Origin of the sequence: Roseovarius sp. 217 (assembly GCF_000152845.1) — a bacterium.
Lineage (GTDB): Bacteria > Pseudomonadota > Alphaproteobacteria > Rhodobacterales > Rhodobacteraceae > Roseovarius.
This window is the reverse complement of the sequence record NZ_CH902584.1, coordinates 3,582,303-3,639,973: the sequence shown is the minus strand read 5'-3', so window position 1 is coordinate 3,639,973 and position 57,671 is coordinate 3,582,303. Positions and strand designations below refer to the sequence as shown.

52 protein-coding genes and 3 pseudogenes (2 of these 55 cut by a window edge) are annotated in these 57,671 nt (G+C 61.9%); 40 read left to right on the top strand and 15 right to left on the bottom strand.

Going from position 1 to position 57,671, the window contains the following annotated elements; translation table 11 throughout:
- The 4 genes from ROS217_RS17435 to ROS217_RS17420 all read right to left on the bottom strand — a co-directional run.
- Positions 1–976: the 5' portion of a replicative DNA helicase gene (locus tag ROS217_RS17435; protein ID WP_009819118.1), read on the bottom strand. Its footprint begins 512 nt before the window's first position; 976 of the gene's 1,488 nt are visible here — the first part of the coding sequence; its start codon is at positions 974–976; its stop codon lies off the left edge, out of view.
- 248 nt (positions 977–1,224) lie between these two features.
- The gene (locus ROS217_RS17430; protein WP_009819117.1) at positions 1,225–1,902 is read right to left on the bottom strand and encodes an orotate phosphoribosyltransferase; all 678 of its coding nucleotides are present in this window, start codon (positions 1,900–1,902) and stop codon (positions 1,225–1,227) included.
- A 76-nt stretch (positions 1,903–1,978) separates the two neighbouring features.
- Positions 1,979–3,016 carry a dihydroorotase gene (gene pyrC / locus ROS217_RS17425; RefSeq protein ID WP_040651670.1) on the bottom strand — a complete coding sequence of 346 codons (1,038 nt, stop codon included), beginning with the start codon at positions 3,014–3,016 and terminating at the stop codon, positions 1,979–1,981.
- A gap of 57 nt (positions 3,017–3,073) precedes the next feature.
- Entirely contained in the window at positions 3,074–4,009 is a 936-nt protein-coding gene (locus tag ROS217_RS17420; RefSeq protein ID WP_083781560.1) for a phosphoadenosine phosphosulfate reductase, read from the bottom strand.
- A gap of 203 nt (positions 4,010–4,212) precedes the next feature.
- Here ROS217_RS17420 and ROS217_RS17415 point away from each other — a divergent pair, with 203 nt between their 5' ends.
- The 10 genes from ROS217_RS17415 to ROS217_RS17370 all read left to right on the top strand — a co-directional run bounded on the left by ROS217_RS17415 (position 4,213) and on the right by ROS217_RS17370 (position 15,347).
- Positions 4,213–5,121 carry an AAA family ATPase gene (locus tag ROS217_RS17415; RefSeq protein WP_040651665.1) on the top strand — a complete coding sequence of 303 codons (909 nt, stop codon included), beginning with the start codon at positions 4,213–4,215 and terminating at the stop codon, positions 5,119–5,121.
- A complete protein-coding gene (locus ROS217_RS17410; protein ID WP_009819113.1) occupies positions 5,121–6,017 on the top strand; it encodes an MBL fold metallo-hydrolase in 897 nt (298 codons plus the stop codon). Before ROS217_RS17415 ends, ROS217_RS17410 begins: the two co-directional genes overlap by 1 nt.
- Entirely contained in the window at positions 6,010–7,272 is a 1,263-nt protein-coding gene (locus tag ROS217_RS17405; protein WP_040651663.1) for a vWA domain-containing protein, read from the top strand. The genes ROS217_RS17410 and ROS217_RS17405 overlap by 8 nt, the downstream gene beginning before the upstream one ends.
- Before the next feature lie 5 nt (positions 7,273–7,277).
- Complete coding sequence (locus tag ROS217_RS17400; protein ID WP_254656452.1) at positions 7,278–8,240, top strand: XdhC family protein; 963 nt, start codon at positions 7,278–7,280, stop codon at positions 8,238–8,240.
- Positions 8,237–9,229, top strand: a complete 993-nt coding sequence (locus ROS217_RS17395) for a molybdopterin-binding protein (RefSeq protein ID WP_009819110.1) — start codon at positions 8,237–8,239, stop codon at positions 9,227–9,229. Before ROS217_RS17400 ends, ROS217_RS17395 begins: the two co-directional genes overlap by 4 nt.
- A 116-nt stretch (positions 9,230–9,345) precedes the next feature.
- Entirely contained in the window at positions 9,346–9,831 is a 486-nt protein-coding gene (locus ROS217_RS17390) for a (2Fe-2S)-binding protein (protein WP_009819109.1), read from the top strand.
- A 118-nt stretch (positions 9,832–9,949) separates the two neighbouring features.
- Positions 9,950–12,313, top strand: a complete 2,364-nt coding sequence (locus ROS217_RS17385) for a xanthine dehydrogenase family protein molybdopterin-binding subunit (RefSeq protein WP_009819108.1) — start codon at positions 9,950–9,952, stop codon at positions 12,311–12,313.
- A gap of 11 nt (positions 12,314–12,324) precedes the next feature.
- Positions 12,325–13,113 carry an FAD binding domain-containing protein gene (locus tag ROS217_RS17380; protein ID WP_009819107.1) on the top strand — a complete coding sequence of 263 codons (789 nt, stop codon included), beginning with the start codon at positions 12,325–12,327 and terminating at the stop codon, positions 13,111–13,113.
- Positions 13,114–13,188: 75 nt separating this feature from the next.
- A complete protein-coding gene (locus ROS217_RS17375; protein ID WP_009819106.1) occupies positions 13,189–14,220 on the top strand; it encodes a pyridoxal-phosphate dependent enzyme in 1,032 nt (343 codons plus the stop codon).
- Positions 14,217–15,347, top strand: a complete 1,131-nt coding sequence (locus ROS217_RS17370) for a M24 family metallopeptidase (protein WP_009819105.1) — start codon at positions 14,217–14,219, stop codon at positions 15,345–15,347. Before ROS217_RS17375 ends, ROS217_RS17370 begins: the two co-directional genes overlap by 4 nt.
- Positions 15,348–15,565: 218 nt before the next feature.
- Here ROS217_RS17370 and ROS217_RS17365 read toward each other — a convergent pair whose 3' ends face one another.
- Positions 15,566–16,471: a LysR family transcriptional regulator gene (locus tag ROS217_RS17365; protein ID WP_009819104.1), complete on the bottom strand. Its 906-nt coding sequence runs from the start codon at positions 16,469–16,471 to the stop codon at positions 15,566–15,568.
- A gap of 168 nt (positions 16,472–16,639) precedes the next feature.
- Between ROS217_RS17365 and ROS217_RS17360 the strand changes: the two genes are divergently transcribed.
- The 13 genes from ROS217_RS17360 to ROS217_RS17300 all read left to right on the top strand — a co-directional run bounded on the left by ROS217_RS17360 (position 16,640) and on the right by ROS217_RS17300 (position 29,449).
- Positions 16,640–20,059, top strand: a complete 3,420-nt coding sequence (locus ROS217_RS17360) for an indolepyruvate ferredoxin oxidoreductase family protein (protein ID WP_009819103.1) — start codon at positions 16,640–16,642, stop codon at positions 20,057–20,059.
- A gap of 78 nt (positions 20,060–20,137) precedes the next feature.
- Entirely contained in the window at positions 20,138–21,001 is an 864-nt protein-coding gene (locus ROS217_RS17355) for a lysophospholipid acyltransferase family protein (RefSeq protein WP_009819102.1), read from the top strand.
- A gap of 18 nt (positions 21,002–21,019) precedes the next feature.
- On the top strand, positions 21,020–21,832 hold the full coding sequence (locus ROS217_RS17350) for a glutamate racemase (protein WP_009819101.1): 813 nt from the start codon (positions 21,020–21,022) through the stop codon (positions 21,830–21,832).
- A gap of 92 nt (positions 21,833–21,924) precedes the next feature.
- A complete protein-coding gene (gene argC / locus ROS217_RS17345; protein ID WP_009819100.1) occupies positions 21,925–22,953 on the top strand; it encodes an N-acetyl-gamma-glutamyl-phosphate reductase in 1,029 nt (342 codons plus the stop codon).
- 11 nt (positions 22,954–22,964) lie between these two features.
- The gene (gene ccmE / locus ROS217_RS17340; RefSeq protein ID WP_040651661.1) at positions 22,965–23,411 is read left to right on the top strand and encodes a cytochrome c maturation protein CcmE; all 447 of its coding nucleotides are present in this window, start codon (positions 22,965–22,967) and stop codon (positions 23,409–23,411) included.
- Positions 23,412–23,555: 144 nt separating this feature from the next.
- The gene (locus tag ROS217_RS17335; RefSeq protein WP_009819098.1) at positions 23,556–24,164 is read left to right on the top strand and encodes a holin-associated N-acetylmuramidase; all 609 of its coding nucleotides are present in this window, start codon (positions 23,556–23,558) and stop codon (positions 24,162–24,164) included.
- Positions 24,158–24,724, top strand: a complete 567-nt coding sequence (locus tag ROS217_RS17330) for a holin family protein (protein WP_009819097.1) — start codon at positions 24,158–24,160, stop codon at positions 24,722–24,724. The genes ROS217_RS17335 and ROS217_RS17330 overlap by 7 nt, the downstream gene beginning before the upstream one ends.
- A 75-nt stretch (positions 24,725–24,799) precedes the next feature.
- On the top strand, positions 24,800–26,764 hold the full coding sequence (locus ROS217_RS17325) for a heme lyase CcmF/NrfE family subunit (protein WP_009819095.1): 1,965 nt from the start codon (positions 24,800–24,802) through the stop codon (positions 26,762–26,764).
- Positions 26,761–27,213 carry a cytochrome c-type biogenesis protein gene (locus tag ROS217_RS17320; RefSeq protein WP_009819094.1) on the top strand — a complete coding sequence of 151 codons (453 nt, stop codon included), beginning with the start codon at positions 26,761–26,763 and terminating at the stop codon, positions 27,211–27,213. Before ROS217_RS17325 ends, ROS217_RS17320 begins: the two co-directional genes overlap by 4 nt.
- 72 nt (positions 27,214–27,285) lie before the next feature.
- Positions 27,286–28,065: an enoyl-CoA hydratase-related protein gene (locus ROS217_RS17315; RefSeq protein ID WP_040651658.1), complete on the top strand. Its 780-nt coding sequence runs from the start codon at positions 27,286–27,288 to the stop codon at positions 28,063–28,065.
- Between the two features lie 18 nt (positions 28,066–28,083).
- Complete coding sequence (locus ROS217_RS17310; RefSeq protein ID WP_009819092.1) at positions 28,084–28,389, top strand: hypothetical protein; 306 nt, start codon at positions 28,084–28,086, stop codon at positions 28,387–28,389.
- Positions 28,386–28,835 (top strand): hypothetical protein, encoded by a 450-nt coding sequence (locus tag ROS217_RS17305; RefSeq protein ID WP_009819091.1) that lies wholly within the window; start codon positions 28,386–28,388, stop codon positions 28,833–28,835. Before ROS217_RS17310 ends, ROS217_RS17305 begins: the two co-directional genes overlap by 4 nt.
- On the top strand, positions 28,784–29,449 hold the full coding sequence (locus tag ROS217_RS17300; RefSeq protein ID WP_157046629.1) for a hypothetical protein: 666 nt from the start codon (positions 28,784–28,786) through the stop codon (positions 29,447–29,449). Before ROS217_RS17305 ends, ROS217_RS17300 begins: the two co-directional genes overlap by 52 nt.
- A gap of 69 nt (positions 29,450–29,518) precedes the next feature.
- Here ROS217_RS17300 and gltA read toward each other — a convergent pair whose 3' ends face one another.
- Positions 29,519–30,814, bottom strand: a complete 1,296-nt coding sequence (gene gltA / locus ROS217_RS17295; RefSeq protein WP_009819089.1) for a citrate synthase — start codon at positions 30,812–30,814, stop codon at positions 29,519–29,521.
- 76 nt (positions 30,815–30,890) lie between these two features.
- Positions 30,891–32,303, bottom strand: a complete 1,413-nt coding sequence (gltX, locus tag ROS217_RS17290) for a glutamate--tRNA ligase (protein WP_009819088.1) — start codon at positions 32,301–32,303, stop codon at positions 30,891–30,893.
- An 80-nt stretch (positions 32,304–32,383) separates the two neighbouring features.
- Here gltX and ROS217_RS17285 point away from each other — a divergent pair, with 80 nt between their 5' ends.
- Positions 32,384–34,426: a ComEC/Rec2 family competence protein gene (locus ROS217_RS17285; RefSeq protein ID WP_009819087.1), complete on the top strand. Its 2,043-nt coding sequence runs from the start codon at positions 32,384–32,386 to the stop codon at positions 34,424–34,426.
- On the opposite strand, the gene lexA is transcribed toward ROS217_RS17285, so the two are convergent.
- Entirely contained in the window at positions 34,420–35,121 is a 702-nt protein-coding gene (gene lexA / locus ROS217_RS17280; protein ID WP_009819086.1) for a transcriptional repressor LexA, read from the bottom strand. The genes ROS217_RS17285 and lexA overlap by 7 nt on opposite strands.
- 176 nt (positions 35,122–35,297) lie before the next feature.
- Here lexA and ROS217_RS17275 point away from each other — a divergent pair, with 176 nt between their 5' ends.
- A complete protein-coding gene (locus ROS217_RS17275) occupies positions 35,298–36,392 on the top strand; it encodes a carboxynorspermidine decarboxylase (RefSeq protein ID WP_009819085.1) in 1,095 nt (364 codons plus the stop codon).
- A gap of 72 nt (positions 36,393–36,464) precedes the next feature.
- A complete protein-coding gene (locus tag ROS217_RS17270; RefSeq protein WP_009819084.1) occupies positions 36,465–37,703 on the top strand; it encodes a saccharopine dehydrogenase family protein in 1,239 nt (412 codons plus the stop codon).
- A gap of 49 nt (positions 37,704–37,752) precedes the next feature.
- Here ROS217_RS17270 and ROS217_RS17265 read toward each other — a convergent pair whose 3' ends face one another.
- Positions 37,753–38,685, bottom strand: coding sequence for a methyl-accepting chemotaxis protein (locus ROS217_RS17265; RefSeq protein WP_441295883.1), 933 nt, complete (start codon positions 38,683–38,685; stop codon positions 37,753–37,755).
- Positions 38,677–38,823, bottom strand: a pseudogene (locus ROS217_RS25135) (HAMP domain-containing protein); the annotation flags it as partial. The gene ROS217_RS17265 and the pseudogene ROS217_RS25135, both read right to left, overlap by 9 nt.
- Positions 38,824–38,829: 6 nt before the next feature.
- Here ROS217_RS25135 and ROS217_RS17260 point away from each other — a divergent pair.
- From ROS217_RS17260 to ROS217_RS25130, 5 genes and pseudogenes are all read left to right on the top strand, one after another.
- Positions 38,830–39,459, top strand: a pseudogene (locus ROS217_RS17260) (methyl-accepting chemotaxis protein); the annotation flags it as partial.
- 10 nt (positions 39,460–39,469) lie between these two features.
- Positions 39,470–39,832: a chemotaxis protein CheW gene (locus tag ROS217_RS17255; RefSeq protein ID WP_009819081.1), complete on the top strand. Its 363-nt coding sequence runs from the start codon at positions 39,470–39,472 to the stop codon at positions 39,830–39,832.
- Between the two features lie 4 nt (positions 39,833–39,836).
- Positions 39,837–39,983, top strand: coding sequence for a hypothetical protein (locus ROS217_RS24140; protein WP_009819080.1), 147 nt, complete (start codon positions 39,837–39,839; stop codon positions 39,981–39,983).
- Positions 39,980–40,822 carry a CheR family methyltransferase gene (locus tag ROS217_RS17250; RefSeq protein ID WP_009819079.1) on the top strand — a complete coding sequence of 281 codons (843 nt, stop codon included), beginning with the start codon at positions 39,980–39,982 and terminating at the stop codon, positions 40,820–40,822. Before ROS217_RS24140 ends, ROS217_RS17250 begins: the two co-directional genes overlap by 4 nt.
- 8 nt (positions 40,823–40,830) lie before the next feature.
- Positions 40,831–41,112: pseudogene (locus ROS217_RS25130) on the top strand (response regulator); the annotation flags it as partial.
- A gap of 1,538 nt (positions 41,113–42,650) precedes the next feature.
- Here the strand turns inward: ROS217_RS25130 and ROS217_RS17240 are convergent.
- Positions 42,651–44,189, bottom strand: coding sequence for a trimethylamine methyltransferase family protein (locus ROS217_RS17240; protein ID WP_009819077.1), 1,539 nt, complete (start codon positions 44,187–44,189; stop codon positions 42,651–42,653).
- A gap of 392 nt (positions 44,190–44,581) precedes the next feature.
- On the opposite strand from ROS217_RS17240, the gene cysS reads away from it, so the two are divergent.
- The 3 genes from cysS (at position 44,582) to ROS217_RS17225 (ending at position 48,604) form a co-directional block, all read left to right on the top strand.
- Complete coding sequence (gene cysS, locus ROS217_RS17235; RefSeq protein WP_009819076.1) at positions 44,582–46,000, top strand: cysteine--tRNA ligase; 1,419 nt, start codon at positions 44,582–44,584, stop codon at positions 45,998–46,000.
- 205 nt (positions 46,001–46,205) lie between these two features.
- Positions 46,206–47,825, top strand: coding sequence for a citramalate synthase (gene cimA / locus ROS217_RS17230; RefSeq protein ID WP_009819075.1), 1,620 nt, complete (start codon positions 46,206–46,208; stop codon positions 47,823–47,825).
- On the top strand, positions 47,822–48,604 hold the full coding sequence (locus ROS217_RS17225) for a squalene/phytoene synthase family protein (protein ID WP_009819074.1): 783 nt from the start codon (positions 47,822–47,824) through the stop codon (positions 48,602–48,604). The genes cimA and ROS217_RS17225 overlap by 4 nt, the downstream gene beginning before the upstream one ends.
- A gap of 5 nt (positions 48,605–48,609) precedes the next feature.
- Here ROS217_RS17225 and ROS217_RS23240 read toward each other — a convergent pair whose 3' ends face one another.
- The 4 genes from ROS217_RS23240 to ROS217_RS17205 all read right to left on the bottom strand — a co-directional run bounded on the left by ROS217_RS23240 (position 48,610) and on the right by ROS217_RS17205 (position 51,678).
- Positions 48,610–49,179 (bottom strand): TetR/AcrR family transcriptional regulator, encoded by a 570-nt coding sequence (locus tag ROS217_RS23240; protein ID WP_009819073.1) that lies wholly within the window; start codon positions 49,177–49,179, stop codon positions 48,610–48,612.
- Between the two features lie 220 nt (positions 49,180–49,399).
- Positions 49,400–50,383 (bottom strand): sterol desaturase family protein, encoded by a 984-nt coding sequence (locus ROS217_RS17215; RefSeq protein WP_009819072.1) that lies wholly within the window; start codon positions 50,381–50,383, stop codon positions 49,400–49,402.
- Positions 50,380–50,772 carry a hypothetical protein gene (locus ROS217_RS17210; RefSeq protein ID WP_009819071.1) on the bottom strand — a complete coding sequence of 131 codons (393 nt, stop codon included), beginning with the start codon at positions 50,770–50,772 and terminating at the stop codon, positions 50,380–50,382. The genes ROS217_RS17215 and ROS217_RS17210 overlap by 4 nt, the downstream gene beginning before the upstream one ends.
- A gap of 63 nt (positions 50,773–50,835) precedes the next feature.
- Positions 50,836–51,678: a DMT family transporter gene (locus ROS217_RS17205; RefSeq protein ID WP_254656486.1), complete on the bottom strand. Its 843-nt coding sequence runs from the start codon at positions 51,676–51,678 to the stop codon at positions 50,836–50,838.
- Here ROS217_RS17205 and ROS217_RS24740 point away from each other — a divergent pair.
- From ROS217_RS24740 to ROS217_RS17180, 6 genes are all read left to right on the top strand, one after another.
- Positions 51,595–51,927, top strand: coding sequence for a hypothetical protein (locus tag ROS217_RS24740; protein WP_254656489.1), 333 nt, complete (start codon positions 51,595–51,597; stop codon positions 51,925–51,927). The two genes, ROS217_RS17205 and ROS217_RS24740, sit on opposite strands and share 84 nt — an antisense overlap.
- Positions 51,905–53,164 carry an MFS transporter gene (locus tag ROS217_RS17200; protein ID WP_009819069.1) on the top strand — a complete coding sequence of 420 codons (1,260 nt, stop codon included), beginning with the start codon at positions 51,905–51,907 and terminating at the stop codon, positions 53,162–53,164. Before ROS217_RS24740 ends, ROS217_RS17200 begins: the two co-directional genes overlap by 23 nt.
- 182 nt (positions 53,165–53,346) lie before the next feature.
- Positions 53,347–54,522 (top strand): aspartate aminotransferase family protein, encoded by a 1,176-nt coding sequence (locus ROS217_RS17195; protein WP_040651648.1) that lies wholly within the window; start codon positions 53,347–53,349, stop codon positions 54,520–54,522.
- A 78-nt stretch (positions 54,523–54,600) separates the two neighbouring features.
- The gene (gene argF, locus ROS217_RS17190; RefSeq protein ID WP_040650704.1) at positions 54,601–55,527 is read left to right on the top strand and encodes an ornithine carbamoyltransferase; all 927 of its coding nucleotides are present in this window, start codon (positions 54,601–54,603) and stop codon (positions 55,525–55,527) included.
- 75 nt (positions 55,528–55,602) lie between these two features.
- Complete coding sequence (gene gndA / locus ROS217_RS17185) at positions 55,603–57,003, top strand: NADP-dependent phosphogluconate dehydrogenase (RefSeq protein ID WP_009819066.1); 1,401 nt, start codon at positions 55,603–55,605, stop codon at positions 57,001–57,003.
- Positions 57,004–57,042: 39 nt separating this feature from the next.
- On the top strand, positions 57,043–57,671 hold the 5' portion of the coding sequence (locus ROS217_RS17180) for a biotin--[acetyl-CoA-carboxylase] ligase (protein ID WP_009819065.1). 130 nt of this gene lie beyond the right edge of the window; only the first 629 of its 759 coding nucleotides appear in the window; the start codon lies at positions 57,043–57,045; its stop codon lies off the right edge, out of view.

The window sequence follows — 57,671 nt, the reverse complement described above, 5'->3', positions numbered from 1 at the left end:
AAATCGGGATGGCGGCGGTGTCGTCGATATAAAGCGGGCAGGATTCGAGCGTCTTGGCAGCCTCGACAAAGCGGCGGAATTCGCTTTCGTCCATATCGCCCTGACGAATTTTATGCGACGAGATTTCCGAGGCTTCGGCCAGCACCCGGCCTGCCAATTGTTCGGCGCTCATCTCGAGCGAGAAAAAGCCCACGACGCCCCCATCCACCGCACCTTCGGTGCCATCGGGCAGGGTGCCGCGGCGATAGGCCTTGGCCACGTTGAAGGCAATATTGGTGGCCAGCGAGGTCTTGCCCATCGACGGGCGACCGGCGAGGATCAGAAGGTCGGATTTGTGCAGCCCGCCCAGTTTGCCATCGAGATCGACCAGCCCGGTCGAGATGCCCGCCAGCCCGCCTTCGCGCTGATAGGCGGCATTGGCCACATTAACAGCGTCAGTTACCGCCTTGAGAAAACTTTGAAATCCGCTCTCAGACTGGCCCTGCTCGGCCAATTGATAGAGCTTTTGCTCGGCCTCGACGATCTGATCCTTGGGCTCGCTATCCACGTTGACGCGGGCGGCCTTGCCCGCGATATCATGGCCAAGGGCAATCAGGGCGCGGCGGATCGCGAGGTCATAGATCATCTGCGCATAGTCGCGCACCGCAAAGGTCGAAATCGCAGCGCCTGCCAGTTTGGCGAGATAGGCGGGACCGCCAAGCTCTTTCAATCCCTCATCATTCTCCAGGAATGCGCGCAGGGTCACGGGCGAGGCGAGGTTGTTTTTGGCAATGCGGGCGGCGGCGGTCTCAAAGATACGGGCATGCACCGGATCGTAGAAATGCTGTGGCCCGATGATGGCGGCGATGCGATCATAGACGTCATTATTGGTCAGAATCGCGCCGAGGAGTTGCTGTTCGGCCTCGATGGAATGCGGCACGCTATCGGCGGATTGAATCTCTGCTCCGGTCGGATTGAAAGCGCTGATTTCATTCATGCCTGCGGTCCCCGTCTATCGGTTTTTTATTGCTATCGTTTCGGTCGTCTTGGTTCGCGTGTTCTAGGCCAATCCCGCGACGCTCGCCACTTGTATAAGTCTGTGGACATTTGGCGGGATAAGCCGGTGGATAGGGGCGCGCCGCAAACGAAGCGCCCCTATCCTGTGGCCTCATCGCTTTAGCCTACCACATCTGGACGCGCTTTGCGATTCGAGAGATGGGTTATCCCCACCCCCTGAGGACAAGTTTATTTCTTGTGTGCCGCCTGCCACTTACGCGGATCGCGCAGGAAATCCTCGACCGCGTTCAGGGTTGCGGCATCGAAAATGGCCTGCGCGCGCGCCTCGGCCAGAACATCCCACCAGGTGCAGAGGTGATGCAGCGCGATACCGTGATCGCCAAGGGTTTTCTCGGTCTCGGGGAAGATGCCGTAGTAAAAGATCACTGCTGTGTGGCCGCAGGTGGCCCCCGTTTCGCGGACGGCATCCACGAAGCTCAGCTTTGAGCCGCCATCGGTGGTCAGATCCTCGACCAAAAGGACGCGCTGCCCCTCGGTCATGGCGCCTTCGATACGGGCGTTGCGCCCGTAGCCCTTGGGTTTCTTGCGCACATAGGTCATCGGCAGGGCCATACGCTCGGCCACAAGGGCGGCAAAGGGAATGCCCGCCGTCTCGCCGCCCGCGATATTGTCGAACGCCTCGAACCCGGCCTCACGCATCACGGTGATGGTGAGAAAATCCATCAGCGTCGCGCGGATGCGCGGGTAGCTGATGAGCTTGCGGCAGTCGATATAGGTGGGCGAGGGCAGGCCGGAGGCCAGCGTAAAGGGCTCGGCCGCGTTGAAATGCACCGCGCCGATTTCCAGCAGCATCCGGGCGGTGAGGCGGGCGATTTCGTCCTTGGGCGGGTAGGTGGCGGGGATCATGGCGTGGTCCTTGGGTTGAGCCGTGCGCCGAAGAGTTTTGGGGCCTCCGGCGGGAGTATTGAGGGAACGATGAAACTCAGGTCACGCGCCAATGGAGCGCGAAGCCGGGGTCAAAGACGGTGACGGGGCCGTCGCCGGTGTCGATCTTTTCGGGGTAGGTGACCGCATCGCCCTTGGTCAGGGTCAGCGTGGCCTCATTGGCGGGCAGGCGGTAGAAGGCAGGGCCGTTGAGCGAGGTAAAGCCCTCGAGCCGCCCAAGCGCGCCCTCGTCCTCGAACACATGCGCAAGGATGGACATCGTATTGGTCGCGGTGAAACACCCCGCGCAGCCACAGGCGCTTTCCTTGAGCGGATCGATATGCGGCGCGCTGTCGGTGCCGAGGAAAAACCGCGCATCGCCAGAGGTGGCGGCGGCGCGCAGAGCGAGGCGGTGCTCCTCGCGCTTGGCCACGGGCAAGCAGTAATAATGCGGCTTGATCCCGCCCACGAGGAGATGGTTGCGGTTGATCACGAGGTGATGCGTGGTGATCGTGGCCCCAAGGTCTTGATCATGGGCGCGCACATAGTCGACGCCATTGGCGGTCGTGATATGTTCCATCACCACGCGCAAACCGGGGGTGGCGCGGCGCACGGGATCGAGCACGCGGTCGATAAAGACCGCCTCGCGGTCGAAGATGTCAACGCTCGGGTCCGTCACCTCGCCATGCACGCAGAGCGGCAGGCCGATGTCGGCCATCTTTTCCAGCACGCCGCGCACCTTGTCGAAATCGCGCACACCGCTCGCGGAATTGGTGGTGGCCCCGGCGGGATAGAGCTTGACCGCCGAGATAAGCCCCGCGGCATGGGCGGCCGCCACATCCTCTGGATCGGTCTCTTCGGTCAAATAGAGCGTCATCAGCGGGGTGAAATCCGTGCCCTCGGGCATCGCGGCCATGATCCGTGCGCGGTAGGCGGCGGCATCCTGTCCGGTGACCACCGGCGGCACCAGATTGGGCATCACGATGGCGCGGGCGAAATGGCGCGTGGTTTCAGGCAGGACGGCGCGCAGCATCGCGCCATCGCGCAGATGCAGGTGCCAATCGTCGGGGCGGCGGAGGGTCAGGGTCTGGGTCATGCGCTCGCGCATACACAATCGGACCGCCCAAGACCAGAGAGTCGGCGCGGGCCCGTCCTATTCTTCCTGCATCCGCGTTTGCATGAGCTTCAATGCCTTGCGAAACCGTGGGCCACCGACGCCGCGCGCAATGGCGTTTTGACAGTGCAGGATTGTCAGGTGCGGTCGCTCCTCAGCCATCAGCCGTTGCAGAACACTCACGAGATAGGGCGTATCCTCGCGCCGCTTGCGATAGAGTTGCGCGAGGCTGAGGCGTGTCAGCTTATCGGCGCTGACCTGCGCCAGCAGACGAAAGATCACCCCCATCCGCAACAAGGCCGGCTCGATCTGATACCCCAGATAGCGAGTGCGGAATTTCATCACGTTGGGGCGGGTAAAAAGCGCCGCATGCATCGCATCAAGCTCGATCTCGGGATCATAGAGCAGCACCGCCGAGGCGGCGGCATCCAGCATGTCGGGCGCATAGCCGTAGCGGTCGCTGAACGAGGCCCGGCGCATCCGCAGGAACCTGTCGTCCCATTCGGCCACGCGTGGATCGAGCGTCGCCTGCGGGCTGAGCATCACCACCTTGGCACCGGGGGCGGCCACCGAAAACGCCGCCGCCGCATAGCCACAGGGGCCGGCTCCGTAAAAGATCACCTGCTCGAACTCGTCAAAGAATCCGTCGTCGATCAACCGGTCGAAATAGCCATAGACCCGGCTGTCGCGAAACCATGTATCCTGTGCGCTGATCAGGCAGAGATGCGACCAGCCAAGCGCTTTGGTCATCGACCAGCCCAGCGGTTGGGATTGAGGTGACAGGTCCGGCAGTCGGGAAAAGCATTCGAACGTCACCAGCAATGTCGGCTTGCGCTCGATCAGGACTGCGACATGTTTGTCACCCAACCGCTCGGCATAGCCGTCGTCGCCAGCGAGGTCGTTGGCACGTTCGCACCACTCTGCCCAGCCAAGACCAGAGAGATCGGCATCAAAAATATCGGCGTTGTCCTGCATGATCACTCGTGCCCTCGGTCGTGTCGGAACCGTTCGACTGCGGTCCTGTTGGTATATAGACTGTTCCTGAAATCAGGCAAAACTTTGGAGAAACCAAGGGCTTTCCGGGGGAGGCTCCCACGTTTGTGTGAGCGGGCCGCCCTTGACCCGCCGAGGGTTGCGATGCAGTTCTGGTGCAAGCAGAGACAACCGGAGGCAAGAGCGTGCAGACCCCCACATCCATCGACGCGGTGCAAAGCCTGTTGGCCGGGCAGGATTATGTCTGCGGGCGGGCGCTTGGCACCGTGACCTATCTGGCCTTGACGCTTGGTCGACCGCTCTTTCTCGAGGGCGAAGCCGGGACGGGCAAGACCGAGATCGCCAAGGCCTTGGCCAAGGCGCTGGGGCGGCGATTGATCCGGTTGCAATGCTACGAGGGGCTGGATGCGGCGAGCGCGGTCTATGAGTGGAATTTCACCGGGCAGATGATCGCCATCCGCGCCGCCGAGGCGTCGGGGGGCGTGGACCGGGGCCATCTCAAGGACGAACTGTTCACCCAAGAGTTCCTCATAGAGCGTCCGCTTTTGCAGGCGATGCGCCCGCAACCGGGTGGCGCGCCGGTCCTCCTCATTGACGAGATCGACCGCACCGACGAGCCGTTCGAGGCGTTTCTCCTGGAGGCGCTCAGCGATTTTCAGGTGACGATTCCAGAATTGGGCACGATCCACGCACCCGAGCCGCCGATTGTCATCCTCACCTCCAACCGCACCCGCGAGGTGCATGACGCATTGAAGCGGCGGTGCCTCTATCATTGGGTGGATTACCCGACGTTTGACCGGGAGATCGAGATTCTGCACGCCCGCGCGCCTGAGGCCGCAGAGGTGCTCAGCCGCGAGATCGTGGCCTTTGTGCAGCGGTTGCGCACCGAGGATCTCTTCAAGAAACCGGGGGTGGCGGAGACCATTGATTGGGCCAAATGCCTGCTGGCGCTTGATGTGATAGCGCTCAGCCCCGAGGTGATTGCGGATACGCTGGGGGCAATCCTGAAATATCAGGATGACATCTCAAAATTGCAGGGCTCCGAGGCCAAGCGCCTGCTGGATGAGGTGCGTGCGGGGTTGGAGTCGCAATAATGGGCAAAACGCAGCACTTGCGCATCCTTCAACCGCATCCCGGACTATACGCCTATTACGATGGCCGGGTGCCGGGTTACCGATTCATGGAGGGTGACAACTGGGTTGACGAAGGGGCAATCGGTCTGGGTATTGCCACCTATGCGCTGGTCGCAGGACAATCGGCGCTGGTGTATGATACCAGCGTTTCATCCGAGCATGGCGCGGCAATACGGGCGCATCTTGAGCAGAAGGGTGTTACCGAGTTCACGGTCATCTATAGCCATTGGCATCTGGATCATGTTGCCGGCACGTCAGCCTTTGCCGGCTGCGAGGTGATTGCAAACGCGCGCACGGCTGCGCATCTTGCAGAGCGGCGTGATGCGATTGAATCGGGCACCTATCATGGGCTGCCAGAGATCAAGCCGCTGATCCTGCCGACGCAGGTCTTTTCCGGGCAGTTTGACATGATATTTGGCGACCAGAGGGTCACGCTGATCGAGGCCAATATTCACAGCGATGATGCCACAGTGCTGTGGTTGCCAGAGCGGCGGATTTTGCTGGCAGGTGACACCGTCGAGGATTGTGTGACCTATGTGGATGAGCCTGCGGATTTCGCCGCGCATTTGCGAGATCTCGATCGGTTGGCCGCGCTTGAGCCGCAGTTTGTGCTACCGGATCACGGGGCACCGGACATTTTGGCGCGCGGTGGGTATGACCCCGAGGTTATCCGCGCGACGCAACGCTATATTCGGTGGCTTATGGGACTAGAAGCGGCACCAGAGAAATGCGTGACACCGCTGCAAGAGATCATCGCGGATGATCTGGTGACCGGTATTTTGGAATGGTTCGCGCCCTACGCCGATATCCATGCCCAGAATGTTCAACGAACCCTAGAGTTATATGGGCATGACTGAGCTGCCGACCCTCGAATTGCCGGACGATCCCAAGCTCACGCATAACATCACGCATTTCGCGCGGGCCTTGCGGGCGGCGGGGTTGCCAATCGGCACTGGTCGGGTGCTGGATGCGATCCGCGCCGTGGCGGTTGCCGGATTTTCCAGCCGGAGTGATTTCTTTTACACGCTGCGCGCCTGCCTCGTGACGCGACCCGAGCATCTGGTTGTTTTCGCGCAGATTTTTCGCCTCTATTGGCGCGATCCGCGCTACATGGAGCATATGATGGCGATGATGCTCCCGGCCATTCGCGGCGTGCAGGAGGACCGCAGCGCGCAGGCGGCGGAAAAGCGTGCAGCCGAAGCGCTCTTGGACGGGGTGACACGCGACGCGCCACAGATCGAAGAGTACGACAGCGATGAGGTGCAGATCGACGTGGACGCCAGCGCCACCCTCTCGGGCGAGGAACGGCTGCGCACCCTCGATTTTGAGCAGATGAGTACGGCAGAGGTCGCACAGGCGAAACGCATGCTCGCGCGGCTGACCTTGCCGGTCAAACCCTTTGCGTCGCGTCGTGGTATGGCCGCGTTCAATGGTCGCCGGGTTGATGCGGGCCGGACCCTGCGCGCGGCGCTGCGCCATGGTGGCGAAATGCGCCGCATTCACCTGCAAAAGCCGCGCGAGCGCTGGCCCAATCTGGTAGTGCTTTGCGATATCTCAGGCTCCATGAGCCAGTATAGCCGGATGGTTTTGCATTTTCTCCATGCCGTTGCCAATCAAAAGGGCGCGGGCTGGGCGCGGGTGCATGCCTTTACCTTTGGCACGCGGTTGACCAACATCACACGGCAATTGGCGACGCGGGATGTCGATGCGGCCCTTGCCGCCGCCGGAAAACAGGCGCAGGATTGGGAGGGCGGCACGCGCATCGGCGCTTGTCTGCACGATTTCAACCGCGACTGGTCACGGCGGGTGATGGGGCAGGGGGCGGTGGTGCTCTTGATCACGGACGGTTTGGACCGTGATGCGCCCGAGGCGCTCAGCCATGAGATGGAGCGGCTGCATCTATCAGCGCGGCGGCTGATATGGCTCAACCCGCTGCTTAGGTGGGAAGGGTTTGCGCCGAAGGCCCAAGGCATCCGAGCGATGTTGCCGCATGTGGACGCCTTTCGCGCCGGCCATTCCATCGCCACGCTGGAGGAGCTGGCCGAGGCCATCTCGCGCCGCGACGACAGTGGCGAAAAGGCGCGGCTGATGGCGGCGATGCAGGGGAGATGAGCAAAATGGATCGCTTTGACAACATCCCGGAAACCGCGCTGGCGTGGTATCGGGCGGGCAAGGGGGCGGCCTTGGCCACGGTGGTCGAAACCTGGGGCAGTGCGCCGCGCCGGGTGGGCAGCCAACTGGCGATTTCCGGAGAGGGTGAGATTGCCGGGTCGGTATCGGGTGGTTGCGTCGAGGGCGCTGTGGTGGCCGAGGCGCTCGAGGCCATAGCGGCGGGCAAGCCGGTGGTGCTGCACTACGGCGTGTCGGATGGCGATGCCTTTGCCGTGGGGCTCGCCTGTGGCGGCACGATCCGCGTGTTGGTGGAGCCGATCGGGTCGGTGATGCCCGAGGATCTGCTGGCGGATCTGGTGTTGGCACGGGATGCCCGTATTCCCGTGGCCTATGTCACCGGGCGGGACGGACAGCGATTGGAGCGCGAGGGGCACGGCGCGCGGTTCCGCATGGACCGCTCTGGCTTTGAGGAGGATGGCGAGACATTCGTGGCCATTCACAACCCGCCGCTGCGCCTGATCATCGTGGGGGCGGTGCATATTGCGCAGGCCCTCGTGCCGATGGCGCGGATTGCGGGCTATGATCCGCTGCTGATTGATCCGCGTGAGAGCTTTGCGTCAGAGGCGCGGTTTCCAGGCGAGATTGTGCTGCACGACTGGCCGGATGAGGGCGTGCGTGCCTTTGGTCTGGATGCCCGCACCGCATTGGTTTTGCTGACCCATGACCCCAAGCTCGATGATCCGGCACTGATCGAGGCGCTGCGCTCGGAGGTGTTTTACATCGGCGCGCTGGGATCGACCCGCACCCATGCCAAGCGGGTGGCGCGGTTGCAGGAGGTCGGGTTCTCAGAGGCTGACATCTCTCGCATACATGGCCCCATCGGTCTCGATATCGGCGCGGCTGGCCCGTCTGAGATCGCGGTGAGCATCCTGGCCGAGATGACCCGCGTGCTAAGGAAAGGCGCATGAAATTCGGCCCCGTGCCGCTGGATCAGGCCGAGGGCGGCATTCTGGCGCATTCCGAACAGGTGGCCGGGGGGCGGTTGCGCAAGGGTGTCGTGCTCGACGCCACGCAGATCGCGGCCTTGCGCGCAGCGGGCTATGCTGCGGTTACGGTGGCGGCTCTCGATGCGCAGGATGTCCACGAGAACGCAGCGGCAGAGGCCCTGGCGACGGCCTTGCGCGCAACGACCCCCGACCTTGCCCTGAGCACGCCCTTCACCGGCCGCGTCAACCTGAGTGCCGAGCGGCCCGGTGTGGTCTGCCTTGATGTCGCGGCCATCCATGCGGCCAATGCGGTCGATCCGATGATCACAGTGGCCACCGTGGCGCAGCATCATCAGATCCACGCAGGCGGCATGATCGCCACGGTCAAGATCATCGCCTACGGCGTGCCTCGCGCGGCGCTGGAACGCGCGGCAGAGGCAGCGCAGGGCGCGGTGCGGCTGGCGGTGGCACAGTACCGCACGGCGAGCTTGATCATCACCGATGTCCCGGGCGGGCCGGGAGACAAGGGGCGCGATGCGATTGCGGCGCGTGTCACCGGGCTGGGCATGGAGATGGTGGAAACGGTGCTCTGTGCGCATGACGAGGCGGCGCTGGCGGCGGCGATCACCAGCGCCAAGGGTGAGATTGTGCTGATTCTCACCGCTTCGGCCACGTCGGACCCGTTTGATACCGCCCCTCAGGCGCTGCGCGCGGCGGGCGGACAGGTCGAGCGGTTTGGCATGCCGGTGGATCCGGGCAATCTGCTCTTTCTGGGCGGCTTGGGCGCGCGGCCTGTCATTGGCCTGCCCGGATCAGCGCGTAGCCCGGTTCTACATGGGGCCGACTGGGTTCTGGCGCGGGTCGCCTGCGGTCTGCCCTGCGGCGCGGCGGAGATTGCGGCGATGGGCGTGGGTGGCCTGCTCAAGGAAATTCCCACCCGACCACAGCCGCGCCGGGCCGGGCGCAGCTGAGGCCAAAGAAATCGGGTTCTCAAGTCGCGGGAGGCATGCTTTAGTCGCACTGGACAGCGAGGCCTTTCCTACTAAGGTCTCAGAGGGAGACGAACACATCAAACCGGGAGGAGCCAATGCCTGAGGTCAAAATGACCGTGAATGGCAAGCCAGCGTCGGGCCAGATCGAGGGCCGCACGCTTCTTGTCGAATTTCTGAGAGAGACGCTTGGCCTGACGGGCACGCATGTGGGCTGTGACACCAGCCAATGTGGTGCCTGCGTGGTGCATGTGGATGGCAAGGCAGTGAAATCCTGCACGATGTTCGCGGCCGAGGCGGAGGGGGCCGAGATCACAACCATCGAGGCGATGGCCGAACCCGACGGCACCCTGCATCCGATTCAGCAGGCGTTTCAGGATCACCATGGGTTGCAATGCGGCTTTTGCACGCCGGGCATGGTGATGTCGGCCGCGGCCCTCTTGGCTGAGAACTCAACGCCGACAGAGACCGAGGTGCGCGATTACCTAGAAGGGAATATTTGCCGCTGCACCGGCTATCACAACATCGTCAAGGCGATCTTGGCGGCGAGCGGTCAGGACGTGAGCCGTATCGCCGCGGAATAAGGTGCATTTGGGGGCGCTGCCCCCGCGCCTGCGGCGCCCCCCCGGGATATTTCGGGCAAGAAGAAAGCGCTGCGGGTGATCATGGGGGTGACCCCGTTCGATCAGGGAGGAGAATGACATGCCGAAAGACGGAGGCATTGGGGCCGCGACCCCGCGCCGCGAGGATATCCGGTTTCTGACCGGGAATGGCCATTACACCGATGACATCAACCTGCGCGGGCAGGCCTATGTGCATTTCCTGCGCTCGGATGTGGCGCATGGGCGGCTGAACAAGGTCGACACGAGCGCCGCCGAGGGGATGCCCGGCGTGATCCGCATCTTTACCGGTGCGGATTTCGAAGGCATCGGCGGGTTGCCCTGCGGCTGGCAGGTGACGGACCGGTTCGGCGAGGTGATGCAGGAGCCGGGGCATCCGGTTCTGGCGCGTGGCAAGGTGCGCCATGTCGGCGATCCGATTGCCGCAGTGGTGGCCGAGACTTATGCGCAGGCGCGCGACGCCGCTGAGGCGATTGTCCTCGACATCGAGGAATTGCCTGCTGTCGTGGACATGAAGAAGGCGCTCGAGGACGGCGCGCCCAAGGTGCACGACGACCTCAAGAGCAACCTGTGTTATGACTGGGGCTTTGTCGAAGAGAACAAGGCGGCGGTGAACGAGGCCTTTGAGACGGCCGCGCATGTCACCTCGCTCGAGTTGATCAACAACCGCCTGATTGCCAATCCGATGGAACCGCGCGTGGCGGTCGGCGATTTCAACCGCTCGACGGGCGATCATACCCTCTACACCACCTCGCAGAACCCGCATGTGATCCGCCTCTTGATGGGGGCCTTCGTGCTGGGCATCCCGGAGCACAAATTGCGCGTGGTGGCCCCCGATGTGGGCGGTGGCTTCGGCTCCAAGATCTTTCACTACGCGGAAGAGGCGTTTTGCACCTTTGCCGCCAAGGCACTCAACCGCCCGGTGAAATGGACCTGTTCGCGCTCTGAGGCCTTCATGACTGATGCGCATGGGCGGGACCATGTGACCAAGATCGAATTGGCGCTGGATGCGGACAACAACTTTACCGCCATTCGCACCGATACCCATGCGAATATGGGGGCTTATCTGAGCACCTTTGCGCCGTCGGTGCCGACTTGGCTGCATGGCACGCTGATGGCGGGCAATTACCGCACACCGCTGATCTATGTTAACGTCAAGGCGGTGTTTACCAACACCGTGCCGGTCGATGCCTATCGCGGCGCGGGCCGCCCCGAGGCGACCTATCAATTGGAGCGGGTCATCGACAAGGCGGCGCGGGAATTGGGGGTCGATCCGATCGCGCTGCGCCGCCAGAACTTTATCACGGAATTCCCCTATGCCACGCCCGTGGCGGTGGAATATGACACAGGCGATTATCACGCCACCATGGACAAGCTCGAAGAGATCGCTGATTTCAAGGGCTTTGAGGCGCGACGCACGGCGAGCGAAGCCAAGGGCAAGCTGCGCGGTCTGGGCATCAATTGCTATATCGAAGCCTGCGGCATCGCGCCCTCGAACCTTGTCGGGCAATTGGGCGCGCGCGCAGGCCTTTATGAGAGTGCGACGGTGCGCGTGAATGCCACCGGGGGGCTTGTCGTGATGACCGGCTCACACAGCCACGGGCAGGGGCATGAGACCTCATTCGCGCAGGTGGTGGCCGAGATGATCGGCATTGACGCCAATATGATCGAGATCGTGCATGGTGACACCGCCAACACGCCGATGGGCATGGGCACCTATGGCTCCCGGTCTATCGCTGTCGGGGGCTCGGCTATGGTGCGCGCGACCGAAAAGATCATCAACAAGGCCAAGAAGATCGCGGCGCATCTGATGGAGGCATCGGATGCTGATATAGAACTCAAGGATGGCAAGTTCAGCGTTGCGGGCACCGATAAATCCGTGGCCTGGGGCGATGTGACCCTCGCTGCCTATGTGCCGCACAACTATCCGCTGGCCGATCTGGAGCCGGGGCTGGAGGAGACGGCGTTTTACGATCCGTCGAATTTCACCTATCCCTCCGGGGCCTATGCCTGCGAAGTCGAGGTCGATCCCGAAACCGGCAAGGTCACAATCGAGCGATTCTCCGCTGCGGATGACTTCGGCAATATCATCAACCCGATGATCGTGTCGGGGCAGGTACATGGCGGGATCGGACAGGGGATTGGGCAGGCGCTGCTCGAGGCTTGCGTCTATGATGAGAACGGTCAGCTTCAGACCGGGTCTTACATGGATTATGCCATGCCGCGCGCCGATGATGTCCCGTTCTATCAGGTCGATCATTCCTCTCAGACGCCCTGCACGCACAACCCCTTGGGCGTGAAGGGCTGTGGCGAGGCGGGGGCCATCGGCAGCCCGCCTGCGGTGGTCAACGCGGTGATTGACGCGCTGCAACGCTCGGGCCGGACCATCACCCATATTGATATGCCGCTGTCGCCATCGCGCGTCTGGCAAGCGATGCAAGGGTAAGGAGAACGATCATGTATGCATTCGATATCGAACGCCCTGCCACCATCGCTGATGCCATCGCGGCCCTCGGGTCTGAGGAGGCGCAGGCGCTGGGCGGGGGGCAGACCCTGATCCCGACGCTCAAGCAACGGCTGGCGGCACCCGCCAAGCTGGTGTGCCTCTCGGCGATCAAGGAGATGCAGGGGATTTGCAGCGCCGACGACGGCGCGCTCTGCATCGGTGGGGGAACCACCCATGCCGCTGTGTCCGCAGGGGCCGGGGCCTATCCGGCGCTTGCTGCGCTGGCGGGTCATATCGGTGATCCGGCGGTGCGCAACCGTGGCACCATCGGCGGTAGCCTCGCCAATAACGACCCCTCGGCCTGCTACCCGGCGGCGGTGCTGGGATCGGGGGCGACGGTGATCACGTCCAATCGCAGCATCGCGGCGGATGACTATTTTCAGGGCATGTTCACCACCGCGCTTGAAGATGGCGAGATCATCACCGAAGTGCGGTTTCCAGTGCCGGACAAGGCCAACTACCAGAAGTTCGAGCAACCCGCCTCACGCTTTGCCCTCGTCGGTGTGTTTGTCGCGAAATATGCGGACGGCGTGCGCGTGGCGGTGACCGGTGCCTCGGAAGACGGCGTGTTCCGCTGGTCCGAGGCCGAGTCGGCGCTCACGGCCAACTTCGCGCCGGAGGCTCTCGAAGGGCTGACGCTCTCGGGCGATAGCATGATCTCGGACATGCATGGCTCGGGGGCCTACCGCGCGCATCTGGTGGGGGTGATGACCCGCCGCGCGGTTGCGGCGGCAAGCTGAGCGCTGTTACACTGCGGTGAGGTTTGAAATGGCGGGTCTCAAGACCCGCCATTTTCGTGAGGGACAGGGGGCGAGATGCAAGAAATCGACAATCCGTGGCGTGGTGAGGGCTTGCCCGACGCCGTGCTGACCAACGCGCCATGGCCGAGCGTCGATGTGGACGCGGTGCGCGCGCTCTTGGGGCGCTGTCCGGCGGCGACAGAGACCCCGCTTGTGCCGGTCATGGGGTTTGGGCCAAAAATCTGGGCCAAGGACGAACGCGGGCGCATGGGGCTGGGCAGTTTCAAGGCGCTGGGCGCGGCCTATGTGATCGCCCATGAAGCGGCAGAGACCGGGCCCGAAGATATGAGCCGCGCGCTTGTGGGGCGCAGCTATGTGACGGCGAGTGCGGGCAATCACGGCATGTCTGTCGCGGCGGGGGTGCGGCTCTTTGGCGCGCGGGCGGTGATCTATCTGGCCGAGACCGTGCCCGAGAGTTTTGCCGCGCGGCTGCGGGCCAAAGGGGCCGACGTGGTGCGAGAAGGGCAAGATTACGAGGCCAGCATGGTCGCGGCGGGGCGCGCGGCGATGGAGAACGACTGGACCCTATTGTCAGACAGTTCCTGGCCGGGATATTTCGATCTGCCGCACCGGTTGATGGAGGGGTATCTGGCCATGGCCGAAGAGGCCGCGCGCCAAATACCCGAGGCACCAACGCATATTCTGCTACAGGCGGGCGTTGGCGGGCTGGCCGGGGCCTGTGCGGCATGGTTCCGGCAGGTCTGGGGCGATGCGCCCCGGATCATTGTGGTCGAGCCTGACCGCGCGCCAGCCCTTTACGAGAGCATTCGCGCAGGCCGTCCACTGGAGACAACTGGACCTGCCTCCACCATGGGGCGGCTCGATTGCAAGGTGCCGTCGCTGATTGCGCTCAAGGGATTGGCGCGGGACGCGGATGCGTTCGTGACGATCACGGATCAAGAGGCCGAGGCGGTGCTGGCTGGATTGGCAGCACAGGGATTGGCCACGACGCCGTCGGGCGCGGCGGGTTTGGCGGCGCTGCCGGGACTCGCGCTCGGCGCGGACGCTCGGGTGCTCTGCATCCTGAGCGAAGGACCAGAGACATGAGGCGCGGGTTTTCGCAGGCAGAGTTCCGGGCGCGGTTGCGCGCGGCGCAATTCGGCATGGCCGAGGCAGGGCTTGGCGCGCTCTTGCTGACGACAGAGCCGGAAATCCGCTATTTCACTGGCTATCTCACGCGGTTCTGGGAAAGCCCAAGCCGCCCGTGGTTTTTGATCCTGCCTGCTTCGGGTGATCCGGTGGCGGTGATCCCCACGATTGGAGCGCCGCTGATGGCGCGGACAGGGCTGCGCGATATTCGCACTTGGGCGGCCCCGGACCCCGAGGATGATGGCGTGTCGCTGCTGGCCGAGACGCTGCGCGAGATTGGCGGCCCCGTGGGTGTGCCCTCGGGCCCCGAGAGCCATCTGCGCATGCCCTTGGCGGATTTCGAGCGGGTGAAACGTGCGAGTGCTCTGGCGTTTCGCGATGATGCCGGGATCATGGCGGGGCTGCGCGCCGTCAAATCCGAGGCCGAAATCGTCAAGATCGCGCATATCTGCGATATCGCCGGGCGCGCCTTTGACCGGGTGGCCGAGATTGCAGAGCCCGGCGTGCCGCTCTGCGCGGTGTTTCGCGATTTCCAGCGGCTTTTGCTCGAAAAGGGCGCTGATTGGGTGCCGTATCTGGCCGGAGGCGCCGGGCCATTGGGCTATGGGGATGTGATCTCGCCCGCCGGCGACACGCCGCTGGTGGTGGGCGATGTGCTCATGCTCGACACCGGCGCGGTCTGGGACGGGTATTTCTGCGACTATGACCGGAATTTCGCGATTGGCCATGCCACGGCAGAGCAAAGCGCGGCGCATGCGCGGTTGATCGAGGCCACCGAGGCCGGAGAAGAGGCGGCGCGCGCCGGTGCCACCGCCTCTGATGTCTGGCGGGCGATGGCGCGGATCACCGGCGGCGATGAAACCTCGGGCCGTCTGGGGCACGGTCTGGGCATGCAACTAACCGAAGGTCTGTCCCTGACGGCCAAGGATCATACCCTCCTCAAGCCCGGTATGGTGATCACGCTGGAACCGGGGGTGGAACTCGCACCGGGGTCGATCATGGTGCATGAGGAAAACATCGTGATCCGCGAAGGTCGGGCACAGCGCCTGTCCCGGTTTGCCCCATCCGCCCTGCCGGTGATCTGAGCGGCCTGCCTCAAATTCTGGCACCACGAAAAAAAAGGCCGAGCACTAAGCTCGGCCGAAGTCCAACAGGGAGGTATGAGGGTGACTGCCTTGCGGCTATCACCGTCACGATTGGCAATTAAGGGTGCCTCTCCGTCCATTCAAGGAAAAAAATGCCGCACATGCAGCATGTCCGCTATGCAAGAGATGCATGGCTGAAACCCGTTTAGCCCGGAACCTCAGCTAACCGCCTGTTCTTTCAGCGTTTTGCGATAGGATATAATCTCGTCCTGCACGAAATCCCGAAAGGCGGCGATCCGCTTGGAGTGGCGCAACTCTTCCGGATAGGCAAGAAACACCGGTACTTCGACCGATTGCACCTCGGGCAGAACGCGCACCAATTGCGGGAAATCACGCGTCAGGTAATCTGGTAGGACGCCGATGCCGAGATTGTGCAGAACGCCCTGGAGAACGCCAAAGTAGTTGTTGACGGTCAAGAGCGAGGAGATGTCATTGGTCATCAACTCGTTCACCAGCATCGCACCGGCCCCGACCTGCGCCGAACGCGGGTTCTGACAGATCAGGCGATGCGCGTTCATATCATCCAGCGATGTTGGCTCGCCGTGCACTTCCAGATAGGACTGCGTCGCATAGAGGCACATATGCACACTCATGAGCCGCTTGCGGATAAGATCGGCCTGTGACGGCTCTTTCATGCGGATCGCCACATCGGCCTCGCGCATCGGCAGGTCGAGCACGCGCTCTTCAAGCATGAGGTCGATCTTGAGATCCGGGTATTTTTCATAGAGCTTGGGCAGGCGCGGTGCCAGCCAGAGCGTGCCGAACCCGGTGGTCGTGGTCACGCGCAAATCACCAAACACCTCCTCCTCGCTGTCACGAATGCGGGCGGTCGCGGCATCGAGCCGTTTCATCATCGCGCGGGTGGCATCGAACAGCAATTCCCCCTGTTCGGTGAGAATCAGCCCGCGTGCGTGGCGGTGAAACAGGGTGGCATTCAGCGATTCTTCCAACGCGCGGATTTGGCGACTTACCGCCGATTGCGACAGATGCAACTGCTCTCCGGCATGGGTGAGACTCCCGGCATCCGCCACCGCATGAAATATTCTGAGCTTGTCCCAATCCATAAATTTAACTTTCTGAGGAAACCAACGCCTATGACGCAATAGCAGATAATCCTCGGTCAACTATAGGGGAGGTGCGACATTTTCGTAAAATTCCACTTGGTAGGTCATGAATTATGACCTAATATTGCTCTATATTGAGGCATGGCCCTCAACCAAGGGAGGCACGCTATGACCACGCAAAAGGTAACGCTGAACGACCGCTTCGATCTGGAGAAATCACCCGTTCTGCTCAATGGCACGCAGGCGCTTGTACGTTTGATGGTGACCCAAGCAGCCCGTGACCGCGCCGCAGGGCTGAACACGGCGGGCTTTGTAACGGGCTATCGCGGTTCGCCTTTGGGGGCCGTCGATCTCCAGATGCGGCGCGCCGGAAAGGTCCTGACAGAGGCGCAGGTGCGCTTCGAGGAAGGGCTGAACGAGGATCTGGCAGCCACCGCCCTCTGGGGCGCGCAACAGGCGGAACTCCGGGGCGAGGGCAAGTATGACGGCGTGTTCGGCCTTTGGTATGGCAAGGGGCCGGGGGTGGACCGCTCGGGCGATGTGATGCGGCACGCCAATATGGCGGGCACGTCGAAACATGGCGGCGTGCTCATGGCGATGGGCGATGATCACACGGGCGAATCCTCGACCGTGCTGCATCAGAGCGAATGGGCGCTGGTCGATGCCTATATGCCGGTGGTCAGCCCGGCGGGCGTGCAGGAAATCCTCGATTACGGCATCTACGGCTATGCGCTCAGCCGCTTTGCCGGGGTCTGGGTGGGGCTCAAGACGATGAAGGACACGGTCGAGGCAACCTCGGTGGTCGATGGCCGCCCGGACCGCGTGCAGCTTGTGACGCCCGATTTCCCGATGCCAGAGGGCGGGCTGAACATTCGCCTGATCGACACGCCGCATGCGCAAGAGACGCGGATGATCGACTTCAAACGCTTTGCCGCCGAGGCGTTTTCCCGCGCCAATGGCATGGACAAGCGTATGCTGGGCAAGCCGGGGGCCAAGATCGGCTTTGTTGCGGCGGGCAAGAACTGGCTCGATCTGGTGCATGCGTTGGAGCTGTTGGGGGTTGATGCGAATGAGGCAGAGCGCCTTGGCATCACCACCTACAAGGTCGGGCAGGTGTTCCCGCTCGACATGCAGGGGTTTCACGATTGGGCCGAAGACCTCGATCTGATCGTGGTGGTCGAGGAAAAGCGCAAGCTCATCGAGGTGCAGATCAAGGAGGCGATCTTTGACGACCGGCGCGGGCGACGCGTCTATGGCTGGTACAAGGGCGGTGCCGGGGGCATGCACCGCGAGGAACTCTTCCCGACGCGCGGCGCGCTTGATCCCATTTGGATCGCGGAAAAGCTGGGCGGCATCCTCATTGAGGAGGGGCGCGGCACCGACCGGATCAAGGCGGGGCTCGAGGCGCTGAGCGAGGCGCGGCGCAATGACAACGCCGCCGAGATTGCGACCCGTCTGCCCTATTTCTGTTCGGGCTGCCCACATAACACCTCGACAAAGCTGCCCGAGGGCGCGCGCGCCTATGCCGGGATCGGCTGTCACTACATGGTGCAGTGGATGGACCGCGAGACGACCGGCTTTACCCATATGGGCGGCGAGGGGGCAAATTGGATCGGCGAGGCGCCGTTCTCGACGCGCAAACATGTGTTCCAGAACCTGGGCGACGGCACCTATAACCATTCCGGCGTGCAAGCCATTCGCGCAGCTTTGGCCGCAGGCACCACGATCACCTATAAAATCCTCTACAATGACGCCGTGGCAATGACCGGCGGGCAGGCCAACGAGGGCGGGCTGAACGCGCCGCGCATCGCCGCCGAATTGCGCGCCATGGGGGTGAAAAATCTGGCGGTCGTCTATGACGAGAAAGAGGACGTGGACCTTAAGTCCTTCCCACAAGGTATTGAATTTTCAGAACGATCCGATCTGATGAGCGTGCAGGAACGGCTGGCCGAGGTCGAGGGGGTGAGCGTCATCCTCTATATCCAGACCTGCGCCGCCGAAAAACGCCGCCGCCGCAAGCGGGGCAAGTTCCCCGACCCCGACCGCCGCGTGTTCATCAATACCGACGTCTGCGAGGGCTGCGGCGATTGCGGGGTGCAGTCGAATTGCGTCTCGATCGTGCCGGTGGAAACCGAACTGGGCCGCAAGCGGGCGATTGATCAATCGAGCTGCAACAAGGATTTTTCCTGTCTCAAGGGGTTTTGCCCGTCTTTTGTGACGCTCGAAGGCGCGAAGATCCGCAAGGACAGCACCGCCGATCTGACCCTGCCCGAGATGCCAACCCCCGCGCTGCCCGCGATTGACGGCACCTATAACGTGGTCATCACCGGCGTGGGCGGCACCGGGGTTGTGACCATCGGCGCGGTGATGGCGCAGGCGGCGCAGATTGACGGCAAGGGGGCGGGCATGATGGAAATGGCCGGTCTCGCCCAAAAGGGCGGCGCGGTGCATATCCACTGCCGTCTGGCCGAAAATCCCGGCGATATCAGCGCCATTCGCGTGGCGACCGGCGAATGTGATGCGCTGATCGGTGGCGATCTGGTGGTCAGTGCAGGGGCCAAGACGCTGGGTCTGACACGTCCGGGCCGCACCGGCGCGGTGGTCAACAGCCACGAGATCATCACCGGCGATTTCACCCGCAACACCGAATTCACCCTGCCTGCCGACCGCCTGCAACTCGCACTTGAGGCGCGGTTGCGCGATGCGGTGCAGATGTTCGATGCCTCCGAACTGGCCAAAACCGTGATGGGCGATTCGATCTATTCCAACATGATGATCTTTGGCGCGGCGTGGCAGCGCGGGCTGTTGCCCATCAGCCATGACGCCATCACTGAGGCCATTCGTCTCAATGGGGCGGCGGTCGATGCCAATCTGCGGGCGTTTGAGGTGGGGCGTTGGGCGGCGCTCTATCCGGCGGAGGTCGGGAAACTGTTGACCCCGACGGTGATTGCCAAGCCGAAAACGCTGGCCGAACGCATTGCTTTCCGCGAAACGCATTTGACCGCCTATCAGGGCAAGCGGCTGGCGCGGCGGTATCTGCGCCTGCTGGGCGGGATCACCGATGCGGGGGTCAAGGACGCGGTGGCGCAGGGCTATCACAAACTGCTCAGCTACAAGGACGAATACGAGGTCGCGCGCCTGCATCTGGAGACGGCGGACAAGGCGCGGGCCGAGTTCGGGGGGGATTTCACGCTGAAATTCCACCTCGCCCCGCCGATGCTGTCCAAGATGGGCAGCGACGGTCGGCCCAAGAAGCGCGAATTCGGCTCCGGCATCCTGCGGGCGTTCGGTTTGCTGGCAAAACTTAAAATCCTGCGCGGCACGCCGCTTGATCCCTTTGGCCGCACCGCCGAGCGTAAATTGGAACGGGCGCTGATCACGCAATATGAGGGCGATATGGCCGAGGTTCTGCCGCTGCTCACCGCCCGCACCCGCGATGCGATCATCGCACTGGCGCTCTTGCCGCTGTCGATCCGGGGCTTTGGTCCGGTCAAGGAGGCCAACGCCGCCAAGGCCGCAACTCGGCGCACAGAGCTCTTGGCGGTGATCCGGTCGGGCGGGGCGGAAATGGCACAGGCGGCGGAATAGGCGTCACGAAACTGTCATGGGATCTGGTCACATCTGTCGCATAATCTTAACGAGACGCGACTCAGCCGAGGATCGCCCATGCGCCCAGATCGCCAGATTGCCCGTGACATTTCCTACGCCTATTCGGCTCAGACCAAGAGCGGGCGCGCGATGATCCGCACGATGGAAAACCTCACCGGGCGAATCGCGTTGATCAAGCGCGCAGCTGGCTATGAGAGCGAAGTGGCGGGCGGGCGTGATTTCTGGGACGTGATCGTCGAGCGCTATGGCCTCACGCTTGATGTGGTGGGCGGCAGCCTCTCGAACATTCCGAAAGAGGGGCCCTTGGTGCTGATCGCCAATCATCCCTACGGCATTCTCGACGGGTTGATGATGGGCCATATCCTAAGCCAGACCCGCGGCGATTTCCGCATTCTGGCGCATCAGATTTTTCGCAAGGCCGAGGATCTGAACAAGGTCATACTGCCGATCAGTTTCGACGAGACCAAGGAGGCGGTCGCCCTCAATCTGGCCACCCGCAAGACAGCCCTCGACTATCTGGGGCAGGCCGGGGCTATCGGCATCTTTCCGGGCGGCACCGTCAGCACGGCGGCCAAGCCGTTTTCGCACCCGATGGACCCCGGTTGGCGCGGCTTTACCGCGAAGATGATCGCCAAGAGCCAAGCCGCCGTGGTGCCGGTCTATTTCGATGGACACACCAGCCGCCTCTTTCAACTCGCCAGCCATCTGCATGTGACGCTGCGCATGGGCCTCTTGATCAAGGAATTCCGCAAGCGCATCGATACACCGGTGCGCGTGGTGGTGGGCGATCCGATCCCGCGTAGCACACTGTCGCAATATGCGGGCGACACGAAATCCCTCATGGCATTCCTGCGCGCCAAGACTTATGAATTGTCGCCAAGCCCGGTTGTCTCCTCTGAAATCGGGTTCGAATTCGAATAACGGCACTGGACATGGGACATGGCAGTAGGGATTTTCGACAGCGGGCTGGGCGGCCTGACGGTGTGGGATGCGGTGAGCAAACGCTTGCCGGATGTGCCCTTTGTTTATCTGGGCGATAATGCCCATACGCCCTACGGCGTGCGCGATGCCGATGATATCTACGATCTGACCACAACATCGGTGGACCGCCTGTTCGCGGCGGGCTGTGATCTGGTGATTCTGGCCTGCAACACCGCTTCGGCGGCGGCGCTGCGGCGGATGCAGGAATCCTGGGTGCCGCGTGACAAGCGGGTGCTGGGCGTCTTTGTGCCGCTGATCGAGGCGCTGACCGAGCGGCAATGGGGCGATAATTCCCCGCCCCGCGAAGTGGCGGTCAAGAATGTGGCCCTGTTCGCCACGCCCGCGACCGTGCGCAGCCGGGCGTTCCAACGCGAATTGGCGTTTCGCGCCATAGGTGTCGATGTCGAGGCACAGGCCTGCGGCGGCGTGGTCGATGCCATCGAAGAGGGCGACATGATTCTGGCCGAGGCGCTGGTGCGCAGCCATGTCGACGCGCTCAAGCGCAAGATGCCGCATCCAGAGGCGGCGGTGCTGGGCTGCACGCATTATCCGTTGGTGCAAGAGGTGTTTCAGGACGCGCTCGGCCCCGATGTGGCGGTCTATTCGCAGCCCAATCTGGTCGCGTCGAGCCTTGCCGATTACCTGGGGCGGCACCCGAACAAGATCGGAGCGGGCACCGAGTCCGCGTTCCTGACCACCGGCGATCCCAAGCGGGTGTCCTCCCGCGCCACGCAATTCCTGCGACGAGAAATCAAGTTCTCGGCAGCCTGATCGCATCCGTTTCGGGCGTATCTCACAGGCCTGACGCATTGCGGCGGGTCCGAAATAGACCTATCCTCAACCCATCTGAAAGTGAGGTCACCATGACCCATAACATCGCCATTCTGGGCGCCTCGGGGTACACCGGGGCCGAGCTTGTCCGGCTGATTGCAACCCATCCGGCCATGCAGATCACTGCACTCGCCGCCAATTCCAAGGCGGGGCAGAGCATGGGACAGGTGTTTCCGCATCTGCGGCATCTCGATCTGCCTGATCTTGTCACCATCGACGAGATTGATTTCTCTGACATCGACCTCTGTTTCTGCGCATTGCCGCACAAAACCAGCCAAGAGGTGATCGCGGCGCTGCCGCGCGACCTCAAGATCGTGGATCTGTCGGCAGATTTCCGGCTGCGTGATCCGAGCGCCTATCAGAAATGGTATGGCAATCCCCATGCTGCGCCTGAGGTTCAGAAAGAGGCGGTTTACGGGCTGACCGAGTTTTACCGCGAGGACATTCGCGGCGCGCGGCTGGTGGCGGGCACGGGCTGTAACGCGGCGACGGGGCAGTTTATCCTGCGGCCGCTGATCTCTGCCGGGGTGATTGATCTCGACGAGATCATCCTTGACCTCAAATGCGGCGTGTCCGGCGCGGGGCGCAGCCTCAAGGAAAATCTGCTGCATGCGGAACTGTCCGAGGGCTATCACGCATATTCGGTCGGCGGCACGCATCGGCACTTGGGCGAGTTCGATCAGGAGTTTTCCGCCCTTGCCGGGCGCCCCGTCGAAATCCAGTTTACCCCGCATCTCATCCCCGCCAATCGCGGGATTCTCGCCACCGGCTATGTCCGGGGCGAGGCCGCGCAGATTCACGCCACACTGGCGGCGGCCTATGCCCAGGAGCCGTTCATCGTGGTTCTGCCGATGGGCGAGACACCCAGCACGCGCCACATTCGCGGCAGCAACTTTTGCCATATCGGCGTGGTGGCGGATCGGCGTGCCGGACGCACGATCGTGATTGCAGCCCTTGATAACCTGACAAAAGGTAGCAGCGGGCAGGCGTTGCAAAACGCCAATCTGATGTTATCTGAACCAGAGACCACGGGGCTGATGCTGGCCCCGGTCTTTCCGTAAGGATGACACCGATGAAATCGCTCAAGAAAAAGCGCCGCGTGCAGGTCATCGCGATTGCCGCCGTGGCACTTGTGCTGGCCACCGGCCTGATCGGCTATGGCATGCGTGACGGGATCAATTTCTTTCGCTCGCCAACCCAGGTTCTGGCGGAACCGCCCAGCCCCACAGAGGTGTTCCGCATCGGTGGGCTGGTGGAAGAGGGCAGCCTCAAACGCGGCGAGAGCGAGACCATCCGCTTTAACGTGACCGATGGCAACGGCGTGGTGCCAGTGACCTACAAGGGCGTGCTGCCCGATCTCTTTGAGGAAAATCAGGGCATGGTCGGCACCGGCAGCTACCGCGACGGGACCTTTGTCGCCAGCGAAATTCTCGCCAAACATGACGAGACCTATATGCCCAAGGAAGTGGTCGATGCGCTCAAGGCGCAGGGCGTCTACAAGGACCCGAATGGCAGCTAAGGCCGCCTCTGACGGATTAGAGTATTTCTCCCAAGAAAAAGCCCCGGTCGGCCAAGGCCGGGGTGCGTGCGGTCTGACAGGGCGGCGTTAACGATTGGTCCCGATGCTGAGGCTCGTGTTTCACGGGAAAAGGCGGGCCATTTGATGCAAACTGTCGAGCGGATTGCGCAAGAGATCGTCGCCCGCGAAGGCGGCTATGTGGACGATCCCGATGATCCCGGCGGGGCCACGAATTTTGCCGTGACGATCCACACGCTGCGACGTCTGGGTCTGGACCTCACAGGCGACGGGGCGGTGGATGCCTCCGATGTGCGCGCGCTCACGCGCGATCGGGCTGTGGCGCTCTTGATCGACCATTACTATCGCCGTCCCGGCATCGCGCGCCTGCCAGAGAGCCTGCAGGCCAGCGTGTTCGACATGTATGTCAACGCCGGGGTGAATGCGGTCAAGATCCTGCAACGGTTGTTGCGCGAGATGGGGCAGGGGATCGAGGTGGATGGGCTGATCGGGCCAATTACCGTGACGGCAGCTGAGGTGGCAGCCAAGGCCGCGCCGGATCATATTGCCGATGCCTATGGGATTGCGCGGCGCAATTATTACCTCAGCCTCGCCGACGCCCGCCCCGCCAGCCGCAAATTCGCCCGCAGCCGCGCCGGCGGCAAGGGCGGCTGGATCACACGCGCGGAAGACTTCATCTCGCCGCGCTTTCATCTCAGCCAGGCCCAGTTCAACGCGAGGATCAGCGCATGGTGATGGATATTCTGCGGGTGCTCTTTGGCAGCGGCGCCAATGTGGTGCGCGAGACCGCCGAGGTGTTTCGCGTCAACGCCGAGGCCGCTGACCAGCGCAGCGTCGAGACGCAGCGCGCGGCACTGGAGCAGATGGCAGGCGAGTTCCGGCTGGAGAACCGCGGGTTGTTCGACCGGATCATCGACGGGCTGAACCGCATTCCGCGCCCGGCAATGGCGCTTGGCACGATTGGCCTCTTTGTGGCGGCGATGGTTGATCCCCTGTGGTTCGGCGAGCGCATGGCAGGGCTGGCGCTGGTGCCAGAGCCGCTCTGGTGGCTTTTGGGGGCGATTGTCAGTTTCTATTTCGGTGCGCGCTATCAGGCCAAAGGGCAGGACTTTCAACGCTCCATCGCCAGCACCATCGCCCGTGCGCCGCAGGTGGCCGAGAGCATCCGGACCCTGCGCGCGCTCAGCCCCACCAGCCCCGGTGTGGCCGATAGCGGCGGCGATGCGGAGGTGGCGTTGAGCGCCTTGACCCCAACCGATAATGCCGCGTTGGCGGAATGGCGGCGGCGCGGCTGAACCCCGCGACAATGTGATCCGGCGCGCGCGCCGATTGCGATTGGCCGGGGCGTGGTCCTGCCCTATACTCAGGGCATGATTACAGAACTCGGTCACTTCGCCCTCATCCTTGCCTTTCTGGTGGCCTGTGTTCAGGCCACCGTTCCGCTGATTGGCGCCTATAAGCGCTGGCCGGGCTGGATGGCCCTGGCCGAACCGGCGGCGACGATTCAGTTCTTGCTGACAGCCATGGCCTTTACCGCGCTGACATGGGCCTTTGTCTCCTCGGATTTCTCGCTGCGTCTGGTTGTGCTCAACAGCCACACCGACAAACCGATGCTCTACAAGGTCACGGGCGTCTGGGGCAATCACGAGGGCTCGATGCTCTTGTGGGTCCTGATCGTCACGCTCTTTGGCGCGGCGGTGGCGTGGTTTGGCTCCAATCTGCCGCCGTCGCTGCGCGCGCGGGTGCTGAGCGTGCAGGCGATGGTGGGCGTGGCCTTCTTTGCTTTTATCCTTCTGACCTCCAACCCGTTCCTGCGCATGGCAGTTCCGCCCTTCAACGGGCAGGATCTCAATCCGCTGCTGCAAGACCCCGGTCTCGCCTTCCATCCGCCGTTCCTCTATCTCGGGTATGTCGGCCTCTCGATGACCTTTTCGTTTGCCGTTGCGGCCCTGATCGAAGGGCGCGTTGATGCGGCATGGGGGCGGTGGGTGCGGCCCTACACGCTGGCCGCGTGGATCTTCCTGACCATCGGCATCGGTCTTGGCTCTTGGTGGGCCTATTACGAATTGGGCTGGGGCGGGTTCTGGTTCTGGGACCCGGTGGAAAACGCGTCTTTCATGCCATGGCTGATTGCCGCCGCCCTGCTGCATTCCGCTATCGTTGTGGAAAAGCGCGAAAGCCTGAAAAGCTGGACGATCCTCTTGGCGATCATCGCGTTCGGCTTTTCCATGGTCGGTGCCTTCATCACCCGATCTGGCGTTCTGACCTCGGTGCATGCCTTTGCCACGGACCCGGAGCGCGGCGTGTTTCTGCTCGCCATCCTTGCGGTGTTCATGGCGGGCGCGCTCACGCTTTTTGCGGCGCGCGCCGGTGTGATGCAGGCCAAGGGCGTGTTCAGCCTTGTCAGCCGCGAATCCGTGCTGGTGCTCAACAACCTCCTACTGGCGGTGGCCTGTTTCGTGGTCTTTATCGGGACCATCTGGCCGCTCATCGCCGAAATGCTGTTTGATCGCAAACTGTCGGTGGGAGAGCCGTTCTTCAACGCGGCCTTCACCCCCTTCATGGTGGCGCTTGGCCTCATTCTGCCGGTGGGGGCGATGCTGCCGTGGAAACGCGCCACTTTGGGCCGGATCATCCGGCAACTGGCCCCGGTCTTCGCGCTCGCCGTGGCGATTGGCGCTCTGGCTTGGGCGATGCAAACCGGGCGCTCGGCGCTCGGTCCCATGGGGCTCTTTCTGGCGGCGTGGCTGATTGGCGGCGCAATGGTCGATATCTGGACGCGCACCGGGCGTGGGGCGGGACGCTTTGCACGCCTCACCCGCCTGCCGCGCGCCGATTGGGGCAAGGCGGTGGCGCATGGCGGGCTTGGCGTGACCATGGCCGGAATTGCCGCGATGATGGCTTGGCAACAAGAAGACATCCGTGTCTTGCAGGTGGGTGAGCAGTTCGACATCGCGGGCTATACGCTGCAACTCGACGAGGTTCACAAAGAGGATGGCCCCAATTACTTGGCCACCTTGGCGACCTTTACCCTGTCCAAGGACGGGCGCGAAATCGCCAAGATGAAGCCCGAGAAACGCGAATACCCCGTTGCGCAGATGCCCACCACAGAGGCCGCGCTCGACAATGCCTTCTTGCGTGACATCTACGTCGTGATCGGAGATCCGCAGATCGGCGGCGGCTGGGCGGTGCGCAGCTATTACAAACCACTGGCCAACTGGATCTGGGGCGGTTCCCTTTTGATGGCGCTTGGCGGGGTCTTGTCGCTCAGCGACCGGCGTTACCGCGTGGCCGCTGGCGCGCGCAAAATGGCCAATGCGGTGCCTGCGGAATGAAACGCCTGATCCTCGCCCTTTGCGTGATTGCCGCGCCGGTCTTCGCTGTGCAGCCGGATGAGGTTCTTGACGACCCCGCACTCGAGGCGCGGGCGCGGGATATTTCTTCGGGCCTGCGCTGTCTGGTCTGCCGTAACGAAAGCATCGACGATTCCAACGCCGAACTGGCCCGCGACCTGCGCCTCTTGGTGCGCGAACGGTTGCTGGCGGGCGACAGCAACGAAGAGGCGGTCCAATTCATCGTCGACCGCTACGGCGAATATGTCCTGCTCAAGCCCCGGATCGGCGGGTCCAACATCCTCCTGTGGTTGGCTGGGCCGCTGATGCTGGGAACCGGGCTGGTGATTGGCGCGGTCTATCTGCGGGGCCGGTCACGCGCGCCCGAAACCGACGTGGCCCGGCTGAGCGAGGCCGAGGAAAGCCGCCTGCGCGAAATCCTCAAGGACTGACGCCCGGTTTCGCTTGGCGTGGACGGAGGTCTGGGGTTTGATACGCAAAACCAGACCGAAAGGCCCGAATCCGTGAAAGACTATCAAACCATCACGCTGGAGATCGCCGACGGCGTGGCGCTCCTCTGCCTCAATCGCGCGGATAAGATGAACGCGCTCAACACCCAGATGCGGGCCGAGATCACCGATGCGGTGATCCACGCGGGACGCGAGGCGCGTGTTGTGGTGCTCACGGGCACGGGCCGTGCGTTTTGCTCGGGGCAGGATCTGGGCGACGGGGGCAATGCCACGACGCTCGATCTCGAGCGGGTGCTGCGCGAGGAATATGTGCCGATGCTGCGCGCCATCACCGATTGCCCGGTGCCGACGATCAGCGCGGTCAACGGACCGGCGGCCGGGGCAGGGGCCAATCTGGCCCTGTCGGCGGATGTGGTGATCGCGACCGAGAGCGCCTATTTCCTTCAGGCCTTTGCCCGCATCGGCCTCATTCCGGATGCGGGCGGCACCTATGCGCTGCCGCGTCAGATGGGCATGGCCAAGGCAATGGGGGCCGCGCTCTTTGCGGAACCCATCTCCGCGCGTCAGGCGAGCGATTGGGGCATGATCTGGGAGGCGGTCAGCGACGAAGGCTTTGCCGCCCATTGGCGCGCCCGTGCGGCCCATCTGGCCAAGGGACCAACGCAAACTTATGGTGCCATCAAACAGGCGATCCGCAGCACATGGGACAACACGCTTGAAACCCAGCTTGACCTTGAGGCCAAATTGCAAGGCGCCTGCGGCCAGAGCCGCGACTTCAAAGAAGGCGTGGTGGCTTTCCTCGAAAAACGCCCCGCACAGTTTGAGGGGCGCTGAGCCGCGAGGGCCGGGCGCATGATGCTTGTCCTGTCGGCGCTTGGCAGTCTTGGCGTTATGGCGCTGATTGGCATTTGGCCGATACGCAAGAGCATTGATATCATGGAAGGCAAATGCGGCATGCAGGCGAGCGCACCGAGCCTGCTGCGGCGTATGCGCGGGTGGTCCTTTGTCGGGGTCTGGGGGCTGCTATTGCTCTTTGTCGGTGCCTTCTACGGTGATTGGGCCAAAACCGGGGATCTGGATGGGGCCGCGATGCGGGCGATGGAGCGGTTGCGTTTCGTGACCGAACTTGCCGTGATGATCATGGGGTCCGACCAATGAACCCGTGGGCGCAGACCAAACCAGAGTTCGACGCTGTGCAGGCGGCCCTGCGGTGTGCGTCGTGCGGCGGGCAGAAAGGGTTTGATCCGCAAACACAGTCCCTCAGATGCGACTCCTGTGGGCGTCTGACAGAGAGCGTTGTAGATTCGGGCCTCAACCCGCGGCGCGAGGCGGCCTATGATCCCGGCGCGCCCGAGGATGAGACGCCCGAGATTGAGCACGCACATCGCTGCGATACCTGTGGCGGTGAGGTCGTGTTTGTGGGCCGTGCGGTGTCCGAACAATGCCCCTATTGCAACGGTTCGGTGGTCCTGTTCGGGGGGCATTCGCATTATACGCCTTCTGCTCTTATCCCCATTGGCAATACAAAGGCCGACGCAGGTGATGCAATCGCTTGCTGGGTGCGTGGGCTCTGGTCAGCGCCGCACCGCTTTCCAAGGTGGTGACAGCGGGCCAGATCGCGGCGGTCTATGCACCTTTCTGGACCTTCGATGCGGCCAAAGACGTGAACTACACGGCCCAACGGCGTACTGGACACGGAAAATCTGCGCGCTGGCGGAGGGTCTCCGGGCAGGTAATGATGGTGCTTGATGACGTGGTGATCGGGGCCTCGGACCATGTCACGCCGGATATTCGCGACGGGATCATGCACGGGTTCTATCCTCAATGGCTCAAACCTTATCAGCCGGAATATCTGGCTGGGTTTGCGGCGGATCTGCACGGGAGCCGGGTGTCTGACGGGTTGATCAAGCTGCGCCGGGACATAGAAGAGCAGGTAAGGCGGCGCATTCAGGTGGATGCTGGCGGCGGGCGGATCAGGAATATCACCTGGACCGGGCACCTTTCGGAAATCCGGTTCCGACGCGTGCTCTTGCCGCTGTGGATCCTGCATTATCGCTATGCGGGCAAGCCATACCGCATTGTTGTGTCTGGGATCGACGGACGTTGTTTTGGCGAGCGACCTTTCTCGATGGCAAAACTCTTTGGCTGGGCGCTGCTGTCGGCGGCTAGTCTCTTTGGTGCAGGCATGATGATCGGCGCGGGGCTGGCACCCGGATAGGTTACGACTTTTTAAAACTCAAAAGCCCGGCATGGAGCCGGGCTTTCGTCTTGGGAGGGCGCATGCGCCTCAGCGCTTTTCGATATCCACGTAATCGCGCAGCGTTGCCCCTTTGTAGAGCTGGCGCGGGCGTCCGATCTTGAGCTGCGGATCGGCGATCATTTCCTTCCATTGGGAAATCCAGCCGATGGTGCGGCTGACCGCGAAAATCGGCGTGAACATCGAGGTCGGGAAACCCATCGCCTCGAGGATGATGCCCGAGTAGAAATCCACATTCGGGAACAGCTTCTTATCCGCGAAATACGGATCGGCCAGCGCCTGCTTTTCCAGCTCCTTGGCCACCTGAAGCGTCGGGTTGTTCTCGACACCCAGCAGTTCCAGAACCTCATCGGCGGATTGCTTCATCACCTTGGCGCGCGGATCGAAATTCTTGTAGACCCGGTGACCAAAGCCCATCAGGCGGAAGGGGTCGTCCTTATCCTTGGCGCGGGCGATGAATTCCGGAATGCGATCGGGCGTGCCGATTTCCTGCAACATCTCGAGGCAGGCCTGATTGGCACCGCCATGTGCCGGCCCCCAGAGACAGGCAATCCCGGCCGCGACGCAAGCAAACGGGTTGGCCCCCGAAGACGAGGCAAGCCGCACGGTCGAGGTCGAGGCGTTCTGCTCGTGATCGGCATGAAGCGTGAAAATCCGGTCCATCGCACGGCTCAGGATCGGGTTGACCACGAAATTCTCCGCCGGCACCGCAAAGCACATGCGCAGAAAGTTCGACGCATAGTCGAGGTCGTTGCGCGGATACTCGAACGGCTGGCCGATGGTGTATTTATAGGCCATCGCGGCAATGGTCGGCATCTTGGCGATCAGCCGGATCGAGGCGACTTCGCGCTGCCAGGGATCGGTGATATCGGTGCTGTCGTGATAGAACGCACTGAGCGCGCCGACCACCCCCACCATGATCGCCATCGGATGCGCATCCCGGCGAAAGCCGCGGAACAGGAAATGCATCTGCTCATGGATCATCGTGTGGTTGGTCACGCGGCTCTCGAAATCCTCGAGTTGTGCGGGGCTCGGCAATTCGCCGTAGAGCAGCAGATAACACACTTCGAGGTAATGCGATTTCTCGGCCAATTGGTCGATCGGATAGCCGCGATGCAGCAATTCACCCTTGTCGCCGTCGATAAAGGTGATGGTGCTGTCACAGCTTGCGGTCGAGGTATAGCCGGGGTCATAGGTGAACACGCCCGCATCGGCATAGAGCTTGCGGATGTCGATCACATCCGGGCCCGCCGTGGGGGAATACATCGGCAATTCATAGGTCTTGCCCGCAATCTCCAGCTTCGCCACTCTCTTGTCGTCTGACATCAGGGGTCCTCCCTTTCAGCGCCCGCATGCGCCATCTGCGCTTCAGGCTGGATAAACGTAACGCCTTGCCAAGGGATTAATCCCCTCTACAGGCCGCATCGGATAGCCGGGCGATGGTTTCATCCCGCCCGAGAACCAGCATCATGTCGAACACACTCGGTGTCGCACTGCGGCCCGCCAGAGCCGCCCGAAGGGGGCCTGCCAGCTTGCCGAACTTCATTCCATGGTCTTCGGCGAATTGGGTCGCCAGACCCTCGATAGCCTCACGTGTCCACGTAGCAGTTTGCAACTGCGGCGTCAATTCTCCCAGTATACCACGGGATACTGAATCAAGCTGCTCGGCGGCTTTCTCCTCCGGCTGAATGGGCCGCGTCGCAAGGATAAAAGCCGCTTTATCAAGGAGTTCCGGAAATGTCTTGGCGCGTTCCTTGAGGCAATACATCGCCTTGGCGAACAGCGTCATTTTTGCGTCATCCAAGGCCGGTTGCTCCGTCACCGCAAGGAAATCGCACAATTCATGCAGCAGCGCAGCATCGTCGGCCGCGGCAATGTGCTGACCGCAGAGATTCTCCAGCTTCTTAAAGTCCAGACGCGCCGGGGATTTGCCGATTCCCTTGAGATCGAACCACGCCTGCGCCTGTGCATCGTCAAAGAATTCCGCATCGCCATGGCTCCAGCCAAGCCGCGCCAGATAGTTGCGTATCCCCGCCGCCGGATAGCCCATCTTTTGATATTCCTCTACGCCAAGCGCGCCATGCCGCTTGCTCAGCTTCTTGCCGTCGGGTCCGTGAATGAGCGGGATATGGGCATAGACGGGCAGCGGCCAGCCCATCCCCTGATAAATCATCATCTGCCGCGCGGCATTGTTGAGGTGATCATCCCCCCGGATCACATGGGTGACACCCATGTCGTGATCATCCACCACCACGGCCAGCATATAGACCGGCGTTCCATCGCCGCGCAGCAGGACCATATCGTCAAGCTGATCGTTGCCGATGGTCACATCGCCCTGAACCTCGTCCTTGATCACCGTCACGCCCTCGCGCGGGGCCTTGATGCGGATCACATGCGCCACGCCCTCGGGGTGCTGATCGGGCGTGGCGTCGCGCCACGGGCTCTGGAACAAGGTCGAGCGCCCCTCTGCGCGCGCGGACTCGCGATAGGTCTCGATCTCATCCTGCGTGGCAAAGCATTTATAGGCCATCCCCTCCGCCAGCAATTTGCATGCCACCTCGGCGTGGCGGTCGGCGCGCTCAAATTGGCTGATCGCCGCGCCGTCATGCTCGAGGCCGAGCCAGGCCAACCCATCCAGAATCGCTTGAGTCGCCTCAGGAGTCGAGCGCGCCCGGTCGGTATCCTCGATCCGCAGCAGAAACTTGCCGCCGCGCCCGCGCGCAAAGAGCCAGTTGAACAGCGCCGTGCGCGCCCCCCCGATATGCAGATAGCCGGTGGGCGACGGGGCAAAACGGGTCACGACCTGTTGCGACATGGGACAGATTAACCTCTCGGTAACGATGATGGGGCTAGCGTTGTCGCCTGTCTATCGGCCCGTCATGGGGGAAACAAGCCTTGGGCATCTGGCACCCGACCTGGCACCCAATCTGGCACCGGGCTGAGTCGATCTGGCTGGCACAGCGCGACGCGCTCTTTCCTTGGGTGCCGGTTCTTATGGCCTGTGGCGTGGGGGCCTTTTTCTCGCTGTTGCGCGAACCCTCCGTTGCGGCCCTCTGGGGCTGTGGCGCAGCCGCGCTCTTGCTGGCGCTTCTGGCCGCGCGCGGGCGCGAATGGACCGGCCCGCTTCTCTGGGCCATGACGCTGATACTGGCGGGCTTTACGCTTGCGGGCCTGCGGGCGCATCTGGTGGCGGGGCCGACGCTGGGCTGGCGCTACTATGGCCCGGTCGAAGGGCGGATCGTGGGCATCGACCGCTCAGCCTCGGACGCGCTGCGCCTGACGCTCGACCATGTGGTTCTGCACCGCACCGACCCGAACCGCACGCCGCGCCGGGTGCGTGTCTCCCTGCACGGCGATCAACCCCATTTTACGCCACAGCCCAACCTGCGCGTCATCATGACGGCGCATCTCGGCCCGACAGGTGGGCCGGTCGAACCGGGCGGCTTTGATTTCCAGCGCCACGCGTGGTTTCTGGGGATCGGTGCTGTCGGCTATACCCGCACGCCGGTTCTGCGGCTCGAGGCGGGGCAGGGTGGCCAGGCGCTCTTTCGGGCGCGCATGGCGCTGTCGCAGCATGTGCAGAGCCGCCTGCCGGGGCAGACCGGTGCCTTTGCCGCGGCGATCATGACCGGCGACCGCGCGGGGCTGAGCCTTGCGACACTCGACGTCATGCGCATCTCTAACCTGGCGCATCTGCTCGCGATTTCCGGGCTGCATATGGGGCTGTTGGCGGGATTTGTCTTTGCCGCCGTCCGCCTCGGCCATGCCGCCGCGCCGCGCCTTGGCCTGCGCCTTCCGGCCAAGAAGATCTCGGCCGCTTTGGCCATTCTGGCGGCGGCGGGATATCTCGGCCTCTCGGGCGGCAATGTCGCGACCGAACGCGCCTTTGTCATGGTCGCGGTGATCTTTGGGGCTGTGATGCTCGAACGTCGTGCCTTCAGCCTGCGCGCGGTGGCGGTGGCGGCGATGATCGTGCTGACCCTGCACCCCGAGGCGCTGCTTGGTCCCGGCTTTCAGATGTCCTTTGCGGCGACCGTGGCTTTGGTCGCGGTGTTTGGCTGGCTGCGTGATGCGGGGCTCGCGCGCGGGCCGCGCTGGCTGCGCCCGGTGCTGGCGGTGGTGATCTCCTCAGCCGTGGCCGGGGCCGCGACGGCGCCGGTTGCCGCCGCGCATTTCAACCAATATGCGCAATTCGGTCTCTTGGCCAATCTTGTGAGCGTGCCGTTGATGGGGGCGCTGGTGATGCCTGCGGCGGTCATCGCCACGCTCTTGGTGCCGCTTGGGATGGATTGGATCGCACTGCGCGTGATGGAGCTTGGCCTGCGCTGGATTCTCGGCGTCGCGGAATGGGTTACGGCACTGGACGGGGCGCGGGTGCCGGTGGTGGCACCCGGCCCCTATGTGCTGCCCTTGCTGGCCTTTGGGGCGCTCTTTATAGTGCTCTGGCAGGGCCGGACGCGGTTTCTGGGCGTCTTGCCGATCATCTTGGGCACGCTGTTCTGGTCGTTCACAGAGCGGCCCGTCATGGTCGTCTCGGACACTGGCACCCTGATCGGGATCATGACCGAGGCGGGGCGCGCGCTCAACAAACCGACAGGGGGTGGGTTCGTGGCAGACAATTGGCTCGAGAATGACGGCGACGACGCCAGCCGCGATGCGGCCTTTGCCCGCTGGTCCGAGGGTCTGGCCCAGAGCCGCGGAGTCCGCGTCGTGGCGGGCAAGGCCGCAGCCGCCAAGCCGCTCAGCTGCGACGGGGCCAAGCTGGTCGTTCTCAGCGTCACACCTGACACCGCTCCGGCCGAAACCCTCGATTGCCAGATCGTTACACCCGACACTCTGCGCGCCACAGGATCACTGGCCTATTACGCCACCGCGAATGGCCTGCGCCTTGTCACGGCGCGCGATCTCATCGGACAGAGGCTCTGGAATTCTCAGTAGCTGCGGATCAACCCGACCAACCGCCCCTGAACCTGCACCTGATCTTCGGGAAAGAGGCGGGTTTCATAGGCGGGATTTGCCGCCTCGAGCGCGATGGCATTGCCCCGACGATAAAAGCGTTTCAGCGTCGCCTCCTGATCCTCGATCAAGGCCACGACGATATCGCCATTATCCGCCACCGAGGTTTCGCGGATGATCACCACATCACCATCGTTGATCCCGGCCTCGATCATCGAATCGCCGCGCACCTCGAGCGCATAGTGATTGGCCGCGCCCCGGATCATGGTGCTGGGCACCGACACATTGTGTTGCACATGGGCAATCGCCTCGATCGGCACACCAGCGGCGATGCGTCCCATCAGAGGCACCTCAAAGGCATGCGCCACCTCGACCGGCTGGGAATTGGCCGGGCGCGGGCCATTCGGGCGGTCGCCGTCGATCACGCGGGGGGTAAAACTGTGGCGCGCCTCGCCCCCGAGGCTCTCGGGCAGACGCACAATTTCCAGCGCCCGCGCACGGTGCGCCAGACGTCGGATGAACCCGCGTTCCTCCAGCGCCGTGATCAGGCGGTGAATGCCGGATTTCGACCGCAGATCAAGCGCCTCTTTCATCTCGTCAAAACTGGGCGGAACCCCGTCCCGCTGCACACGCTTCTGAATAAACTCCAGCAAATCGAGTTGTTTTTTGGTCAGCATGGGCCGGATCCTCTCAGGGGTCATTTGGTTTTGTTCTACACATGTTCCCGTTTTGTGTCAATCCGTTCGGCGGTCTTGCCGGGCGCATTGGGCCGCTCTGCCATTGCATCGCGTGACCCGGGGGGGTATGCGCTGCGCGACACCGCATGACCCTGTGACAGCAAAAGGGGGGCCAGATGATCCCGACACCCTATTATCTGATCGACGAACAGCGCCTCTTGCAGAACATGCACAAGATCGAGCGCCTGCGCGCGCTCTCGGGGGCCAAGGCGCTTTTGGCGCTGAAGTGTTTTGCTACGTGGTCGGCCTTTCCAACGATGCAGCCCTATATGGATGGCACCACCTCCTCTTCGCTCTTTGAATTGCGGCTGGGGCGCGAAAAGTTCGGCAAGGAAACCCATGCCTATTCCGTGGCATGGTCCGATGCCGAGATCGACGACGCGGTGTCCTACGCCGACAAGATCATCTTCAACACCGTGGGCCAGTTGACACGCTATGACAGCCAGTCTGCCGGGATCGAACGCGGCCTGCGCCTCAATCCGCGCTTTTCAACGTCAAGTTTCGATCTCGCCGATCCGGCGCGGCCTTTTTCGCGCTTGGGCGAATGGGACGTGGACAAGATCCTGGGCGTGATCGACCGGATTTCCGGGGTGATGATCCATTACAATTGCGAGAACAGCGATTTCGACCTCTTCGACCAGCAGCTTGCCCGCATCGAGGCGGAATTCGCGCCGGTGCTCGAGCGGCTGCAATGGGTCTCGCTCGGCGGCGGTATCCATTTCACCGGCGACGACTATCCGCTCGAAAAGCTTGCCGCGCGGCTCAAGGGCTTTGCCGAGCGCTTCGGCGTGCAGGTCTATCTCGAGCCGGGCGAGGCGGCGATCACCGGGTCGACCACGCTCGAGGTGACGGTGCTCGATCTGCTCGACAACGGCAAGGATCTCGCCATCGTCGATTCAAGCACCGAGGCGCATATGCTCGACCTGCTGATCTACCGCGAGAGCGCCAAGCTGCCGCAGGAGGGATCGCATGCCTATGAAATCTGCGGCAAATCCTGCCTTGCGGGCGATATTTTCGGCGAAGCGCGTTTTGCGGCACCGCTGTCCATCGGCGACCGTATCTCCATCGCAGATACCGCCGGTTACACGATGGTCAAGAAAAACTGGTTCAATGGCGTCAACATGCCCGCCATCGCCATCCGGCGCCCCGATGGGACCGTCGATCTGATCCGCAGCTTTACCTTCGAGGACTATGCCGCCTCGCTCTCATGAGGACCACCCTCTCTCTTTCCCGGGGCTGATCGCCCTCCTTCCCCTGTCCTGCAACAAAAGGAGACAGCAGAAGTGAAACGTAACGTGCTTATCATCGGTGCCGGTGGCGTGGCTCAGGTCACCGCCCATAAATGCGCTCAGAATAACGATATGTTGGGCGATCTGCACATCGCCTCGCGCACGCTCGCCAAATGCGATGCGATCATCGCCTCGGTTCACGCAAAATCCGCGATGAAACAGCCCGGCACCTTCGCCAGCCATGAAATTGACGCCATGGACAGCGCTGCCGTGGCAGACCTCATCCGCAAGACCGGGGCTGAGATCGTGATCAACGTCGGCTCGCCTTTCGTGAACATGTCCGTGCTCGACGCCTGTATCGAAACAGGGGCCGCCTATATCGACACGGCCATTCACGAAGACCCGGCCAAGATCTGCGAAACGCCGCCGTGGTATGCCAATTACGAATGGAAAAAGCGCGACCTCTGCGCGCAGAACGGCGTGACCGCCATTCTCGGCATCGGATTTGATCCCGGCGTGGTCAATGCCTTCGCGCGGCTGGCTGCCGATGACTATATGGACACGGTCACCTCCATCGACATCGTGGATATCAACGCCGGCTCGCATGGGCGCTACTTCGCAACTAATTTCGACCCCGAGATCAATTTCCGTGAGTTCACTGGCACCGTCTATTCCTGGCAGAACAGTGCCTGGCAAGAGAACAAGATGTTCGAGGTGGGCCGCGATTGGGATTTGCCCGTCGTCGGCACCTGCCGCGCCTACCTCTCGGGGCATGACGAGGTGCATTCGCTGGCCGCCAATTACCCCAACGCCGATGTGCGGTTCTGGATGGGCTTTGGCGAGCATTACATCAACGTCTTCACCGTGCTGCAAAACCTTGGCCTGCTATCGGAACATCCCGTCACAACCGCCGAGGGGCTGGAGGTCGTGCCGCTCAAAGTCGTCAAGGCGGTGCTCCCCGATCCCGCATCCTTGGCCCCGGATTATACTGGCAAGACCTGTATCGGCGATCTGGTCAAAGGCACCAAGGACGGCGCGCCGGTCGAGGTCTTTGTCTACAACGTCGCCGACCACAAGCAAGCCTTTGACGAGGTTGGCAGCCAGGGGATTTCCTACACCGCTGGCGTGCCGCCCGTCGCCGCCGCCATCCTGATCGCGCAGGGCGACTGGGATACCGGCACCATGCGCAATGTCGAAGAACTGGACCCCAAACCCTTCCTTACGGTTCTGGACCAGCTGGGTCTGCCGACCCGCGTCCAGATCAACGGCATCGACAAGGCGTGGAACGACTGAACCAATAGCTCGGGGCAGGTGGGTTTCCCAACCTGCCCCGACCGCGCGCTCAGGCGCGTTCCTTGCGCGTAAAGCGAGCGTCCAACGCGTCGCCCACACCACCCAGATCAAACTCGAATCCGCTCTCGGATTGAACACCGACAGGCTGTGTCGCCCGCGCCGGGCCTGTCCCACGCTTGAGCGGGATGACCGAATTGGGCGCGACACTCCGGGTCTCGCGCAGTGCCGTTGCGGCGGGCTGATCCGACACCTTAAAGAACCCACCCGCAACCGTCAGCTCCTCGGCGAGTCTGGCAAGCTGGGTCGCACTGCTCGACAATTCCTCAGAGGCGGCGTTGTTGGTCTGGGTCACACGGTCAAGCTTTTGAATCGAGAGCGCAATCTGCGACGATCCGGTCGAGAGCTCGCGCGAGGCATCGCTGATTTCCGAGACCAGCCCCGAGGTGCGCTCGATATTGGGCACCGGCTCTGCCAGCATCGCTCCGGCGCCGACCGCCGTGCTCACAGTTGTCGCGGATAGCGCGGATATCTCGGCGGCGGCGGTCTGGCTGCGCTCGGCCAGCTTGCGCACCTCGGCGGCCACCACGGCAAATCCCCGGCCATGTTCCCCGGCGCGTGCGGCCTCGACGGCGGCGTTGAGCGCCAAGGGATCGGTTTGCCGCGCGATTTCCTGAACGATCATGATACGGTCCGCAATCGTCTGCATCGCGCTGACCGCATCGGCCACGGCGCGGCCGCTGGCGCGCGCATCCTCGGCGGATTTGATCGCAATGCCTTCGGTCGTCTGCGAACTCTCGGCACTCTGCGTGATATTCGCGGTCATTTGTTCCACGGCAGAAGAGGCCTCTTCTGTGGCGGCCGCCTGATCGGACGCGCCGCGCGCCAGGTCTTCCGAGGTTTCCGCCAGTTGGGTCGCGCCCGAAGACACGTTGCGTACCGAGTTTGTCACATCGGCCACGATATCGCGCAGGCGCAGGACCATGTCGTTGATCGAGGCCTGCAAGGTCGAAACCTCATCGCGCCCCGTCACGTCGAGCGTCTGACGCAGATCCCCTTGCGAGAGTCCATGAGCCAGATCAGCGGCCTTTGTCACCCGCCGCGCGATTGAGAGCGTGATCACCGCTGCCGCACCGATACCAACCGGATCATGGTCGTGCAAGAGATTGCGCGCCAGACCGACCTGCTTGCGTTGAACGCCGCAGTCGAGGCTACGCGCGCCGGTGAACACGGACGCGGTTTCGCGGTGGTGGCCGCAGAGGTGCGCAAACTGGCCGAACGCAGCCAGACAGCGGCGACAGAAATCTCTGCCCTCTCTGCAACCACGGTCCGGTCAGCGGAGAACGCAGGCGCCATGCTGCAAGGTCTCGTGCCGGATATCGAACGCACATCCTCTCTCGTCAGCGAAATTTCTGCGGCCTCGCAGGAGCTTTCTGCCGGGGCCAATCAGGTCAATATGGCGATCCAGCAACTCGACAAGGTAACCCAAGAGAACACGTCTGCCGCCGAGGAACTCTCGGCCACGGCCGAAGAACTCTCAAGCCAATCCGAGCAGTTGCAGGAAGCGGTGTCTTACTTTGTCCTGTCCGACAAAGCAGGTGTTCAGACACCGGAACGGTCCGCCCCAGCCCGCGCAACTGTTCGTTCGGTCAAATCCTCCTCGGGCAAAGCCGGACGGAACTCCGCTGGCTTCAGCTTCAACCTTGGTGCCGAAAAGGACGATCTCGACCATGGTTTTTCATCCCGCGACGCGGCGTGAGGGCTGACCGATGAACGAAAACACCCAAGTCGTCACATTCCAATCGAGTGGCTCACTCTTTGCTGTACCCGTGAACCGGGTACAGCAGATCCTCGACACCCAACCCATCGCCGCGCTGCCCAACAGCCCGGCGGAACTTCTGGGTCTGATTGATGTCAGAGGCGAGAGCATCGCCGTCACCGACCTCTCAGAGCTTTTGTCCCGAGGCCCGACCAAGGACACCTCCGAGACGCGCATTCTCATCCTGAGCCTGCTCAACGGCCAGCACAGCTCAACCGTCGGTCTGAAAACCGAACGGGTGATCGAGGTGACGGACCTGGACGAGGGGGGGGATAAAATCCCCCGCCGACGCCGGCATCACCACCTGGGATGAAAGTGTGCTCACCGGCATCGGCCGCCGCAACGGCAATTTTGTCTGCATTCTCAATCTCGAAAAACTCTTTGCCGAAGGCGTCCGACGCAAATCCCCCGAATTTGCCACCCAACGCCCCATCGAGACCCCACAAGAGCTTGCCCTGACATGAGCCTGTCCCGCGCCAGATCCTACCACGACCACTTCGCAGAGGTGATTTCCCGCGAAACTGGGATCAAACTCCCCTCCGGCAAAAAGGTGATGATCGAGAGCCGTCTGCGCCGCCGCGTGCAGACGCTCGGGTTCACCTCGCTCGATGAGTATTTCCGCCATCTCTTCGAGGATGGTGGGTTTGGCGCGGAACGCAGCGATGTCATCGACTTGATCACCACCAACAAGACCGATTTCTTCCGGGAACCGGCCCATTTCCGCTGTCTTGTCACGGATATGCTCCCCGATATCATCGACCGCAAGCAACGCCTCAACAGGACCGTCGACCTCAAGGTCTGGAGCGCCGCCTGTTCGGATGGCTCCGAGGCCTATACGGCGGCGATGCTGCTCGAAGAGGCCGCGCGCAATGGCATGGCCTTTCAATACGCCATTCTCGGCACCGATATCTCCAACCGGATGGTCGCGGCCGCCCGCCGTGCGATCTATACCACGCAGGCCCTGGCACTGGTCCCCGAAGCCCTGCGCACGCGCTACACCATGCCGGGTCAGACAGAGGACATGCGCGGGATGGCACGGATCGTGCCAGCTCTCCGGGGCAAGACAAATTTCACGCATCTCAACCTGATGGATGACAGCTACCCCGTGGATCAGGACGTCGACATCATATTCCTGCGCAACGTCCTGATCTATTTTGAGCCCGAGGATCAGGCAAGGGTGATCGCGCGCCTCGCACGCCACCTCGCGCCCAAAGGGTATCTGGTGGTCGGCCATTCGGAATCCATGACCGTGAAACAGCCCAATCTCAAACAGCTCACAACGGCTGTTTATCAAAAAGAGTAGACCGCGTGATGCTGGATGTTGCCTGCAAACCTCAGATTTCCGTCTTGATCGTGGACGATTCCGCCTCGGCGCGTGCCATGCTCATGCGCATCGTGGAAACCGATCCGACATTGAAACTCTTCGCCACGGCGGCGGATGCCTTCATCGCGGTCTCGAAAATGCAAGCGGGTCTGCCCGATGTCATGCTGCTGGATATGGAACTGCCGCGCATGTCCGGGCTGGATTTCCTGCGCAAGATCATGGCCCAACGGCCTATCCCCGTGGTGATCCGCACCATGTCCGCCTCTGCGCCCATTTCGCGTATCCTGGGCAATTCGCTGATCACGCGAGAGCCAAAGATCGATGAATTCTCCATCGAATTGGCCCGCATCGCGTCAACCGCCGACGAACAACTCAAATCGCTTCAGGACCGCCTTGAAATCATCGAGCACGATATGACGGATCTTGATCTTGGGTCTCTCAACCTGTCGCGAGACATGACGGAAACGGTCGGTCCGGCCCTTCGCGGTCTGGAAGAGCAAGTCAGCAAGACTCAACGCGACCGTCACGACTTGGCCGCCGGAAACGCCGTGATCGAAACCGGAATGCGGGACATATTCGCCGAGGTTTCCGCCATCGTCGGCGAACTTCAGAGAGGGGACTCCGTCCGGCAACGTCTGGAACATATCAATGTCATCGCGCGCGCCGCTCTCGGCGCCGCGCTGGCGCAAGAGCGTCAGGACGCCTCCGACGCTCTCACATATCTCGCCGTCTGTCAGGCTGAAGAAAGCCGTGATGACATCACGGGCGATGTCCAGTCGGTGCTCCAACGGCTGACGGCCATACACCTCCGGGCCGAACAGGTTCTCTCCGCTGCGGAACAGGTCTATCTTGATCCGAACGACACCCAGAGAAAGCGCGTTTCGGCGATGATTGCCTGCGCCGATAGCCTGTCTGCGGCTCTGACGTCGTCACAGGTCAATCTGGACACGCTCCTGCGGATCACCCGGATGACCCAAGACCATATCGAGGCGATTCAGGGTCTCGCCGCTGATATGGGGCTGCTGGATCATCAAATCCGATTGCTCGGGCTCAATACATTCATCGTCTGCTGCAACATCGGCTCCGAGGCCTGTGCCTTGCAGGAACTCTCGCGTCAGGTTCTGTCGTTGACGAGAACTTCCAACGAGATCTTTGATCAGATCGACGCGACGACCACGGCACTTGCCGCGACACCCATGCCCGATGTCCTGCGCGCCGCCGACACGATGTCGCGCACAATCGCCATCGCGTGTGACCTCACAGAACGGCTGCAGGGCACCGATCAGGCGGTCGGTGGGGTCAAGGCGGCCTGTGCCAGAGAGGGCTATGCCCTCAAGACCGCTCTGCTCGCCAGCCACAAGGCCCTGTCTTCTTTCGAGAGGGCTGACTCCGATCTTGCCTCCTTCATCTCGGATCTTCATGGCCTGATTTCACCCGCCAACTGCGGGCGGACCGAATATGATGTTCTTGCCTCAGAACAGGGTCGTTTGGATCAACTCTATGCGATCTATACGATGGGATCCGAGCGCCGGGGCCATGACCGTGTTTTCTCGGGCAAATCAGATTTTCCAGTGCCACACGCCACCGCACCGCAAGACTCAAGCGACGCATTGGCGGATGTTTTCTTCTGAACGCGGCGCTGCATTTTCGCACAAGTCTGAGCATCGCATGAACGTACGGTGGGACCGCACATCCGTACGGTCAGCCTCAAACGGCTCAATCTACCCGCGCCAAGCAGGCGCGGGTAGATGCGAGAAGTTTGAGATTACTTTTAAGTGTTGTTAATCCGATGGTTATGGTGCAAAGCTCACGCAGGAAGGTGAATTTTGAAGCGCTCCCTGATCTCCGCGTCTGTCACTGGATCAAACCGCGCCGACGCGCGCTCTGACAGAATTTTCTCTTTCTTTTCAGTGGCTTTTGCGATCAAATCAGGTTTTCCCAACTCATCCCATTCCTTGGGCGAGGATCGGTTGGCGAGGCAGGGATAGAGATAATCCGTCTGCATCCTGCTAAGTGTTTGTTCTGCCCCAAGAAAATGACCGGGACCGCCAATACAGGTGGCGCGGATCACCTCAAGGCTCAGCGTGTCCTCATCCACCTCAATCCCCCGCGTGCACCTGAGGGCCTGCCCAATGAGATCGTCGCCAAGTATCAGTGATTCAAGGCAAAATCCCAACAGAGAGGCATGCATTCCCGCCGCCTCATAGACCATGTTGAGCCCCGAAAGCCCGGCCATGACATTCGACGTCGCCTGCTCCCAACCAGCCTGCATATCCGGCAGTTTCGCATCCGCAATCCCCGCCGCCGCCCCCCCCGGCAACCCATAATACTTGTGCATTTGCGCACAGCCAGCGGTCAAAAGCGCCTGCTCACCCGATCCGCCCGACATCGCTCCGGTGCGCAGATCACTGACAAATGGCCAGGTGCCAAAGATCGCCGGAAAGCCCGGTTTGATCGCGTTGACATAGACCAGTCCTGCCAGACATTCCGCCGTCGCCTGCACGATGGCTCCAGCTATGGGGGCGGGTGCGGTGGCCCCAGCCTGGCCTGCCGAGAGCAGTAGAACGGGCATTCCGCCGCGAATACATTCCTCCATCACAAGGCAAGACTCGGTGGCGAACTTCATCGGTGGAACGACGAAGCAATTGGAATTGCTGACAAAAGGCCGCTCGCGCCATTTGTCTTCACCGCCCGCAATGAGGTGAAGCATCTGCATTGCATCGGCCACAAAACCCGGCTCAGTAAAGGACACACCTACGTGTTTCGTGGTCCCCGCACAGCAGGCATAGAGCGTGTTCAGATCCATCTCGCGGTTGTCGACAATATCTCGGCACACCATGGGACGCTGCACGAAATGGATGTTGTCGAGCTGATCAGCGATGCGGGCGGCATCGTGCAGGTCCTGCACCGTGCATTCGCGATATGTGCGATTATGCACATCAACCAGATGCACCGCCGCGCCCGCCGTGCCATAATGCACCCGATTGCCTTGCAAGAGCATGTCATGTTTGGGATCGCGACCAAACAGCGTCATCGACCGGTTTGCGCGTGCAATCGTGTCCTCAATCAGCGCCCTCGGGAACCGAATGCGTCCATCCGACCCGAGAATAGCCCCCGCACCCGTCAAATAGGCCACCCCAGACGGCGGCGCATCGGCGAGGCCGATCTGTTCGAGCGCGTCCAGAACGGCGTGATGAATGCGGTCCATCTGCACTTGGCTCAGCGGACGATAGGTGCCGCCCTCTTGCCCCGGATGGACGGGGCGCAGATTGGCGGCGAGGGGGTTGGAGCGGGCCTCACGGCGGGCCGCGCGGCCACCTGCGCGGCGCGTGATTGTTTCGGTCATATCTCAGAATTCCTGTTAAAGAAGAACGGGTTGGCTGTGCTTATCTCAGATCAACACAGGGCGCCCGCGCGCCGCTCTGCCCCGTTCCGCACCGATGGTGCGGACAACAAGTGCGATCTTGCTGCGTGGGTGCATGAGGCTCTCCTTCAGAACACACCCAGAGCATCTGATTCTGCATCTGCTGTCTGTCCCATTTCCGACCCGTGTCGCAAATGCGCCCCCGATCGTCGTGCTTGACGGGTGCTGCGGCGGGGGCTAGGACAGCATGATGAGCACCGCACCTTGCATTATCTGCTGCAATATCACCTGAGTTTTCTCAGGCGGGCCGGTCTTGTGTTTCCAAGTGATCACGAAGTTGCTAAGCCCGCCGCGGGACCGCGCGCGAGGACAAAATGACAACGATCAAACTGCACAACACCAAGACCCGGCGGAAAGAGGTTTTCGAGCCTCTCGATAAAGATAACGTGCGGATGTATGTCTGTGGGCCCACGGTCTATGACCGGGCGCATCTTGGCAATGCGCGCCCCGTGGTGGTGTTCGACGTGCTCTATCGTTTGCTGCGCCATGTCTACGGGCCGGAGCACGTGACCTATGTGCGCAACTTCACCGATGTGGACGACAAGATCAACGCCCGCGCCGCCGAGAGCGGGCGTTCGATTTCCGAGATCACAGCGGAAACGACGCAATGGTTTCTGGACGATATGGCGGCCTTGGGGGCGCTGGAACCCTCCATTCGAAATGATCCGGACCACCAAAAGGCGATGCCGCGCGCGACGCAATATATCCCGCAGATGGTGGCGATGATCGAAGGGCTGATCGCCAAGGGCCATGCCTATGAGGCGGAAGGCCATGTGCTCTTTGCTGTGGATAGCTGGCGCGAGCACTATGGCAAACTGTCGGGGCGGTCGGTCGATGACATGATCGCAGGCGCGCGGGTCGAGGTAGCACCGTATAAGCGCAACCCGATGGATTTTGTGCTGTGGAAACCGTCGAGCGATGATTTGCCGGGGTGGGACAGCCCGTGGGGGCGCGGACGGCCCGGCTGGCATATCGAATGCTCGGCCATGGCGCATGAGCTCTTGGGCGAGAGTTTCGACATTCACGGCGGCGGCAATGACCTGATGTTCCCGCACCACGAGAACGAGATCGCCCAAAGCTGCTGTGCGCATCCCGAGGGGGAATTCGCGCGCTACTGGCTGCATAACGAGATGCTGCAGGTCGAGGGCAAGAAGATGTCCAAGAGCTTGGGCAATTTCTTTACGGTGCGGGATTTGCTGGAGCAGGGCATACCGGGCGAGGTGATCCGGTTCGTGTTCCTCTCCACGCATTACCGCAAGCCGATGGATTGGACGGCGGAGAAGGCGCGGGAGGCGAAGGAAACGCTTTGGAAATGGCAAAATCTCACAGATGGAGCTGAGCGCAACCGTCGGCCCTATCTAGACGTCATTGAAGCATTGTCGGATGATCTGAACACTTCCCTTGCGATTTCATTGCTTCACCAGAAATTCAAGGAAGCAAGGACACAGGACGACGCAAACCGTTTCTTCAGTACTCTTAGTCTTTTGGGCATTGGGCAAAACTGGCGCGATGGCGTTCGCAAATCAGTCGAAAAGGCGTTCACGACATCAGGCTTATTGGACCGATTGATCGAGCAAATGGAAGAAGCGAGGGCCAAGAAAGATTGGAAGACTTCTGATCAAATACGTGATGCTTTGTTGGAGGCAGATGTGCGTATTCAGGTAACAGCTAAAGGTATAAAGCGAGAATTAGGCCCCGATTTCGACCCCACCAAGCTGGAGGCGTTGAAGTGACGCGCCATTCTGCACACCGCCTGCCTGCCGCGCGATGCCCGACCGCAGGGGGGGCGCTGCAGCCGATGTTTGGTGCAGTTTATGGTCGCCAAATACATCCAACGATGGCGCGAGACTGCCACGTTGCAAAAGCGCCCGCCCGGGGGGGCGGTCGGGCGCTGCGCGGCGGCACCTGCGGTGCCTTGATTCCGCGCGGGGGTGCTAAATGACCGGCGAGCGCCTCTACCTTTACGACACCACCCTGCGCGATGGGCAGCAGACGCAGGGCGTGAGCTTTTCCACGCAGGAGAAAATCCAGATCGCCCACGCGCTTGACCGGCTGGGGGTCGATTACATCGAAGGCGGCTGGCCGGGGGCGAACCCGACGGACAATGCCTTTTTCGAGGATGCCCCCGCCACGCGCGCGACGATGACCGCCTTTGGCATGACCAAACGCGCCGGGCGCTCAGCTGAGAATGACGAGGTCTTGGCGGCGGTGCTGAACGCCGGGACCAAAGCGGTCTGCCTCGTGGGCAAGACCCATGATTTCCACGTCACAACCGCCCTCGGGCTCAGCCTTGCGGAAAACACCGACAATATCGCCCGCTCCATCGCGCATGTCGTCGCCGAGGGGCGCGAGGCGTTGTTCGATGCCGAGCATTTCTTTGACGGCTATCAGGCCAATCCCGCCTATGCGCTGAGTTGCCTGCGCGCTGCGATGGACGCGGGCGCGCGGTGGGTCGTGCTCTGCGATACGAACGGCGGCACGCTGCCGCCTGAAATCGGGCGTATCGTGACCGAGGTGATAGCGGCGGGTATTCCCGGCGCGCGGCTTGGCATTCACACCCATGACGACACCGGCAATGCGGTTGCGGGCAGTCTGGCGGCGGTAGACGCAGGCGTGCGGCAAGTGCAGGGCACGCTCAATGGTTTGGGCGAGCGTTGCGGCAATGCCAATCTGACCACGCTTATTCCGACCCTGCTGCTCAAGGAACCCTATGCCAGCGGCTATGAGACAGGCGTTACGCTTGACGGGTTGCGTGGCCTGACTGCCATAAGCCGCCAGTTGGACGAGATCCTCAATCGCGTGCCGCTGCGGCAGGCGGCCTATGTGGGGGCCTCGGCCTTTGCTCATAAGGCGGGGCTGCATGCCAGTGCCATCCTCAAGGACCCTTCGACCTATGAGCATGTCGACCCTGCCGCCGTTGGCAATGCGCGCATTATTCCGATGTCCAATCAGGCGGGCCAATCGAACCTGCGCCAGCGTCTGAGCGAGGCGGGGATTGTGGTGGAGCCGGGTGATCCGGCGCTGGCGCGGCTGCTGGAAACGATCAAGGCGCGCGAAGAAGAGGGCTATACCTATGACAGCGCGCAGGCGAGTTTCGAAATCCTCGCGCGCAAGGAGCTGGGTCAGATGCCCAACTTCTTTGAGGTCAAGCGCTACAAGGTGACGGTAGAGCGGCGCAAGAACAAGTATGACCGCATGGTCAGCCTCTCGGAGGCGGTGGTTGTGGTCAAGGTGGACGGTGACAAGAAGCTGTCGGTGTCCGAGTCGATGGACGATCACGGCTGTGACCGCGGGCCGGTCAATGCGCTGGCCAAGGCACTGGCCAAGGATCTGGGCCGCTATCAGGGCCAGATCGACGATATGCGGCTGGTGGATTTTAAAGTGCGCATCACCCAAGGCGGCACCGAGGCCGCGACGCGCGTCATCATCGACAGTGAGGACGGGCAGGGGCGGCGCTGGTCCACGGTGGGGGTCAGCCCCAATATCGTGGACGCCAGTTTCGAGGCGCTGCTGGATGCGATCAACTGGAAGCTCTTGCACGGGCAGGGGGCGGCGTGAGCCAAAGTTTTGACGCGGATCTAACCGCCTGTGCCGATTTGGTGCGCCGGGCCGATCCTGAGCGGTTTCTGGCAGCGATGGCGGCACCTGTTGCGGCACGCGCAGTGCTCTTTCCGGTCTATGCCTTCAATATCGAGGTGGCGCGCGCGCCCTGGGTCACGCAAGAGCCGATGATCGCTGAGATGCGGCTGCAATGGTGGGCCGATGCGCTGGAGGAAATCGCGGCGGGCGGCCTTATGCGGCGGCATGAGGTGGTGACGCCTTTGGCGCATGTGCTGGATGCGTCCGGGGCCGCGCTGCTGACGGATCTGGTTGAGGCGCGGCGATGGGACATTACGCGCGAGCCTTTCGAGGATGCCGCTGCCTTTACCCACTATATTGAGACCACATCGGGCAATCTCTTGCAGGCGGCGGCGCTTGCGCTTGGTCCGGCGGCGCCGGAGGTGCTGCGCGATGCGGGCTATGCCCTTGGCCTTGCCAATTGGTTTCGCGCCATTCCGGCGCTGGAGGCGGCGGGGCGCAAGCCCTTGGTGGATGGTCGCCCCGAGGCCGTACGGGCCTTGGCCAAGGACGGGTTGGCGCGGCTGCGCCGTGCGCGGGCTGCACGACGGCAGGTGTCACGCGCGGCAGGGGCGGCGCTCTTGCCGCTCTGGCTGGCGGGGCCGGTGCTGCGGCAAGCGCTACGTGATCCGCGGGCGGTGGCCGAGGGGCGACTTGGTGTGGCACCCGCCCGTGCGCAGCTCAGCTTGCTGGCACGCAGTTTGACGGGGCGCTGGTAGGCGGATCAGGCCAAGAGGTTGCGCACCTGTGCGAGGATTGCGCCGATCGAGGGGCTTTCGCGATTGGCACGGGTCATGACCAAAAGGCCCACCATGAGCCCTTGCAGGACTTTGGCGGTTTCCGTGATTTGAGCCTCGGTCCGATTTTCGAGATTGTCCTGAGCTAGGCAGTCAACAAAGAAGGCTTCGACCTGCCCCATGCTGTCTTCGATCAAGGCGGCGATTTCATCATCATGGGGGGCGAGTTCCATGGCTGAATTCACCATCAGGCAACCTCCCGGCATCGTGTCATTGCCTCTGGCAATGGCGTCGAATGTTGCAAGAATTGTGTCACGCGGTGCTCGGTCCTGTCGGAGTTTCATGAGAAACCCGACCCTGTAGCTCTGATCGTAATGTTTCAGGGCCCTTAGGAAGAGGTCACGCTTATTGCCAAACCCGGCGTAAAGACTGCCACGGTTGAGACCCGTGGCCAATACCAGATCAGCGATAGAGGTACCCTGATAGCCCTGTGTCCAAAAGGCGAGCATGGCAGACTCGAGCACTTCAGCTTCATCATAGGACTTTTCCCAAGGCATGGTTGATCCGTCTATGTCGGCATGATTAGGGATTAAACCGGCCACCCAATAGTCACAACGTTAGAACTTCCCCGACACCTTGGACAAGGGTGAGTAATGGGCCCTTGCCCAAGATGCCGGGTGCTCGTGGTCCGTCCCACGACAGTCTGCGGAGCGGCACCTGTTCTTGAGTGATGGCGCAATGTGCCTTCGACCACATGACTTTGTTTGGAATGATCGGTCAAATAACATTTTTGTGGGCGGCGTTAATTTTCTCAGCTTGCCCAATGGGATTGTGTGGCAATCCTGGCGTGCCAGCGAGCTCGGGATGCTGGGAGACATACCGTGCCTTGATCACCTCGGATGTGCCGCGGCTGTTGTCATGGCTCCAGCCCGGCGGCATCAGACAGTATTGTGCCCGCTCTCGCCAAGAAAGACCCGGCTGCAACACGTCGCGGAAAATCCCGACCCACTCATGAAAGGCAACGCGAAGAGGATTGAAAGTGCCGAGGTTGTGGACGAGCCCGTAATCAACCTTGTCTTCGTCCAGTTCAGGCACGAATGTGCCAAATAGCTTGTCCCAGATGATGAAGACACCGGCGTAGTTGCAATCAAGATAGCGCGGGTTTCGCCCGTGATGCACGCGGTGGTGCGAGGGCGTGTTCATTACAGCCTCGAACCAGCGCGGAAGGCGTCCAATCGTTTCAGTGTGAATCCAGAATTGATAGATCAGGTTCATACCACCTACGAATAGAACCATCGCGGGGTGAAACCCCAACAGGATCAACGGCGCACGCAGGATCATCATAAAGGTGAATGTTCCGGTCCAGGTTTGACGCAACGCGGTCGTCAGATTGTAATGCTGCGAAGAATGGTGATTGACATGGCTCGCCCAAACCCAACGAACGCGGTGACCAAAGCGATGCACCCAGTAATAGCTCAGATCGTCCAGCACAAAGCAGAGCGCAACGATCCAAAGAGAGGTCCCCAGATCAAACGGTGTGATCCGCCAGAGCAGCATGAAAAGCCCATAGGCGATGAAGCCGAACAGAATACCAGAGGCCACATTGCCGGCACCCATGACAAGCGAGGTCAACGCGTCGCGTGTCTCGTATCGCCCGCCACGCCCTTTGAAGGTGATCCAGAGAAGTTCTGCGAGAATCGCGGCGATGAAAAACGGTACGGCCCAGTTCACCACATCGGGAAAGCTTATCATGTCCGTCATGCTGGTTCCTTCAGGGTTTCGAGCCAGCGAGCCGCTTCGTCAGGGTCCAGAGACAGGCCTATGCGCGGAGCTGTGAAATCGGGTAGGTTGATGCGCAGGCCCTTTGCGTCGGCGGTGATGTGTGCTTGGGTCAGATAACGAGCCGTCGTATCCGCGCCCATCGGCCAAACGACGCCGTAGCCTTGCTCGGTTTTGACCAATGCGGCCAAGCGGTTTTGGCATAGGATGACGCGGGTGGGTCTATGTCCGGGAAACTCGCGCAGCCATGCCCTGCTTGCGGCGCCCTCGTCGGCTAGGATTGCTCTGTGCGAAAGACCAAGCACATGCAAAAGCACCGCAATGCCCGCTATTCCAAGCACAACCATCGGCAACAGGATGCTCAACGGCATGGTATCCTCCCTCGCCACAAGTTTAGCCAAAGAATTTATGAACTTGTCAAACGTGGCGTTACGTCATCCGCCTGAGATCGAGGCAGGCGGAACCCGTCGTCGTCCCTCGCGCCACAGAAGGAGGGCCGCGCCGCAGAGGATCACAGCCGCACCAAGTAGGGACACGGTGTCAGGCCAGACACCGAACACCACCCCGTCATAGATCCCGGCAAAGATGAGCGCGGTGTAAAAGAACGGGGCCACATAGCTCGCATCCCCCCGTGCCATGGCATTGACAAAACAGGTCTGCGCCGCTGCCATCAGGACACCAATCGCCGCAAGCGCCGCCCATTGTGCCGCATTGGGAGCCTGCCAGACCCAGACAACGGCAAGGCTGGCGATTGTGAGACCAATGGCATTGTTGACGAGCAAAATCTGCCACGGACCCTCGCGTCCCGACAGGCGTTTGATAAAGATCAGTTCCGCCCCAAGGCAGAGCGCGGCCCCAAGTGCCAGTATCGCGCCAAATTCGACGATCCCGCTACCCGGACGCATCAGAATTGCCGCACCAATCAAGGCGATGCCCGCCGCCGCCCATCGAACCGGACCCACGCGTTCGCCCAAAAGCGGGATTGCCAGCATCATGCCAAACACCGGGTTGAGAAAGCTGATCGCGGTTGCATCCGAGAGAGGAATAAAAGCCGCTGCGGCGAACATTAACGTGACCCCCGCCCAGCCAAGGCTTGATCGCTTGGTGTGGGTGGCAAAGTCAGGACGGGTCATGCGCGGCCGCTTCACCCCAATCATCGTGCCAATCACGAGGAACGCAAAAAGAAATCTTCCATGGCTGATCTGCAGCGCAGGCAGCGGTGTACCGAGCGCCCCGGTCCCTATCGCCTTGGCCAAAAGCGTTGTGCCCGCGAGCAAAGCGGCGGCCAGAAGGGTAAGCAAGGCCGCAAGGACAGGATCTTGTGCGCGCGGATGGAACATCACGACAGCTTTGCCGCGCCGCTCGATGCACTGCAAGTTCGAAGCAGCCGACACGGTCCAATAAAATTTTGCGGCTCTCATTCCAAAAACGACAGGATGTCGTCGTTTGCCAATCACGCCCTCGATATCCGTGGTCAGTCTTACGAAAAATTGGAACGACACGATGCACCAACGCCGCATTCCTGAATGGCTCCGCCATGCACCCGCGCCCTCCGTTCGAGGTTTCGCCACGCTGGCAGGCACTGAGGCGATGGCGCGTGGCATCCTGATATCCGTTATGCCGCTCGAGATGTACCGCGCCCTCCGGGACGCGGCACTCGTGTCCGAGGTCTATTTCCTTGTGGGTATCTTGTCGCTTGTCACCGGGCTTATGGTGCCGTTCGTTTCACGCTTCATGCCGCGTCGCTGGATCTACGTTATGGGCTGTGCGATGTTTGCGGGGGGCGCAACCTTGGGGGCACAGGGCGGTGCATTGGGCATGATCGGCGCGCTGGCTCTTATCACCGCCGCGACGGTCACCGTCTTTGTCTGCTTTAATGCCTATGTCCTCGATTTCATCGCCAAGACTGAGCTCGGTCGATGCGAGACGTCGCGCATGTTCTACAGTGCGCTAGGCTGGACGGTGGGGCCATGGCTCGGCGTTACACTTCTGGGTGTCTGGCGACCGTTGCCCTTTATGATTGCCGGGGTGGCCGCGCTCACGATGATGGTGCTCTTTCTCTATATGCGGCTCGGGAATGGACGCCTGATCACCCGCGCACGCCGTCCGGCTCCCAATCCGCTTGCCTGGATGCCAAGGTTTTTTGCACAGCCCCGATTGGTGGCCGGCTGGATTTTTGCCGTAATCCGCTCCTGCGGGTGGTGGGCCTATGTGGTCTATTTGCCGATCTTCGCGCTTGAGCAGGGATTGGGCGAAGATCTCGGCGGTATGCTGCTCTCTGTCTCGAATGGCATGCTGTTTCTGACGCCGCTGATGCTGCGCTGGATGCAGCGTCGGTCTATCCGCCATGCTGTTCGGGCAGGATTTTTGATGTCGGGGCTGCTATTTGTCTTTGGCGCGGCGCTGAGCGGCTTGCCCTGGGTTACAGTGGCCTGCCTCGCCTGCGCATCTGTTTTCTTGGTGTTGCTGGATGTCTCGGCGGGATTGCCATTTCTGATGGCGGTAAAACCATCAGAGCGCACCGAGATGTCGGCCATCTACGCAAGTTTCCGCGACGTGTCGGGCATTCTCACGCCAGGGGCGGCCTGGCTGGTGCTGCTCATCGCCCCATTGCCGGGAATCTTTGTGGTATCGGGTGTTGGCCTCATGGGGTGCTGGCATCTGGCGCGGCGGCTGCATCCGCGACTGGGGGCTGTGCGTGTGGCAATGGAACAGGGACCATCTCTCAATATTCCGCTTCCCTTGAGCCAAAAGACCGGCTAGATCACGACCTATGATCACGCACGCAACATATGCCCAGACCCGACGCCGACGCTTCTGCGCCTGACGTTCTTTCGTCTTGTGATCCCGGCGCGTCTGCGTGCCAAATCCCCGAATGGTCCCAAATGATTGACTTGGCCTCGCCCTTGCGGCACTCAAAGGGCCTCTTTGACAAGGATATAGCCATGATCCCTTCGATCCTGCCAACCTATAATCGCGCACCGCTTTCTTTCGTCAAGGGCGAGGGAACCTGGTTGATCGAAGCTGACGGGCGACGGTTTCTCGATCTGGGCGCGGGTATTGCCGTCAATGCCATGGGGCATGCCCATCCAGCACTTGTGGCGGCGCTGACAGAACAAGCGGGCGCACTTTGGCATACCTCGAACCTCTACCAGATCCCCAAGCAACAGGAACTGGCGGACCGGCTGGTTGCGGCCACGTTCGCCGACACGGTGTTCTTCACCAATTCCGGGACTGAGGCGTGCGAATTGGCGGTCAAGATGGCGCGCAAACAATTCTATGACGCGGGCCAGCCTGAGCGCACAGATATCATCGCCTTTGAGGGTTCGTTTCATGGGCGCTCTGCGGCGGGAATCGCCGCGGCAGGCTCGGAGAAAATGACAAAGGGTTTTGGACCGCTATTGCCCGGTTTCAAGCATGTCGCTTGGGGCGATCACGATGCTCTGCATGCGGCCATTGATGAGAATACGGCCGCAATACTAATCGAGCCCGTGCAGGGTGAGGGCGGCATCCGCCCGTTGCCAGATCAATGCCTCAAGGGCCTGCGTGCGCTCTGCGACGAGACGGGAATCCTGCTCATACTTGACGAGGTGCAGTGCGGTATGGGGCGAACGGGGCGGCTCTTTGCACATGAATGGGCCGGCGTCACGCCTGATATCATGATGGTTGCCAAAGGCATCGGCGGAGGTTTCCCTTTGGGTGCGGTGTTGGCAACGGAACACGCGGCCTCCGGTATGACTGCGGGCACGCATGGGTCCACCTATGGCGGCAATCCTTTGGGATGCGCCGTTGGCTGCGCTGTAATGGAGCATGTGGCAAATTCTGAATTTCTGGCAGAGGTGAACCGCAAGGCGGGTCTGATGCGACAGAGACTTGAAGGTCTGGTGGCAGCCCATCCAACTATATTCGAGGCGGTGCGGGGCATGGGGCTCATGCTGGGTCTCAAATGCCGGGTGCTGAATACGGATGTGGTTCAAGCAGGATATGCTGCGCTCATTGCCACGGTGCCTGCTGCCGACAATGTCCTGCGCCTATTGCCTCCGCTCACCATCACCGATGATGAAATAGCCGAAGCCGTGGCGCGCCTTGATGCGGTCGCAACGACCTTGGAATGCGCGTGATTTCTTCGTTCCCAAAATACTCCGGGGGTTTGGGGGGGCTGGCCCCCAAGCAACCTCCCAGGAAGAAGCGATACGTCCATGACCCATTTTCTAGATATCCACAAAACATCTAAAGCTGACCTCCGGGCTATGATTGATCAGGCCCGCAGCATGAAAGAGGCCCGCGCTGACCGCCCGCGCGGCACGCCGGATGACGAGCAACCGCTGGCCGGGCGCATGGTGGCGCTCATCTTCGAAAAACCTTCAACCCGGACCCGCGTTTCCTTTGATGTGGGCGTCCGGCAGATGGGCGGGCAGACTTTGGTGCTTTCGGGGGCCGATATGCAATTGGGGCATGGGGAAACCATTGCCGACACCGCGCGTGTCATGAGTCGATATGTCGATTTGATCATGATCCGGACCTTTGATGAATCCGTTCTTCTTGAAATGGCGGAGCATGCCGATGTGCCGGTGATCAACGGCCTCACGGACCGCACCCATCCCTGCCAGATCATGGCTGATATCCTGACCTACGAGGAACACCGCGGCCCGATCCAAGGCAAAAAGGTCGTTTGGTCCGGCGATGGCAACAATGTCTGTGCCTCCTTGCTGCACGCCGCTGGGCAATTCGGGTTCGACCTGACGTTTACCGGCCCGATGCAGCTTGACCCGGAGCCGGAGTTCATCGGCCTTGCGCGCAAGGCAGGCAGCACGATCACGATTGAGCGCGATCCGTTCAAGGCTGTCGACGGGGCCGACCTTGTCGTCACGGACACCTGGGTCAGTATGCATGACAGCCAGTCCATGAAGGAGCGCCGCCATAACATGCTCCGGCCCTATCAGGTCAATGACAAACTGATGGCAGCGGCGAAGCCCGATGCGCTTTTCATGCACTGCCTGCCGGCTCATCGTGGCGAAGAGGTGACGTCTGATGTGATGGATGGACCGACCTCCGTAATCTTTGATGAGGCGGAGAATCGCCTTCATGCACAGAAAGCTGTCATGCGCTGGTGTCTTGGGGTGTGAAGACACAGCCGCTTGCAATACCGTCCCTAATCCGCTTAGCCTGACATCGTGGCGTTAGCGGTATCAGGGGGGCGAATGGCGCAGGCGCAGATCGGCATCTACGGACTTGGGACAATGGGCAGCGCCTTGGCGCTCAACATGGCCGAGCACGGCTTTGATGTGGCTGTGACCAATCGTGAGACTGATTGGATCGCGCCTTTCGTTGAAGAAGCATCTGCGTTCTCAGCACGGCTGTACCCAAAGGAGCGGCTGACGGATTTTGTCGCAGCCCTCAGGACACCGCGCGTCATCCTCTTCATGATCCCATCGGGTGCGCCGATGGACGCGATGCTGGAAGAGATTACCCCTTTGCTTAGCCCCGGCGACACCGTCATTGACGGCGGCAATGCCGATTTTCACGATACCCGCCGTCGTGCAGCCCAATTGACTGAACGCGATCTGCATTTCGTCGGCTTGGGGGTGTCTGGCGGCGAGGCGGGCGCACGTCATGGCCCGTCGATGATGCTGGGCGGGAGCCGCCACAGTTGGGCGCAACTAGAGCCAATCCTGACTTCCATCGCCGCGACATATGATGGCACACCTTGCGTAGCGCATCTGGGGCCGGACGGGGCGGGGCATTTCGTCAAGACCGTGCACAACGGCATTGAATATGCCGATATGCAAGTGATCGCCGAAATATACAGCCTGCTCCGCAACGGATCCGCGATGCCCCCCGCCGAGATTGGCGCGCTCTTTGCCGATTGGGATCGTGGACTTTTGAAATCCTATCTGGTCGAGATCACGGCCCAGCTTTTGACCTACACCGATCCCGAAACAGGGCATCCGATGGTCGACGTGATCAAGGATGCGGCGGGGCAAAAGGGCACCGGGCGCTGGACCGTGATCGAGGCGCTGCGTATGGGTCAGTCGGCCAGCATGATCGAGGCCGCGGTGGGCGCACGGGGCTGGTCTTCGGAAAAGGACACTCGGCAGCGGGCCGAGACCCTTCTTGGTGGGGCGGTCGGAGCTTTTGATGGCACGCCCGAAGTGCTGGCCGAGGCTTTTCTCGCCGCGCGCATTCTCGCATATGCCCAAGGTTTTCGCATACTTTCAGCGGCGTCAGAGGAGTATCACTGGTCGCTTGATGCAGCCACCATTGCTCGTATCTGGCGGGCGGGCTGCATCATCCGCTCTGCCCTACTCGATGATATTGCTGCGGCGTTCGATCTGGGATTGCCGCAGGATGAGTTGATCTTGTCACCGCAAATGGCGCAGACCCTTTCTCGCTGCATCCCCTCGCTGCGGCAGGTGGTCTGTAGTGCGGTGCATGGCGGGCATCCGGTCCCAGCACTTTCGGCGGGACTCGCATGGTATGACAGTATGCGCCTGGGTCACGGCAGCGCCAATATCATTCAGGCGCAGCGTGACATGTTTGGCCATCACGGATTTGAACGTCTGGGTCGGACCGGGCTGCATCATGGTCCGTGGTGGGATTGAAACCGCGCGTCGGTTCTTCGTAGGTGGAGCAAGGTGAAGATGGATCAGGGATCTGGCTGGCCTTCGGGTTATGGTCGCAGGGTGTTGACCACGGTAGATAGCACCAATGCCGAAGCCGCGCGGCTCGCGCCCTACCTGACGGGGCCAGAATGGATATTGGCACATCAGCAGACAGCGGCGCGTGGGCGGCGAGGCCGGGCATGGGTCAATCCGGCAGGCAATTTTGCCGCCACTTTGGTGATGCGTCCGACCGAGAGTCCGGACCGTGTGGCGCTGCGGTCTTTCGTAGCGTCGCTGGCGCTCTTTGAGGCACTGGTCGCTGCCACCGGGCGGGCCGAGGTCTTTGCTCTCAAGTGGCCGAATGACGTGCTTCTGAACGGGGGCAAACTGGCGGGGATATTGCTGGAAAGCGCCGGGGCGGGGGGCAGCCTCAGCCATTTTGCCATCGGCATCGGGGTGAATCTGTGCAGCGCCCCTGACGTGTCCGAGGTCGAGCAAGGCGCGTTGCGGCCTGTATCGCTCCTGTCTGAGACCGGGATCGTTCTTGACCCTGAGGAGTTCCTGGACTTGCTCGCCCCCGCCTATGCGCGACTTGAGTCGCAGTTCGTCACCTATGGATTTGCGCCCATACGCACCGCTTGGTTGGCGCGGGCAGCGCGCCTAGGCGA

Coding starts and splice junctions, on each gene's coding strand:
- ROS217_RS17430 (WP_009819117.1), bottom strand. CDS start 1,902: ATGATCCCCGCCACCTACCCGCCCAAGGACGAAATCGCCCGCCTCACC.
- pyrC (WP_040651670.1), bottom strand. CDS start 3,016: ATGACCCAGACCCTGACCCTCCGCCGCCCCGACGATTGGCACCTGCAT.
- ROS217_RS17420 (WP_083781560.1), bottom strand. CDS start 4,009: ATGCAGGACAACGCCGATATTTTTGATGCCGATCTCTCTGGTCTTGGC.
- ROS217_RS17410 (WP_009819113.1), top strand. CDS start 5,121: ATGGGCAAAACGCAGCACTTGCGCATCCTTCAACCGCATCCCGGACTA.
- ROS217_RS17405 (WP_040651663.1), top strand. CDS start 6,010: ATGACTGAGCTGCCGACCCTCGAATTGCCGGACGATCCCAAGCTCACG.
- ROS217_RS17400 (WP_254656452.1), top strand. CDS start 7,278: ATGGATCGCTTTGACAACATCCCGGAAACCGCGCTGGCGTGGTATCGG.
- ROS217_RS17395 (WP_009819110.1), top strand. CDS start 8,237: ATGAAATTCGGCCCCGTGCCGCTGGATCAGGCCGAGGGCGGCATTCTG.
- ROS217_RS17390 (WP_009819109.1), top strand. CDS start 9,346: ATGCCTGAGGTCAAAATGACCGTGAATGGCAAGCCAGCGTCGGGCCAG.
- ROS217_RS17385 (WP_009819108.1), top strand. CDS start 9,950: ATGCCGAAAGACGGAGGCATTGGGGCCGCGACCCCGCGCCGCGAGGAT.
- ROS217_RS17380 (WP_009819107.1), top strand. CDS start 12,325: ATGTATGCATTCGATATCGAACGCCCTGCCACCATCGCTGATGCCATC.
- ROS217_RS17375 (WP_009819106.1), top strand. CDS start 13,189: ATGCAAGAAATCGACAATCCGTGGCGTGGTGAGGGCTTGCCCGACGCC.
- ROS217_RS17370 (WP_009819105.1), top strand. CDS start 14,217: ATGAGGCGCGGGTTTTCGCAGGCAGAGTTCCGGGCGCGGTTGCGCGCG.
- ROS217_RS17365 (WP_009819104.1), bottom strand. CDS start 16,471: ATGGATTGGGACAAGCTCAGAATATTTCATGCGGTGGCGGATGCCGGG.
- ROS217_RS17360 (WP_009819103.1), top strand. CDS start 16,640: ATGACCACGCAAAAGGTAACGCTGAACGACCGCTTCGATCTGGAGAAA.
- ROS217_RS17355 (WP_009819102.1), top strand. CDS start 20,138: ATGCGCCCAGATCGCCAGATTGCCCGTGACATTTCCTACGCCTATTCG.
- ROS217_RS17350 (WP_009819101.1), top strand. CDS start 21,020: ATGGCAGTAGGGATTTTCGACAGCGGGCTGGGCGGCCTGACGGTGTGG.
- argC (WP_009819100.1), top strand. CDS start 21,925: ATGACCCATAACATCGCCATTCTGGGCGCCTCGGGGTACACCGGGGCC.
- ccmE (WP_040651661.1), top strand. CDS start 22,965: ATGAAATCGCTCAAGAAAAAGCGCCGCGTGCAGGTCATCGCGATTGCC.
- ROS217_RS17335 (WP_009819098.1), top strand. CDS start 23,556: ATGCAAACTGTCGAGCGGATTGCGCAAGAGATCGTCGCCCGCGAAGGC.
- ROS217_RS17330 (WP_009819097.1), top strand. CDS start 24,158: ATGGTGATGGATATTCTGCGGGTGCTCTTTGGCAGCGGCGCCAATGTG.
- ROS217_RS17325 (WP_009819095.1), top strand. CDS start 24,800: ATGATTACAGAACTCGGTCACTTCGCCCTCATCCTTGCCTTTCTGGTG.
- ROS217_RS17320 (WP_009819094.1), top strand. CDS start 26,761: ATGAAACGCCTGATCCTCGCCCTTTGCGTGATTGCCGCGCCGGTCTTC.
- ROS217_RS17310 (WP_009819092.1), top strand. CDS start 28,084: ATGATGCTTGTCCTGTCGGCGCTTGGCAGTCTTGGCGTTATGGCGCTG.
- ROS217_RS17305 (WP_009819091.1), top strand. CDS start 28,386: ATGAACCCGTGGGCGCAGACCAAACCAGAGTTCGACGCTGTGCAGGCG.
- gltA (WP_009819089.1), bottom strand. CDS start 30,814: ATGTCAGACGACAAGAGAGTGGCGAAGCTGGAGATTGCGGGCAAGACC.
- gltX (WP_009819088.1), bottom strand. CDS start 32,303: ATGTCGCAACAGGTCGTGACCCGTTTTGCCCCGTCGCCCACCGGCTAT.
- lexA (WP_009819086.1), bottom strand. CDS start 35,121: ATGCTGACCAAAAAACAACTCGATTTGCTGGAGTTTATTCAGAAGCGT.
- ROS217_RS17275 (WP_009819085.1), top strand. CDS start 35,298: ATGATCCCGACACCCTATTATCTGATCGACGAACAGCGCCTCTTGCAG.
- ROS217_RS17265 (WP_441295883.1), bottom strand. CDS start 38,685: ATGGTCCTGCGCCTGCGCGATATCGTGGCCGATGTGACAAACTCGGTA.
- ROS217_RS17255 (WP_009819081.1), top strand. CDS start 39,470: ATGAACGAAAACACCCAAGTCGTCACATTCCAATCGAGTGGCTCACTC.
- ROS217_RS17250 (WP_009819079.1), top strand. CDS start 39,980: ATGAGCCTGTCCCGCGCCAGATCCTACCACGACCACTTCGCAGAGGTG.
- ROS217_RS17240 (WP_009819077.1), bottom strand. CDS start 44,189: ATGACCGAAACAATCACGCGCCGCGCAGGTGGCCGCGCGGCCCGCCGT.
- cysS (WP_009819076.1), top strand. CDS start 44,582: ATGACAACGATCAAACTGCACAACACCAAGACCCGGCGGAAAGAGGTT.
- cimA (WP_009819075.1), top strand. CDS start 46,206: ATGACCGGCGAGCGCCTCTACCTTTACGACACCACCCTGCGCGATGGG.
- ROS217_RS23240 (WP_009819073.1), bottom strand. CDS start 49,179: ATGCCTTGGGAAAAGTCCTATGATGAAGCTGAAGTGCTCGAGTCTGCC.
- ROS217_RS17215 (WP_009819072.1), bottom strand. CDS start 50,383: ATGACGGACATGATAAGCTTTCCCGATGTGGTGAACTGGGCCGTACCG.
- ROS217_RS17210 (WP_009819071.1), bottom strand. CDS start 50,772: ATGCCGTTGAGCATCCTGTTGCCGATGGTTGTGCTTGGAATAGCGGGC.
- ROS217_RS24740 (WP_254656489.1), top strand. CDS start 51,595: ATGGCTGATCTGCAGCGCAGGCAGCGGTGTACCGAGCGCCCCGGTCCC.
- ROS217_RS17200 (WP_009819069.1), top strand. CDS start 51,905: ATGCACCAACGCCGCATTCCTGAATGGCTCCGCCATGCACCCGCGCCC.
- ROS217_RS17195 (WP_040651648.1), top strand. CDS start 53,347: ATGATCCCTTCGATCCTGCCAACCTATAATCGCGCACCGCTTTCTTTC.
- argF (WP_040650704.1), top strand. CDS start 54,601: ATGACCCATTTTCTAGATATCCACAAAACATCTAAAGCTGACCTCCGG.
- gndA (WP_009819066.1), top strand. CDS start 55,603: ATGGCGCAGGCGCAGATCGGCATCTACGGACTTGGGACAATGGGCAGC.